The sequence below is a fragment of the Pectobacterium colocasium genome, assembly GCF_020181655.1.
GTDB classification, from domain to species: Bacteria; Pseudomonadota; Gammaproteobacteria; order Enterobacterales; family Enterobacteriaceae; genus Pectobacterium; species Pectobacterium colocasium.
In genome coordinates this window covers 3,283,038-3,340,708 of sequence record NZ_CP084032.1, presented here as the reverse complement: position 1 = coordinate 3,340,708, position 57,671 = coordinate 3,283,038, and the positions used below count along the sequence as shown (strand labels likewise).

54 protein-coding genes, 1 tRNA gene and 5 pseudogenes (2 of these 60 cut by a window edge) are annotated in these 57,671 nt (G+C 52.7%); 43 read left to right on the top strand and 17 right to left on the bottom strand.

Going from position 1 to position 57,671, the window contains the following annotated elements; genetic code table 11:
* From gspC to LCF41_RS15130, 15 genes and pseudogenes are all read left to right on the top strand, one after another.
* Positions 1-448 carry the 3' portion of a type II secretion system protein GspC gene (gene gspC, locus LCF41_RS15200; protein ID WP_225085315.1) on the top strand. Its footprint begins 416 nt before the window's first position, so the window shows 448 of its 864 coding nt (coding positions 417-864); its start codon lies beyond the left edge, outside the window; the stop codon is at positions 446-448.
* Between the two features lie 88 nt (positions 449-536).
* Positions 537-2,489, top strand: a complete 1,953-nt coding sequence (gene gspD / locus LCF41_RS15195) for a type II secretion system secretin GspD (RefSeq protein ID WP_225088194.1) — start codon at positions 537-539, stop codon at positions 2,487-2,489.
* Entirely contained in the window at positions 2,486-3,982 is a 1,497-nt protein-coding gene (gene gspE, locus LCF41_RS15190; RefSeq protein ID WP_225085314.1) for a type II secretion system ATPase GspE, read from the top strand. Before gspD ends, gspE begins: the two co-directional genes overlap by 4 nt.
* A 1-nt stretch (position 3,983) precedes the next feature.
* On the top strand, positions 3,984-5,210 hold the full coding sequence (gene gspF / locus LCF41_RS15185; RefSeq protein WP_225085313.1) for a type II secretion system inner membrane protein GspF: 1,227 nt from the start codon (positions 3,984-3,986) through the stop codon (positions 5,208-5,210).
* Positions 5,211-5,242: 32 nt separating this feature from the next.
* Positions 5,243-5,698, top strand: coding sequence for a type II secretion system major pseudopilin GspG (gene gspG / locus LCF41_RS15180; protein WP_180741889.1), 456 nt, complete (start codon positions 5,243-5,245; stop codon positions 5,696-5,698).
* Between the two features lie 220 nt (positions 5,699-5,918).
* Complete coding sequence (gene gspH, locus LCF41_RS15175) at positions 5,919-6,485, top strand: type II secretion system minor pseudopilin GspH (protein ID WP_225085312.1); 567 nt, start codon at positions 5,919-5,921, stop codon at positions 6,483-6,485.
* On the top strand, positions 6,482-6,847 hold the full coding sequence (gspI, locus tag LCF41_RS15170; RefSeq protein WP_180741890.1) for a type II secretion system minor pseudopilin GspI: 366 nt from the start codon (positions 6,482-6,484) through the stop codon (positions 6,845-6,847). Before gspH ends, gspI begins: the two co-directional genes overlap by 4 nt.
* Positions 6,847-7,497 carry a type II secretion system minor pseudopilin GspJ gene (gene gspJ / locus LCF41_RS15165; protein ID WP_225085311.1) on the top strand — a complete coding sequence of 217 codons (651 nt, stop codon included), beginning with the start codon at positions 6,847-6,849 and terminating at the stop codon, positions 7,495-7,497. The genes gspI and gspJ overlap by 1 nt, the downstream gene beginning before the upstream one ends.
* Positions 7,494-8,480, top strand: a complete 987-nt coding sequence (gene gspK / locus LCF41_RS15160; protein ID WP_225085310.1) for a type II secretion system minor pseudopilin GspK — start codon at positions 7,494-7,496, stop codon at positions 8,478-8,480. The genes gspJ and gspK overlap by 4 nt, the downstream gene beginning before the upstream one ends.
* On the top strand, positions 8,477-9,754 hold the full coding sequence (gspL, locus tag LCF41_RS15155) for a type II secretion system protein GspL (protein ID WP_225085309.1): 1,278 nt from the start codon (positions 8,477-8,479) through the stop codon (positions 9,752-9,754). Before gspK ends, gspL begins: the two co-directional genes overlap by 4 nt.
* Entirely contained in the window at positions 9,751-10,245 is a 495-nt protein-coding gene (locus LCF41_RS15150) for a type II secretion system protein M (protein WP_225085308.1), read from the top strand. Before gspL ends, LCF41_RS15150 begins: the two co-directional genes overlap by 4 nt.
* Complete coding sequence (locus LCF41_RS15145) at positions 10,235-10,981, top strand: type II secretion system protein N (RefSeq protein WP_225085307.1); 747 nt, start codon at positions 10,235-10,237, stop codon at positions 10,979-10,981. Before LCF41_RS15150 ends, LCF41_RS15145 begins: the two co-directional genes overlap by 11 nt.
* 107 nt (positions 10,982-11,088) lie before the next feature.
* Positions 11,089-11,934, top strand: a complete 846-nt coding sequence (locus tag LCF41_RS15140) for a prepilin peptidase (RefSeq protein ID WP_225085306.1) — start codon at positions 11,089-11,091, stop codon at positions 11,932-11,934.
* Between the two features lie 103 nt (positions 11,935-12,037).
* Positions 12,038-12,145 (top strand): annotated as a pseudogene (locus LCF41_RS15135) (YciI family protein); the annotation flags it as partial.
* A 103-nt stretch (positions 12,146-12,248) separates the two neighbouring features.
* Positions 12,249-12,455, top strand: coding sequence for a YciI family protein (locus LCF41_RS15130; protein WP_225088193.1), 207 nt, complete (start codon positions 12,249-12,251; stop codon positions 12,453-12,455).
* A gap of 219 nt (positions 12,456-12,674) precedes the next feature.
* Here LCF41_RS15130 and ypdK read toward each other — a convergent pair whose 3' ends face one another.
* The gene (ypdK, locus tag LCF41_RS15125) at positions 12,675-12,749 is read right to left on the bottom strand and encodes a membrane protein YpdK (protein WP_099606229.1); all 75 of its coding nucleotides are present in this window, start codon (positions 12,747-12,749) and stop codon (positions 12,675-12,677) included.
* Positions 12,750-13,107: 358 nt separating this feature from the next.
* Entirely contained in the window at positions 13,108-14,133 is a 1,026-nt protein-coding gene (locus tag LCF41_RS15120) for an LLM class flavin-dependent oxidoreductase (RefSeq protein WP_225085305.1), read from the bottom strand.
* On the opposite strand from LCF41_RS15120, the pseudogene LCF41_RS15115 reads away from it, so the two are divergent.
* The 6 genes and pseudogenes from LCF41_RS15115 to LCF41_RS15090 form a co-directional block, all read left to right on the top strand.
* Positions 14,123-14,407: pseudogene (locus tag LCF41_RS15115) on the top strand (hypothetical protein); the annotation flags it as partial. The gene LCF41_RS15120 and the pseudogene LCF41_RS15115 overlap by 11 nt on opposite strands.
* Positions 14,404-14,655 (top strand): annotated as a pseudogene (locus LCF41_RS15110) (iron chelate uptake ABC transporter family permease subunit); the annotation flags it as partial. The pseudogenes LCF41_RS15115 and LCF41_RS15110, both read left to right, overlap by 4 nt.
* Positions 14,655-14,777 (top strand): iron chelate uptake ABC transporter family permease subunit, encoded by a 123-nt coding sequence (locus LCF41_RS15105; protein WP_284144920.1) that lies wholly within the window; start codon positions 14,655-14,657, stop codon positions 14,775-14,777. The pseudogene LCF41_RS15110 and the gene LCF41_RS15105, both read left to right, overlap by 1 nt.
* 13 nt (positions 14,778-14,790) lie before the next feature.
* Positions 14,791-15,165 carry a substrate-binding domain-containing protein gene (locus LCF41_RS15100; protein WP_225085304.1) on the top strand — a complete coding sequence of 125 codons (375 nt, stop codon included), beginning with the start codon at positions 14,791-14,793 and terminating at the stop codon, positions 15,163-15,165.
* A 118-nt stretch (positions 15,166-15,283) separates the two neighbouring features.
* Positions 15,284-16,666 carry an ATP-dependent RNA helicase DbpA gene (gene dbpA / locus LCF41_RS15095; RefSeq protein WP_225085303.1) on the top strand — a complete coding sequence of 461 codons (1,383 nt, stop codon included), beginning with the start codon at positions 15,284-15,286 and terminating at the stop codon, positions 16,664-16,666.
* A 66-nt stretch (positions 16,667-16,732) separates the two neighbouring features.
* Complete coding sequence (locus tag LCF41_RS15090) at positions 16,733-17,305, top strand: alpha/beta hydrolase (RefSeq protein WP_225085302.1); 573 nt, start codon at positions 16,733-16,735, stop codon at positions 17,303-17,305.
* A gap of 105 nt (positions 17,306-17,410) precedes the next feature.
* On the opposite strand, the gene LCF41_RS15085 is transcribed toward LCF41_RS15090, so the two are convergent.
* Positions 17,411-17,950, bottom strand: a complete 540-nt coding sequence (locus LCF41_RS15085) for a hypothetical protein (RefSeq protein WP_225085301.1) — start codon at positions 17,948-17,950, stop codon at positions 17,411-17,413.
* A 524-nt stretch (positions 17,951-18,474) separates the two neighbouring features.
* Between LCF41_RS15085 and LCF41_RS15080 the strand changes: the two genes are divergently transcribed.
* The 3 genes from LCF41_RS15080 (at position 18,475) to LCF41_RS15070 (ending at position 20,632) form a co-directional block, all read left to right on the top strand.
* A complete protein-coding gene (locus LCF41_RS15080) occupies positions 18,475-18,741 on the top strand; it encodes a hypothetical protein (protein ID WP_225085300.1) in 267 nt (88 codons plus the stop codon).
* A 126-nt stretch (positions 18,742-18,867) separates the two neighbouring features.
* On the top strand, positions 18,868-19,623 hold the full coding sequence (locus LCF41_RS15075) for a hypothetical protein (RefSeq protein ID WP_347880999.1): 756 nt from the start codon (positions 18,868-18,870) through the stop codon (positions 19,621-19,623).
* Between the two features lie 217 nt (positions 19,624-19,840).
* Complete coding sequence (locus LCF41_RS15070) at positions 19,841-20,632, top strand: NPP1 family protein (protein ID WP_225088192.1); 792 nt, start codon at positions 19,841-19,843, stop codon at positions 20,630-20,632.
* Positions 20,633-20,884: 252 nt separating this feature from the next.
* On the opposite strand, the pseudogene LCF41_RS15065 reads toward LCF41_RS15070, so the two are convergent.
* From LCF41_RS15065 to LCF41_RS15055, 3 genes and pseudogenes are all read right to left on the bottom strand, one after another.
* Positions 20,885-22,037 (bottom strand): annotated as a pseudogene (locus LCF41_RS15065) (IS3 family transposase).
* Positions 22,038-22,102: 65 nt separating this feature from the next.
* Positions 22,103-22,759, bottom strand: a pseudogene (locus tag LCF41_RS15060) (tyrosine-type recombinase/integrase); the annotation flags it as partial.
* A gap of 179 nt (positions 22,760-22,938) precedes the next feature.
* Positions 22,939-23,013: transfer RNA gene (locus LCF41_RS15055), tRNA-Arg, on the bottom strand.
* A 440-nt stretch (positions 23,014-23,453) separates the two neighbouring features.
* Here LCF41_RS15055 and mlaA point away from each other — a divergent pair.
* Both mlaA and mqo read left to right on the top strand, forming a co-directional pair.
* Complete coding sequence (mlaA, locus tag LCF41_RS15050) at positions 23,454-24,215, top strand: phospholipid-binding lipoprotein MlaA (protein WP_225085298.1); 762 nt, start codon at positions 23,454-23,456, stop codon at positions 24,213-24,215.
* A 362-nt stretch (positions 24,216-24,577) separates the two neighbouring features.
* Complete coding sequence (gene mqo / locus LCF41_RS15045) at positions 24,578-26,161, top strand: malate dehydrogenase (quinone) (RefSeq protein ID WP_225085297.1); 1,584 nt, start codon at positions 24,578-24,580, stop codon at positions 26,159-26,161.
* 150 nt (positions 26,162-26,311) lie between these two features.
* Here the strand turns inward: mqo and LCF41_RS15040 are convergent, their stop codons facing one another.
* Entirely contained in the window at positions 26,312-26,770 is a 459-nt protein-coding gene (locus LCF41_RS15040) for a RidA family protein (protein WP_225085296.1), read from the bottom strand.
* A gap of 296 nt (positions 26,771-27,066) precedes the next feature.
* Positions 27,067-28,377: a long-chain fatty acid transporter FadL gene (gene fadL / locus LCF41_RS15035; RefSeq protein WP_225085295.1), complete on the bottom strand. Its 1,311-nt coding sequence runs from the start codon at positions 28,375-28,377 to the stop codon at positions 27,067-27,069.
* Between the two features lie 389 nt (positions 28,378-28,766).
* Here fadL and LCF41_RS15030 point away from each other — a divergent pair, with 389 nt between their 5' ends.
* The 3 genes from LCF41_RS15030 (at position 28,767) to fadJ (ending at position 32,828) form a co-directional block, all read left to right on the top strand.
* Positions 28,767-29,063 (top strand): YfcZ/YiiS family protein, encoded by a 297-nt coding sequence (locus LCF41_RS15030; protein WP_225085294.1) that lies wholly within the window; start codon positions 28,767-28,769, stop codon positions 29,061-29,063.
* 271 nt (positions 29,064-29,334) lie between these two features.
* A complete protein-coding gene (gene fadI / locus LCF41_RS15025; RefSeq protein WP_225085293.1) occupies positions 29,335-30,648 on the top strand; it encodes an acetyl-CoA C-acyltransferase FadI in 1,314 nt (437 codons plus the stop codon).
* Positions 30,645-32,828, top strand: coding sequence for a fatty acid oxidation complex subunit alpha FadJ (fadJ, locus tag LCF41_RS15020; RefSeq protein ID WP_225085292.1), 2,184 nt, complete (start codon positions 30,645-30,647; stop codon positions 32,826-32,828). Before fadI ends, fadJ begins: the two co-directional genes overlap by 4 nt.
* On the opposite strand, the gene LCF41_RS15015 is transcribed toward fadJ, so the two are convergent.
* The 5 genes from LCF41_RS15015 to LCF41_RS14995 form a co-directional block, all read right to left on the bottom strand.
* Positions 32,821-33,831, bottom strand: a complete 1,011-nt coding sequence (locus tag LCF41_RS15015; protein ID WP_225085291.1) for a Csu type fimbrial protein — start codon at positions 33,829-33,831, stop codon at positions 32,821-32,823. The two genes, fadJ and LCF41_RS15015, sit on opposite strands and share 8 nt — an antisense overlap.
* A 4-nt stretch (positions 33,832-33,835) precedes the next feature.
* Positions 33,836-36,205, bottom strand: coding sequence for a fimbria/pilus outer membrane usher protein (locus tag LCF41_RS15010; RefSeq protein ID WP_225085290.1), 2,370 nt, complete (start codon positions 36,203-36,205; stop codon positions 33,836-33,838).
* A gap of 58 nt (positions 36,206-36,263) precedes the next feature.
* Positions 36,264-37,037, bottom strand: a complete 774-nt coding sequence (locus LCF41_RS15005; RefSeq protein ID WP_225085289.1) for a fimbrial biogenesis chaperone — start codon at positions 37,035-37,037, stop codon at positions 36,264-36,266.
* 35 nt (positions 37,038-37,072) lie between these two features.
* Positions 37,073-37,609, bottom strand: a complete 537-nt coding sequence (locus LCF41_RS15000) for a Csu type fimbrial protein (RefSeq protein WP_347880998.1) — start codon at positions 37,607-37,609, stop codon at positions 37,073-37,075.
* Between the two features lie 198 nt (positions 37,610-37,807).
* Positions 37,808-38,356 carry a Csu type fimbrial protein gene (locus LCF41_RS14995; protein ID WP_225085287.1) on the bottom strand — a complete coding sequence of 183 codons (549 nt, stop codon included), beginning with the start codon at positions 38,354-38,356 and terminating at the stop codon, positions 37,808-37,810.
* A 1,108-nt stretch (positions 38,357-39,464) separates the two neighbouring features.
* On the opposite strand from LCF41_RS14995, the gene sixA reads away from it, so the two are divergent.
* Positions 39,465-39,947 carry a phosphohistidine phosphatase SixA gene (sixA, locus tag LCF41_RS14990; RefSeq protein ID WP_225085286.1) on the top strand — a complete coding sequence of 161 codons (483 nt, stop codon included), beginning with the start codon at positions 39,465-39,467 and terminating at the stop codon, positions 39,945-39,947.
* Between the two features lie 87 nt (positions 39,948-40,034).
* Here sixA and smrB read toward each other — a convergent pair whose 3' ends face one another.
* Entirely contained in the window at positions 40,035-40,577 is a 543-nt protein-coding gene (smrB, locus tag LCF41_RS14985) for an endonuclease SmrB (protein ID WP_225085285.1), read from the bottom strand.
* Between the two features lie 171 nt (positions 40,578-40,748).
* Here smrB and prmB point away from each other — a divergent pair, with 171 nt between their 5' ends.
* The 6 genes from prmB to LCF41_RS14955 all read left to right on the top strand — a co-directional run bounded on the left by prmB (position 40,749) and on the right by LCF41_RS14955 (position 45,644).
* Positions 40,749-41,690, top strand: coding sequence for a 50S ribosomal protein L3 N(5)-glutamine methyltransferase (gene prmB / locus LCF41_RS14980; RefSeq protein WP_225085284.1), 942 nt, complete (start codon positions 40,749-40,751; stop codon positions 41,688-41,690).
* Positions 41,691-42,004: 314 nt separating this feature from the next.
* A complete protein-coding gene (gene aroC / locus LCF41_RS14975; RefSeq protein ID WP_225085283.1) occupies positions 42,005-43,090 on the top strand; it encodes a chorismate synthase in 1,086 nt (361 codons plus the stop codon).
* Between the two features lie 6 nt (positions 43,091-43,096).
* Positions 43,097-43,942: a penicillin-insensitive murein endopeptidase gene (gene mepA / locus LCF41_RS14970; RefSeq protein WP_225085282.1), complete on the top strand. Its 846-nt coding sequence runs from the start codon at positions 43,097-43,099 to the stop codon at positions 43,940-43,942.
* Positions 43,943-43,951: 9 nt separating this feature from the next.
* A complete protein-coding gene (locus LCF41_RS14965) occupies positions 43,952-44,752 on the top strand; it encodes a sulfite exporter TauE/SafE family protein (RefSeq protein WP_225085281.1) in 801 nt (266 codons plus the stop codon).
* 28 nt (positions 44,753-44,780) lie between these two features.
* Positions 44,781-45,326, top strand: a complete 546-nt coding sequence (locus LCF41_RS14960; protein WP_225088191.1) for an elongation factor P hydroxylase — start codon at positions 44,781-44,783, stop codon at positions 45,324-45,326.
* Positions 45,327-45,359: 33 nt separating this feature from the next.
* Positions 45,360-45,644 (top strand): YfcL family protein, encoded by a 285-nt coding sequence (locus tag LCF41_RS14955; protein ID WP_225085280.1) that lies wholly within the window; start codon positions 45,360-45,362, stop codon positions 45,642-45,644.
* 86 nt (positions 45,645-45,730) lie between these two features.
* On the opposite strand, the gene mnmC is transcribed toward LCF41_RS14955, so the two are convergent.
* Complete coding sequence (gene mnmC, locus LCF41_RS14950) at positions 45,731-47,758, bottom strand: bifunctional tRNA (5-methylaminomethyl-2-thiouridine)(34)-methyltransferase MnmC2/FAD-dependent 5-carboxymethylaminomethyl-2-thiouridine(34) oxidoreductase MnmC1 (RefSeq protein WP_225085279.1); 2,028 nt, start codon at positions 47,756-47,758, stop codon at positions 45,731-45,733.
* A 171-nt stretch (positions 47,759-47,929) separates the two neighbouring features.
* Here mnmC and fabB point away from each other — a divergent pair, with 171 nt between their 5' ends.
* Positions 47,930-49,147, top strand: a complete 1,218-nt coding sequence (gene fabB / locus LCF41_RS14945) for a beta-ketoacyl-ACP synthase I (protein ID WP_225085278.1) — start codon at positions 47,930-47,932, stop codon at positions 49,145-49,147.
* Between the two features lie 99 nt (positions 49,148-49,246).
* Here the strand turns inward: fabB and flk are convergent, their stop codons facing one another.
* Together flk and LCF41_RS14935 are read right to left on the bottom strand one after the other, a co-directional pair.
* Positions 49,247-50,506 (bottom strand): flagella biosynthesis regulator Flk, encoded by a 1,260-nt coding sequence (flk, locus tag LCF41_RS14940; protein ID WP_225085277.1) that lies wholly within the window; start codon positions 50,504-50,506, stop codon positions 49,247-49,249.
* Between the two features lie 105 nt (positions 50,507-50,611).
* A complete protein-coding gene (locus tag LCF41_RS14935) occupies positions 50,612-51,505 on the bottom strand; it encodes a DMT family transporter (RefSeq protein WP_225085276.1) in 894 nt (297 codons plus the stop codon).
* Between the two features lie 268 nt (positions 51,506-51,773).
* Between LCF41_RS14935 and pdxB the strand changes: the two genes are divergently transcribed.
* From pdxB to folC, 6 genes are all read left to right on the top strand, one after another.
* Positions 51,774-52,910: a 4-phosphoerythronate dehydrogenase PdxB gene (pdxB, locus tag LCF41_RS14930; RefSeq protein ID WP_225085275.1), complete on the top strand. Its 1,137-nt coding sequence runs from the start codon at positions 51,774-51,776 to the stop codon at positions 52,908-52,910.
* A 161-nt stretch (positions 52,911-53,071) separates the two neighbouring features.
* The gene (locus LCF41_RS14925) at positions 53,072-54,082 is read left to right on the top strand and encodes an aspartate-semialdehyde dehydrogenase (protein WP_225085274.1); all 1,011 of its coding nucleotides are present in this window, start codon (positions 53,072-53,074) and stop codon (positions 54,080-54,082) included.
* Entirely contained in the window at positions 54,082-54,933 is an 852-nt protein-coding gene (truA, locus tag LCF41_RS14920) for a tRNA pseudouridine(38-40) synthase TruA (protein WP_225085273.1), read from the top strand. The genes LCF41_RS14925 and truA overlap by 1 nt, the downstream gene beginning before the upstream one ends.
* Positions 54,934-55,127: 194 nt before the next feature.
* On the top strand, positions 55,128-55,790 hold the full coding sequence (locus tag LCF41_RS14915; RefSeq protein ID WP_015840991.1) for a DedA family protein: 663 nt from the start codon (positions 55,128-55,130) through the stop codon (positions 55,788-55,790).
* Between the two features lie 224 nt (positions 55,791-56,014).
* Complete coding sequence (accD, locus tag LCF41_RS14910) at positions 56,015-56,932, top strand: acetyl-CoA carboxylase, carboxyltransferase subunit beta (RefSeq protein ID WP_225085272.1); 918 nt, start codon at positions 56,015-56,017, stop codon at positions 56,930-56,932.
* Positions 56,933-57,037: 105 nt separating this feature from the next.
* Positions 57,038-57,671: the beginning of a bifunctional tetrahydrofolate synthase/dihydrofolate synthase gene (folC, locus tag LCF41_RS14905; RefSeq protein WP_225085271.1), read on the top strand. Its footprint extends 635 nt past the window's final position; the window shows 634 of its 1,269 coding nt (coding positions 1-634); its start codon is at positions 57,038-57,040; its stop codon lies beyond the right edge, outside the window.

Below are 57,671 nucleotides of genomic sequence, written 5' to 3'. Positions count from 1 at the left end.
TGCCATTCCGGGCTATGAAGCCAAAATTGTGACTATCTCTGCCGATCGTGTCGTGCTCCAGTATCAGGGGCGCTATGAGGCGCTGCATTTGTATCAGGAAGAAAAGGCGGCTGACACGTCGCCGTCTGCTGGCGCATTTAGCCAAGTGAAAGAAGAGATACAAAAAAATCCCGTCTCGGCACAGGATTACCTCACTATTTCTCCCGTCACGGAAGAAGAAGTACTGAAAGGATATCAGTTAAACCCCGGCAAAAATCCCGATCTTTTCTACCGCGCTGGCTTGCAGGATAACGATCTCGCTGTGTCATTAAACGGCATGGACTTACGCGATGCGGATCAGGCACAGCAGGCGATGGCGCAACTGGCAGGGATGAGCAAATTTAATTTGACCGTCGAGCGTGATGGTCAACAGCAGGATATATATCTGGCATTGGATGGAGACCACTAATTTGTTTAGCAAGGGACAGGGATTTTTTAAGCATCAGGTTTTTTCAAAACATAAAAACCAATGGCTTGGTCAGGTACGCCGTAAAAGCATGTTATTGCTTGGCGGAAGTGTGCTTCTGATGGCGTCATCACTCGCGTGGAGCGCCGAATTCTCCGCCAGTTTTAAGGGCACGGATATTCAGGAGTTTATCAATACCGTCAGTAAGAATCTGAATAAGACGGTCATTATCGATCCCTCGGTCAGCGGAACGATCACCGTACGCAGCTATGACATGATGAATGAAGAACAGTATTACCAGTTCTTCCTGAGCGTGCTGGATGTCTACGGATTTACCGTTATTCCGATGGATAACAACGTCCTGAAAATCATTCGCTCGAAGGATGCGAAATCGACGTCTATGCCGCTGGCGACTGACGATCAGCCCGGCATTGGTGATGAAGTGGTGACGCGTGTTGTGCCAGTGAACAACGTCGCCGCCCGCGATCTGGCACCGCTGTTGCGCCAGTTGAACGACAACGCCGGTGCCGGGAGCGTGGTGCATTACGAACCGTCGAACGTGCTGTTGATGACGGGACGCGCGGGGGTGATCAAGCGGTTGATGACGATTGTCGAACGGGTTGATAAGACGGGCGATCGGAATGTGACCAGCATACCGCTGTCTTACGCGTCCTCAACGGAAGTGGTGAAGATGGTGAATGAACTGAACAAGATGGATGAGAAATCCGCCTTGCCAGGGATGTTGACCGCGAATGTGGTGGCGGATGAACGCACCAACTCGGTGCTGGTGCGTGGAGAACCGAATTCACGCCAGCGCGTGATTGATATGATCAAACAGCTCGATCGCCAGCAGGCGGTACAGGGCAATACCAAAGTCATCTATCTCAAATACGCCAAAGCTGCCGATCTGGTCGAAGTGCTTACCGGCGTCGGTGACAGCATCCAAACCGACCAGCAAAATGCGCTGCCTGCACTGCGCAAAGACATTTCGATTAAGGCACATGAGCAAACCAATTCCCTGATCGTAAATGCTGCACCTGACATCATGAGGGATCTGGAGCAGGTGATCGCACAGTTGGATATCCGTCGTCCACAGGTATTGGTCGAAGCGATCATCGCGGAAGTTCAGGATGCCGACGGAATGAATCTGGGTGTTCAGTGGGCCAATAAAAATGCAGGAACGACGCAGTTTACGAATACCGGGTTACCGATCACGACAATGATTGCGGGAGCGGATCAGTATCGGCGTGACGGGACGCTGAATACCGCAACATCGAGTGCATTGAGCAGCTTCAACGGCATTGCCGCAGGTTTCTATCAGGGGAACTGGAGCATGCTGATGACTGCGCTGTCCAGCAACAGCAAGAACGACATTCTGGCGACGCCGAGTATCGTCACGCTGGACAACATGGAAGCGACGTTTAACGTCGGTCAGGAAGTGCCGGTATTGGCGGGGTCGCAGACGACATCCGGTGACAATGTTTTCCAAACGGTGGAGCGTAAAACGGTCGGTATCAAATTGAAAGTGAAGCCCCAAATTAACGAAGGTGACTCCGTTCTGCTGGAGATCGAACAGGAAGTATCCAGCGTGGCAGATGCGGCTTCCAGCAGCAGCACCAACCTCGGCGCCACATTCAATACGCGTACTGTGAATAACGCGGTGCTGGTCAGCAGTGGCGAAACCGTCGTGGTGGGTGGCTTGCTGGATAAAAGTACCAATGAGTCAGCAAGTAAAGTGCCATTGTTAGGGGATATTCCCGTTCTGGGATACCTATTCCGTTCCAACAGTCAGGAGACGAAAAAGCGTAACCTGATGTTGTTTATCCGTCCTTCCATTATTCGCGATCGCAGCCAATATCAGAGCGCCTCTGCCAGTAAGTATCATTCGTTCAATGCTGAAGAAGAGAAGCAGCGAGAGGCGAATGGCGGGAAGGCTAATCTGCTGGATAACGATTTACTGCGCTTGCCGGAAGGTGGGAACGCCTATACGTTCCGTCAGGTTCAGTCTTCCATTGTGGCGTTTTATCCGGCGGGCGGGAAATGAGTGACGTTGCCTCCCAGATTATAGAATTACGCCCCGTACTGCCTTTTGCCTATGCACGATCGCAGCAAATTTTGCTGTTGCAGCGGGAAAATGATGCGAGTCTACAGACGATTTGCGTCGCGCAAACGCCAGCGGCCGCCTTGCTGGAAGCACGTCGGATTGCGGGCTGTTCGCTTAAAATTGAACGTGTTACGGAAGACGAGTTTGAACGGCAATTAGTCATTAGCTATCAGCGCGATTCGGAAGAAGCGCGCCGTTTGATGGAAGACATCGGCAATGAGATGGATTTCTATACGCTGGTGGAAGAGCTGCCAGACAGCGACGACCTGCTTGACGCCGATGACGATGCGCCGATTATCCGCCTGATCAATGCGATGCTAACCGAAGCGATTAAGGATAAAGCGTCGGATATTCATATCGAGACGTATGAGCGCTATTTGCTGATCCGTTTCCGTGTCGATGGCGTACTGCGTGAAATCCTGCGTCCACAGCGTAAGCTGGCGTCGCTGCTGGTATCGCGTATCAAGGTCATGGCGAAGCTGGATATTGCGGAAAAGCGTATCCCGCAGGATGGACGCATGGCGCTACGAGTGGGGGGACGGGCGATTGACGTTCGTGTCTCCACGTTACCGTCGAACTACGGTGAACGCGTCGTGCTGCGCTTGCTGGATAAAAACAGCGTTAAGCTCGATCTTGAATTGCTGGGCATGTCGGAGCGTAATCGGCAGCGGTTGGACAGCCTGATCCATCGTCCACACGGTATTATTCTGGTCACCGGTCCGACAGGATCGGGGAAAAGTACCACGCTTTATGCCGCGCTCAGTCGCCTGAATGCCTCGGAACGTAACATCATGACGGTGGAAGATCCCATCGAGTATGAGCTGGAAGGTATTGGGCAAACGCAGGTTAATACCAAGGTGGATATGACGTTTGCCCGTGGGCTGCGTGCCATTCTGCGTCAGGATCCGGACGTGGTGCTGGTAGGGGAAATTCGTGATGGTGAAACGGCACAGATTGCTGTGCAGGCATCGCTGACGGGTCACCTCGTGTTATCCACTCTGCATACCAATAGCGCGCTGGGCGCGCTGTCTCGCTTGCAGGATATGGGCGTCGAACCTTTCCTGCTCTCAACCTCTCTACTGGGCGTGCTCGCCCAGCGTCTGGTTAGAACGCTGTGTTCTGACTGTAGCCAGCCGCATCCGGTCGATCCGGTTCAGGCTGCACAGATGGGGATCGCGCCGGGTACGCTGCTGCATAACCCTGTAGGTTGCCCGCAGTGTAGCTATACCGGCTATCGGGGACGTATCGGCATTCATGAACTGGTGTTGATCAATGACGATGTTCGTGCGGCGATCCACCGCAGTGACGGTGAAATGGCGATTGCGCAGATTCTGGGGGAGAGTCGAACCACTATCCGTCAAGACGGATTGGAAAAGGTACTGGCGGGGCTCACGACCTGGGAAGAAGTGATCCGCGTAACCAAAGAGGAATGATATGGCACAGTACCACTATCAGGCGCTGGATGCGCAGGGGAAAAAATGCCGCGGCACGCAAGAGGCCGACTCCGCCAGACAGGCGCGTCAGCTATTGCGGGAGCGCGGGCTGATGCCGCTGTCGGTTGATGAAGGTCGCGGCGACCAGCAGAAACCGGGATCTACAGGATTCTCTCTCCGCCGTAAAATTCGGATCAGTACCTCAGATTTAGCGTTATTAACTCGCCAACTGGCTACGCTGGTGGCGGCGTCGTTGCCGCTGGAAGAAGCGCTGGATGCCGTGGCGAAACAGAGCGAAAAGCCACAGCTGAGCCAGTTGATGGCGGCGGTGCGCAGCAAAGTGATGGAAGGCCATTCGCTTGCCGATGCGATGAAGTGTTTTCCCGGCAGCTTTGAGCGGTTGTATTGCGCGATGGTCGCCGCAGGCGAGACCTCCGGCCACCTTGATGAAGTGCTGAATAGGCTGGCGGACTACACCGAGCAGCGCCAGCAGATGCGCAGCCGCATCCAGCAGGCGATGATCTATCCGTGTGTGTTAACCGTCGTTGCGATTGCCGTAGTCAGTATTTTGCTGTCCGTCGTGGTGCCGAAAGTTGTTGAACAGTTTATTCATATGAAGCAGGCGCTGCCGCTTTCTACCCGCGTATTGATGGGGATGAGCGATGCGGTGCGCACGTTCGGGCCGTGGGTGGTGTTGGCGCTGCTGGCCGCGTTTATGGCGCTTCGCGTGATGCTGCGGCAAGAAAAGCGGCGTATCCGTTTTCACCGACGCCTGCTGTATCTACCGCTGCTTGGTCGTATCGCTCGTGGCTTGAATACGGCGCGTTACGCGCGGACGCTCAGTATTCTCAACGCCAGTGCGGTGCCGCTGTTACAGGCGATGCGTATTAGCGGCGATGTGATGAGCAATGACTATGCCCGCCATCGGCTCGCGCTGGCGACGGATGCGGTACGTGAGGGCGTCAGCTTGCACAAGGCGCTGGAACAGACCGCGCTATTTCCCCCCATGATGCGCCATATGATCGCCAGCGGTGAACGCAGCGGCGAGTTGGACAGCATGCTGGAACGAGCCGCGGATAATCAGGATCGGGAATTCAGTTCGCAGATGACACTGGCGCTGGGGTTATTTGAACCTCTGCTGGTGGTCAGCATGGCGGCGGTGGTGTTGTTCATCGTATTGGCGATTTTACAACCGATTCTGCAACTGAATACGTTAATGAGTTCGTAAGAGAACCAACAATTGAACGAGGAAAAGTAAGGATGCAACAGTCTCAGCGTAGTGGTGGTAAGCATAGCCATGGTCAACGTGGTTTTACCCTGTTGGAAATTATGGTGGTGATCGTCATTCTTGGCGTACTGGCGAGTCTGGTCGTGCCCAATCTGATGGGGAATAAGGAAAAAGCGGACAGGCAAAAAGCCGTTAGCGATATTGTATCTCTGGAAAGCGCACTCGACATGTACAAGCTGGATAACAACCGTTATCCGTCCACCGAGCAGGGGCTGAAGGCGCTGGTGACGAAGCCGACGGTGCAACCGGAACCGCGTAACTACCCAGCCGATGGCTATATTCGTCGCCTGCCGCAGGATCCGTGGGGCACGGAGTATCAGTTGTTGAACCCCGGTCAGCACGGCAAGCTGGATATTTTCTCTCTGGGGCCAGATGGCATGCCGGGAACGGAAGATGATATCGGCAACTGGAACCTGGATAAGAAATAAGGACATGGGCGGTATGCCTAATATTGATGACTTAAGCCCGTTGTTAGGGGAAACACAGGGGGATGTTCCCGCAGGGAGGTCTCACCCCTGTGGTCGCCCCGTGTATCTCAATGCTTAAACGATCGGCATTAGGCGAGATGCCCATCTTTACTGGTAACTGTTGCAGATGGATTGTTGGTAGTTGCTATCGATGGCGGCGTGAAAAGGACGGCAAAGCGCAATGAAGCGGGCAACGAGAAAGCAGCAGGGGTTCACTCTGCTGGAAATGATGTTGGTCGTGCTACTGGCGGGCATCGCGGCTAGCATGGTGGTCATGGCGTTTCCTCCCGAACGCCAGAATGACAGCGCGTGGCAGTTGGCTCGTTTTCAGGCGCAGCTAGAGTTTGCCGCGGAAAGCAGTCAGGTTAACGAATACATGTTGGGCGTTCGTATCTATCCCGATCGCTGGCAGTTTTATCAACTCCAGCGACCCGAGGCATCGGAAGGGATGCCGATCCCGAGCGGTGATCGCTGGCAGGGCTACAAGTGGCAGCCGTGGCAACCTCATCGGGTGAGTGCAACGGCAACGCTGCCTGATGCATTCCGGCTTGAGCTAGTGCAGGCTGATGGGAAGAAAGTCGAGAAAACGCAGAGCGGCGACGACCCCGATATCCTGATTTTACCCGGCGGCGAAATCACGCCTTTCCGTTTGCTGGTTAAGTCTAAAGACAAAGCGCTCTCGAATTGGCTCCAGGTGGATGGAACCGGACGATTTTTAACGTCGATGAGTCAGGGTAAGAAACGATGAAACGACAGAAAGGGATGACGCTGGTGGAAGTGCTGGTCGCGCTAAGCGTTTTCGCACTTGCAGGCATTGCGGTGTTGCAAACGACAGCCAGACAGGCAAGCAGTCTGAGCCGGCTGGAAGAGAAGACGTTTGCTGGCTGGGTGGCGGAAAACCAGCAGGTACAACTGCGACTGGAACAGCGCTGGCCGGAAGCCGCGTGGGTGAGAGGCGAAACGCAGTTTGCGGGCATGCGCTGGCATTGGCGCTGGCAAGGTGTAGAGACGGGTGACCCTCAGACCAAAGCGCTGGATGTGGAAGTACGACGTAATAAAGATGCTTTTGCCGCGGATGCTTCGCTGCGTACCTATGTGGTGAAGCAATAATGTTTAATAAAATAGGGACATGCAATCAAATAAGACGGAGCCGAGAGGCAGGACGCCAGAAACGCCAGCAGGGGTTTACGCTGCTGGAGATGATCCTGGCGATCGCGATCTTTGCCGCGCTAAGCGTCAGTGCTTTTCAGGTTTTGAACGGTGTGATGCGTAACGATGAGATTTCGCAGCGCAAGGCCGAGCGTCTGGCCGAAATACAGCGCGCCTTTTCACAAATGGACAGTGATTTCTCCCAGATGATCGCGCGCGGTAGTAGAGGAAGTACCTCGATATTTTACGCTGGCCGCGATCAGCTAAAAAGCGATGACTGGGGTGTCAGCTTTATGCGTGCTGGCTGGCAGAATCCGTTTGGCATATTGCCACGCTCTGAACTTCAGCCTGTTGCCTACCGGCTACGGGAACATACTCTGGAACGGTTAACCCACGTGGTGCCTGACCCCATTGAGGGGATCGATCCCGGTGCAAAACCGCTTCTCACGCAGGTTGATGGTTTTCGCCTGCGTTTTTTCAGCAATAAAACCTGGCGCGATCGCTGGGATAACAGTACGCAATTGCCACAAGGGATTGAAGTGGTGCTGACCTTAAGGGATTACGGAGAAATGTCGCGTATGTTCTTGATTACCACCGGGCCAGTTAAATGAGGTCGCGTCAGCGTGGCGCGGCGCTACTGGTGGTGCTCCTGATTCTGGCATTAATGGTGACGATTGCTGCGGTGATTACGGAACGCACCGGCAAAGCGTTTTTGCGCACCGAAAGCCATTTGAGCCGTCAGCAGGCGAAATGGTATGCCTTGGGGGCGGAAACGCTAAGCGGGCAGATATTACTGCGCGACGCGAAGAATATGCCGGGGCGCACGTTTGTCGGGCAGAACTGGTCTCAGCCGGGACATCGTTTCCCGGTGGAGGGCGGGGAAATCCTTGGCCAGATTAGTGATGCGCGCACCTGCTTTAATGTGAATGCGATCAATCAAGGCGTGGATAACGATAGCACGGTGGTGAAGACACCTTATCCGGCGCAGGTTTTCCGCTTGCTATTGAAAAATCTGGGCGAAGATGCGGATCGTGCAGAAAAAATCACTGCGGCATTGCGCGACTGGATTGACGTGGATAACTATCCGTCGGCGAACGGTGCAGAAGATGAGCTCTACGCCACGCTGCCAGTGCCTTATCGTACCGCCAATCAGAGAATGAGTGAAATCAGCGAATTACGCGCAGTTTATGGCATGGACAGCGATCTCTATCGCCGATTATTGCCCTATGTCTGTGCGCTACCGATGGATACGATGTCGATTAATATCAACACATTGACTGAATTTGATGCCCCGCTGTTATCTGCTTTATTCCTGAATGAAATGACGATGTCGCAGGCGAAAGCGCTGGTGCAGCAGCGGCCTCGTACGGGATGGGCAGGCCTTGAGGTTCTGCAACAAACCGGGTTATTGCCAACGAATAGTAAAAATACCGCGCAGCGAGTGCTGGCAGTGAAAAGTGAATGGTTCTTTGTAAAACTCCAGGTGCGTGTTGGCGACAGTGATTTTCATCAGCGTAGCTTGCTTCATCTGAGTGGACAAAAGGTACAGGTCGTGCAGCGGCAATATGGAGGATATAGGACGGTGAATCCATGAAAATAGCTGGAAAATGGAAGAAAAAAGCCGCGAAAGCCCCATTAAATCGAGGCCCGGTTGTTCGACATCCGTGTCTCATTGTACGCCTTCCGGTAGAGGAATTGGGAGACATTGAATGGCAGGTGCGTTCATCCAATGGGGAAAGTTTACTGAGTCAGGGACGGGGTAACGTAGAACAGGTTCGTCAGGCGCTGGCGGCGTATCCGTCCGTGGCCTTTACTCGCGTTCTGGTTCCAGCAACGGACGTGACGTTTTATGCCCTGACGCTGCCCCGGCAGGCTCGCCGTCAGCTGACGCAGGTCGTGCCGTTTATGTTGGAAGACCAACTGGCGACGGAAATTGAAAAGCTGCATTTTGCCGTGCTGGAAATTCATGGCGATGATGGCACGGTCGCCGTGGTGGAAAAAAACCGGATGCAGCGTTGGCTAGCGCAGAGTGATGCGCTGGGGCTCAACGTCGATACCTTATTGCCCGATGCCCGCGTATTGCCGAAGCATCAGGATGGTTGGAGCGCGTTACAGCATGATGACATGTGGCTATTTCGCCAGCCGACGGGGCATGCCATGGCGGCGGAGTCCTCCTGGTGTGGTGACCTGCTGAAAGCATCCATGCCGCTGCCAGCGATATACAGCTACAGTGCCGCATCGGTCGGCGGTGAGCTGTCGCAGTACGACTGGCAGGAGGAGGGCGAGTGGAAAACACAACCTGCAACGGATCTCTTCACGCTGGCGGCAACGGCGCAGCTACCGGCTTCGGTCGATCTGCGCCAAGGCGACTATGCGCCGGAGAAAGCCTGGCAAAACACGTTGTTGCCGTGGCGCGGCGTCGGGATTGCTTTTGCCTGCTACCTTCTATTGGTCTTGGCGGATGCGGGCTGGGCGCACTATCAGCTTTACCAGCAGGCCGAACATTGGCGACAGGAAAGCATTCGCGTCTATCGGCAGATTTTCCCTGCCGAGACGAATGTCGTTAATCCACGTGCGCAGATGCAGCAGCACCTGCAACGTACGGCTGCCGGGGGGGCAGGGAAAGGGTTACTGGAGCAATTGAATCCCTTACAGCAACTGATTACGCAGAATAGCGCCATCAAAATTCAGTCGCTGTCTTATGACGGTTCCGCTGGCGAATTCCGGCTGGCGTTGCAGGCTACGTCGTATCAGGAATTAGAGCAGTTCCAGCAGCAGGCAACCGCCTATTATCAGGTACAGGCGGGGGAGATGCGGCAGGAAAACGATCGGGTTGAAGGCCGCTTAACGTTAAGGAGCCAGCAATGAATGAATTACGGCAACGCTGGCAGGCGATGAGCCAGCGCGAGCGTCAACTGATGGTCGTGTGTGCGGCAGTGCTCCTGCTCTGTCTGGTGTATTACGCTATTTTTCAGCCGTGGCAAATGCGGGAAGAACAGTGGGAACGTACGATTTCCCGCGAGCAACAAACCGTCAACTGGATGCAGAAACAGGCCTCATCGATTCCGCAGGGCAATCAGTCACAGGGGGAAAATAGTCAGCGCGATGTCAGTCTGCCGATTTTGATTTCGCAAAGTACCAAACGTTACGGGCTGACTGTCGTTCGTCTGCAACCGCAGGGCAATCAGGCGTCGGTGACGCTGGCTCAGAGCGACTTTACTAGCCTGCTACGCTGGCTTGGCGAACTGGAACAGAAGAACGGCGTGAAAGTGCTGTCGCTGGATGTGAACGCCGTCGAGCAAAGTCCGGGAATGGTCGATGTCACCAGGCTGATGCTGGAACGGGCGGATGAAGCGTAAATCCTGCATCGGCGCAGGTGTCGCTCTGGTTCTGGCCTATGGGCTGTTCCTGGCGTGCTATGCACCTGCCCGCTTGCTCACGGCGGTGCCGCTGCCGGCTGGCATGGTGGTCGCAGAAGCCGCCGGAACGCTATGGCAGGGGAACCTGCAACGGTTTAGCTGGCGCACGTTAACGTTGGACGATGTGCACTGGAAGATCACTTTCTCGGGTTTTATGCCCGCGCTGGAAATTGCGTTTCAAAACCCGGAAGGCATCGAAGGCCACGGAATTATTCGTGGCTGGCAGCAGCCGCAGTTTTATCAATGGCGACTGTCTGTGCCAGCGGGCTATTTACTCCGCTACCTGCGTTTTATCGTGCCAATCGGAGCAGAAGGAAAGGTGCAGTTGAATCTGCAAGAAGCGACGGTTGACCGTTCTGGCTGCCAGTCGCTGGATGCCAACATAATCTGGCCGGGCGCGCGGGTGAAAACGCCGCTGGGTGGGCTTGTGCTTGCGACACCCAAAGCCACATTACGCTGCCAGCAAGGAGCGCTTGAAGCGAATCTGCGGCAGGCCTCCTCACATCTGCAACTATCCGGTAAGGGCAGCGTCACCCCGAAAGGCGAATACCGTTTTACGGGGCAACTGAGTAGCGGAAACGACTTGCCTGCGACCATGAAGAAATTATTGGCGACTACTGGCAAAGCGGATGAACAAGGTGCCAGAACGCTGAATTTTCAGGGGCGCCTGTTGTAACAGGGACGAGCGCGGTAAGAGAAACGCGCGCTGTCATCGCGGTGTAGCCGACTGCAAAAATAAACCGCTAACTTATCTCTTTTCTTTATCAACAATCAGGGACTAACGTGGACGATTTAAGGGAATTCGCACAGGTGTTTCCAGCATGGTGGTATGGTGCGCTGGGCGTATTGGGATTGATTGTTGGCAGCTTTCTGAACGTAGTGATTTATCGCTTGCCGATTATGTTGGAACGGCGCTGGCGGCAAGACATCGAGCTGCAAACCGGCGTAACGGATGCCGGGCAGGCTACGCGCTATAACCTGTGGTGGCCGCCTTCGTCCTGCCCGCACTGCCAGCAGGCGATTGCGGTGAAGGATAACATCCCGTTGTTCAGTTGGCTGTGGCTACGCGGTCGCTCCCGCTGCTGTTATCAACCGGTGTCTGTACAGTATCCGCTGGTGGAAGCCATCACCATGCTGGCTTTTCTGGCTGCGGGGTTGCTGTGGCTGCCCGGTATGGCGCTGTGTGGGGCGCTAATCTTGCTGTCCTTTCTGGTGGTGCTGACCGTTATTGATATAAAAACGCTGCTGCTGCCGGATGTGCTTACGCTGTCGCTCTTGTGGATAGGGCTATTGTTTAACCTGTCGGAGACATTTGTTCCATTACGTGATGCCGTGGTCGGTGCGATGGCGGGCTATTTGTCCCTGTGGCTACTTTACTGGGTATTTAAATATGCCACTGGCAAAGACGCGCTGGGGTACGGTGATTTTAAGTTGCTGGCTGCACTGGGAGCCTGGCTGGGCTGGCAGGCATTACCGAATCTGGTTTTGGTGGCGGCGCTGAGTGGTCTGATCGTGACGCTTATTTGGCGTGGATTGCGTAAAGAAGATGCGGCTAAACCGCTGGCCTTTGGCCCCTGGCTGGCAATAGGTGGCGTGTTCAGCGTGATGATGAACGGGTTCAATCTGTAGAGGGCAGTGGCTTTCTCGATTATGGTGGGAAGTGGCTACGTTCTTTAGCACGACCTCCCTCGGTGATACCATTTTAACGCTTTCTTTCTATAAGGACTTTAAAATGGGTATCATTTATGTAGTGGTTTTAACGTATATAAAACCCTTGGAAGCGGTTGATTCGCAAATTCCTGCTCATGTTGAGTGGCTTAAAAAAGGTTACTCAGATGGTAATGTTGTTCACTTAAACATGGATTTAGGGGGAAACACGGTGATGAGGTTCCCGCAGGGATACCTTGCACCGTGGTAGCCCCCGGTATCTCGATCCTTAAACGATCGGCATTAACTCAGATGGCGTGTTTCTCGCGTCAGGAAGGAGAATCCCTCGAAACGGTGGAGTCATACTGGCAAAATGCGACAGTGTTGAATCGTTAGAAGAACGCCTTAGTCAGGATCCATTCCAGAAGTTGAATATTGCTACCGCTGATATTATTCCCTTTGAAGCCAGTATGAAGGCTCAATTACTGCAAAATATACTTTAACTATGATATTGGCTCAGTCATTCATATTTAGCTGTCCATCACTATCACTTTAGTCACGGTGACAGGGGAAGATCCAGAGAAGAGCAAGCGTCATGCCGAACCATTGACTGAATGGTGAATGACGGCCATAAAAATAGGCTGAGGGTATAAATACCATCAGCCTTTTTTATCTCTGTGTGTGCCCTTCAATGAATAAATCTTTGTCGGGCAAATGACAGGTTATTCTACCATCAGCATAAAGGTACTCACCCAAACGACTAAACAGAATGAGATACCCATAAAAAAATACTTCACCGATTTATTCTCCAGCAGAAACCACGCCAGCAACGATCCCGATTGTGCGTTTTATTATGGAAGGAAATTATTACGCAGCCGGCTATGTCACCGAAGGGTAATCTTTCCCGTTGTCATCACCAGAATCACACCAGTTATGACGGGATCGGGGCTAAATCTACGCCGAGTGAGGGGGGGAATTCAAGAGGTCCAGAAACTATATTTTCAAAATAGCATTAAAAAGCGTTGAGCCCTTTCAGAGCCTGAAAAAAACGGGGGAATAGGCGTGAAAATAGCCCTCAATTCCCCCGATTCTTGGTGCCGTTATCTTCGGTTTTTGACGCCTGTTGGGCAGGTCTTAATGCGTCAGACAGCAGACCTACTTTCTCCATCCCATTGCGGGGGCGATATGTGTCAGGATCGCTTCAATAACATGCGCATTGTAATCCACGCCCAGTTGGTTCGGCACCGTGAGCAATAGCGTATCCGCTTCGGCAATGGCTTCATCCTGTTTTAACTGCCGGATGAGTGCTTCTGGTTCGGCGGCATAGCTGCGCCCAAAGATCGCGCGCGTTTTTTCGTCCAGGAAACCGACTTTGTCACTATCGTTACTGCTCCCGCCAAAATAGGCGCGATCGCGATGATCCATCAGTGCAAAAATACTGCGGCTGACGGAGACGCGTGGCGTACGTGTATGCCTAGCTTCAGCCCAGGCAGCCCGATAGGCGCGAATTTGCTGTGCCTGTTGGATATGAAAAGGTTCGCCTGTTTCATCGTCTTTTAGCGTGGAGCTTTGCAGGTTCATATCCAGTTTTGCTGCCCATACTGCCGTGGCATTCGAGCCAGCCCCCCACCAGATGCGCTCACGTAGCCCATCAGAATAAGGCTCCAGACGCAAAAGGCCCGGTGGATTCGGGAACATTGGCTGCGGGTTCGGTTTTGCAAACCCTTCACCACGTAGTACATCCAGCAGGATCTCGGTGTGACGCCGTGCCATGTCCGCTTCCGATTCCCCTTCTGTCGGCTGGTAGCCAAAGTAGCGCCAGCCATCGATCACCTGCTCAGGCGAACCACGGCTGATGCCGAGCTGCAAGCGTCCGCCAGCGATCAGATCGGCGGCGCTGGCGTTTTCAGCCATGTAGAGTGGGTTTTCGTAGCGCATGTCGATGACGCCAGTGCCAATTTCGATGCTTTTAGTTTTCGCGCCAATCGCTGACAGCAGCGGGAAGGGGGAACCCAACTGACGGGCAAAGTGGTGCACCCTGAAATAAGCGCCGTCAGCGCCCAGTTCCTCTGCGGCAACAGCGAGGTCCATAGATTGCAGTAAGGCGTCAGCCGCGGAACGCGTGCCAGACTGCTGCGAGGGTGCCCAGTGGCTGAATGATAAAAAGCCGATTTTCTTCAAGGATCGCTACCCGGAGGTCGTGAAACAGATCGTCAACGATCCGGCCTGGCAGGCAATTGATGCGGTGAAACAACATCGCGTGTATCTGATGCCGGAATACGCCAAAGCCTGGGGTTACCGGATGCCAGAAGCATTGGCGATTGGCGAACTGTGGATGGCGAAAAAGCTGTACCCTGAACGTTTTGCCGATATTGATATGCAAAAAGCCGCCGATGCGTATTATCAACGCTTTTATCGTATGGACTACCATGCGGAAGCCTCCGCAGCGCAATGAGTTATCGCGCCTACCGGATCACGCTGCTAACGGTGGTGGTGTCCACACTGCTGATTGCCGTGTGCTCACTGGGGATAGGGCATTTTAGCTTATCCCCGTGGCGCATTGTCCAGATCCTTGTCGAACCGCTGTCTGGCAACGATCTGCTGTTCGGAAAAAAACCGCTGCTTGGTGATATCGAACGGCAAGTGGTGTGGAGCGTCCGTCTACCCCGCGTGTTATTAGCCTGGTGTGCGGGGGCGGCTTTATGGTGCTGGTGGACGATCTGACGCGCACGCTCAGTGAAGCCGAGATTCCGCTGGGCATTCTGACGGCGCTACTTGGCGCGCCACTTTTTGCCGTGCTGTTATATAAGACGCAGTTGCAGTAGAGAGGACGCTAACATGTCTGCTATCAGGTTATCGACAGAAAGGCTGGTGTATGGCTACCGCCAGGGACAGGGCTTTTTTGCACCGTTGAATTTGTGCTGTCGGGAAGGGGAGATTACGGCGATTCTGGCTGGCATGACGGCGGGAAGTTACCTGATTCGGAGCGGGCAGAGCGATATGCACATTAGCTATGCCAGTTATCTACCGTTGCTTCTCAATCAACCTGACCTGCATGTGGTTCACTTGCCCGATCCCTATCGTATTGATGCCGAATACATGCTGGCCATTATGAAGCCAGCCCGACGTGAGCCACGGCTGCTGGCGAACTATCTTTTATCGCCGGAAGGGCAGAATTTTCTGGTGAACAAAGGATTCGCCTCGTTGTTTTAGCGGGGACGAGAGGTAAATCGGTCAACGATGATGAACTCTGCTATGATTGCGGCATATCTGCGTCGCTCTTTGGCTCGGCGTCACCTTTCGTTATCTCGTCCTTGGTAGAGTAATCACTGTGAGTACAACCTCTTTTTCTTCCCTCGCGCTGCCAGCAGAGCAGTTATCCAATCTTAATGAACTGGGCTATACCGAAATGACGCCTGTTCAGGCGGCGACGCTGCCAGCCGTTCTGAGTGGTGCAGACGTGCGTGCCAAGGCGAAAACCGGTAGCGGCAAAACGGCGGCATTCGGCATCGGGCTGTTGGATCGTATTGTCGTAAGCGACTTTACCACGCAGGCGCTGGTGTTGTGCCCGACGCGTGAACTGGCCGATCAAGTCAGCAAAGAGCTGCGTCGTCTGGCTCGTTTTGCGCAAAACATTAAGATTCTTACGTTATGCGGCGGTCAGCCGATGGGCCAGCAGCTCGATTCATTGGTTCACGCACCACATATTGTCGTCGGGACGCCAGGGCGTATTCAGGATCATTTACGTAAGCAGTCACTGTCTCTGGAGAGCCTGAAAGTGCTGGTGCTGGATGAAGCCGATCGCATGCTGGACATGGGGTTCACTGACGCGATTGATGATGTGATTTCCTATACGCCGTCCGATCGTCAAACCCTGCTATTCTCTGCCACGTACCCGGAAGAGATCGAACAGATCAGCGCGCGCGTTCAGCGTCAGCCGCAGCGTTTCGAGGTTGCAGATGATGTGGAAGAGTCGGCCATCGAACAACGTTTCTATGAGACGACGAAAGAGCAGCGCCTGCTGCTGTTGATTGCTATTCTGGGTCATCATCAGCCTTCCTCCTGTGTGGTGTTCTGTAACACCAAGCGCGACTGCCAAAGCGTGTTTGACGCGCTGGACATGCGGGGGATTAGCGTATTGGCGCTGCATGGCGATCTGGAACAGCGCGATCGCGATCAGGTTCTGGTACGTTTTGCTAACCGCAGCTGTCGTGTGCTGGTGGCAACTGATGTTGCTGCTCGCGGTCTCGATATCAAAGAGCTGGAGCTGGTCGTGAATTTTGAGCTAGCTTTCGATCCTGAAGTCCACGTTCACCGAATTGGCAGAACGGGTCGTGCGGGGATGCAGGGTCTGGCCGTTAGCCTGTGTACGCCACAGGAAATGAACCGCGCTAATTTGATTGAAGACTATCTCGGTATGCGCATTAAATGGGCATCGGTGGATAGCCTTGGCCGCACCGGCGAGGTTACGCTGGAACCTGAGATGATGACGCTGTGTATTGATGGGGGCAGAAAAGCGAAAATCCGTCCCGGCGATATCCTCGGTGCATTAACTGGCGATGCGGGATTAACGGCAGCAGAAGTGGGGAAGATTGATATGTTTCCGCTGCATGCGTATGTCGCTATCCGTAAAGCCAGCGCTAAACGCGCGTTGCAGCAGCTCCAGAAAGGTAAAATCAAAGGAAAAAGCTGTAAGGCCAGATTGTTAAAGTAACCGGTGGCTGATATACCAGACAGAATAAAATGACGTCGCTGGGTAACAGACAGGAGTGTTAAGGGCGTGCAGACAACAGAAATCGATCGGCGGCTGACGGACGTGAGCCAGCAGCTAACAATGGTACTGGTGCCGGGTCTGCGAGACAGCGATGATGAGCACTGGCAAAGTCATTGGGAACGGCGTTTTCCTCACTGGCACCGTATACGCCAGCGGGAATGGTATCAGGCCAATCTGGATCGTTGGGTGTTGGCGATCCGCCGTGAGCTTAGCGTCTGTACACAACCTGTCATTCTGATCGGCCATAGCTTTGGCGCTCTGGCTTCCTGTCATGTTGTGCAACAAAGTCAGAAAGGGATTGCCGGTGTGATGCTGGTGGCGCCTGCCGAACCCATGCGCTTTGAGATTGACGAGCGTATTCAGGCTACGCCGTTGCCAGTTCCGGCGCTGACCGTTGCCAGCCATAACGATCCGTTGATGAGTTTTACACGCGCCCAATACTGGGCGCATGCGTGGGATAGCGAACTGGTTGATGTCGGTGAAGCTGGGCATATTAATGCTGAGGCGGGGTTTGGCTCATGGGAATACGGCCTGACAAGATTAGCCGAGTTTTCAGAGAAACTCATTGCTCGTCGTTAATAGGCCGATTTTCTATTGAGTAGCCGTGTTCCATTATTAAAAGGACGTTATATTTCCCTTTAATGCCAGGGCAGTGAATTTAGTTGTCTTGGCACCATACCTTCATTAAGACAGGGTTTCCTCACTGCCTGAACCATGCAACATTTCCTGAATCTGCTGATAAACTTCGGCCGCAGATAAATTGCTATAGGATGTTTTGCTCTCGAAATGTAATACCTGTTCTCCACCAGAACTATGAAGCGCACCCATGAGAGCCAGATCTTCTTGTGTGATGCGTTCTCCTGTAAAGGCATCAAACATCTCAGAGTTACCGTCCGGGTATTTAACAATGGAAATGAGCTTGCCGTTATACAAAGGAATACCTGTCATTGCCAGAGAGTATTCAGTCGCGGCTTTCTGCTGTGTTTTGGTGTGTTCAGTCTTCGGAGTATCATCTTCCTGAGACGCACGTTTCTTTTGAGAAGACAGCGTGACTTTGGTGCTCTCGTTCGAGCCCTGCATATTTTGCGAGTCGGAGTTTGTTGATGTGTCAGTTTTATTCCCCGCGCTGATAGCGGCAACGACTGTTGGGTTGGCAGCAGCACCAATAGGAGGCATGGTCGCCGGGGTTGTTGCATTCACGATTTGAATATCTGGAATCACCACAGTATAACTCCTTCTTATATCTATTTAATGCTGGTAATGGTTTTTACCAGTGAGTTACTTCAGTGTGTTAAAACCACATGCGAATACTGCAATCGTTGACATTCAGACTATCAACACAGGCAGAGGATTGTCTTCCTTTGAAGAGACATCAATCTGCGGAGTATAATTTCCTGTTATTCAACAATATGACGTTAGCGAAGTGGCTCATTCAGAACACGGTTAATGTAAAACAGTATTTATGCCAAACACTATTTATGCAAAATGCAATTGCATTAAAAAACACCCTATCGCAAAAGGTATCGGCTGTTTTTTCCGCTTCATTAATACCCAAAAGGTATAAGATTTAACTTTTTGATTACCAATCGTGCGATGTTATGTGACCAAATATCTTCATTTTAAAAAAATAGAAAACTATCATGGCATTAGCATAAAGCAGTGATCGGGTTTGAAACGTATATGCTCTACAAGCGCGGGGGAACGCGATACACTGTTTTCCTCGTCTTTTCCCTGTCTTAAGAAGCCTTATGCCCAGTATTAAACTGACGGTTAACTATTTGTATCGGCAATCTGGTGAAACCCGTGAAGCGTCACAGGCGACAGCCCGCGTTTTTGTTGGTAATGAACTTATCGCCACGGAGATAATTACCGGTATGACGGAAAGCCCGGTCAATAAATATTTGCACCATTCAGGGCCGGAATCGCTCCCCGTGCGTGTTGAATGGGATTGCGAGGGAACAACAGCGATGACGGTGTCTGAGGTGGCGATCTGCCCCTGCTGCCATCATGATTAGCCTGATAGGCTAAGCCATTTTTGAACACTTTTGCTTCATGATTTACAGATAACCAATACCGCGCGAGTTGCAGATAAACCCATGCACGAGCAGCTTGAAGTATGACGGGTAGACAAGGTGAATATGATGAAATTAGCGGTATCAACCTTAATAGCCTGTGGACTGTGGACGGCAACCGCACATGCCGGCTGGTATGTTGTGAGTAACTACGAAGGCCAAATCGGGCCTTATCCGGTACATTTCTCATTGCAGAAATACAGTATCGACCAAGAGAAGAACCTTCTGGGCAGTTACTTTTACGATAAATACAGAGCGCCGATCCCTTTGTATGGGCGGCTCTCGGGGACGTCGCTTCAGCTTTGCGAAATCCATACCCCGCAGGATTATGATAAGTATATCGTTCAGGGGGTTAAGTCGGACACTGACGTAACACATTGCCCGTTTACATTGACGGAAACGGGGGAGGGGCTCAGCGGCGAGTGGTCGAACGGGAAAGCACGCTATGATGTTAGCTTACGGCGTGTGGCATCCTTTGATGACAGTACGCAGCCTGCCAAAGTCGAAGGGCAAGTCGATATTCCTTTCTGGGGGCAAACGGCGACTCACAGCTTTGTTGGTGTGTATCAAAACAGCGATACGGGGATGGTCGTTGAGGGAATTAAGGCGATTAACAAGAAGAATGGTAATGTCGACCAGCTTCTTGAGCCTGACTTTCAGCAATGCCAGTTTGGCTTTTTCATGACCCCGGTTTATATGAATATTGAAAATGGTGGAGATAATCGCAGCATTATGCTGAATTGTTATTCCCACGGCGGAGGCGATATTCTGCTGGAATATCGTTTCGATACGGCAACCCAGCGTTATAACGTGGTTGGAGAGTAAACGCGCTGGCGAGTTGTGGCCAGGCTGATGCTATCAGTAAATTCCCTGCATTATTTTGCATGCTAAATATATTTTTGTTCATTGTTGGAAATAAATGATTTTTATTTCCTTTTCTTTCTTGTTAAAAGTGTTATTTCCTACGCTTTCATCATGGCTAATTTTATGGCAAGTGATGATATTGGTTTTCAAAGGACTATCCTTTGCTAAAGGAGTTAATATGCTTTCGGGAAAGAAAACAGTTCTGGCATGCTCAATATTGTTCGCGACTTTCTCTTCACAGGCGGACACGTTTCCTAAATTGAATCAGGCTTTGCCATCAGGCATTGATGCGCGGGCGATTGCGCCGGTATTTGATTTTGATACGGATGGTTGTCTTCCCAGCGCTGGCGTAAGCCGTAATGGTGTTCAGAACGGCGGACTGAAACCGACAGGGAATATTACGGGCGGATGCCGATGGAGTAACTTCCTCGATTCGTCAAATACATTGCACCGATATGCCTGTGTTAATTCCGGCGGTGCTCGCTATTGTGGCAGCTTTTATGCGCTCTATTTTTTAAAAGACCAGATATTAAGTGGCGTAAACTCAGGCCACCGTCATGATTGGGAACATGTTGCCATTTGGACTAAAAATGGCGTCGTGACACATGGTAGCTACAGTGCACACGGTAAATTAACGACCAAAGATGCATCGGGTATCGATAAACAGGATGGTCATCTGAAATTTGTTTATCACAAAGATGGCTTGTTAACCCATGCCTTCCGTTTCTCTAAAACGAATGAGCAAGCGGAAAATCCGTATAATAAATTTGTTACACCGGATATTATCAGCTGGTACTCCATGTCTGGAGATGGCATTAATAATCAAGAATTGCGTAACCGATTAAATGCGTTTGACTACGGTTCAGCTTCTATTCCCCTTAAAGACAACAATTTCATGAATAACCTTAATAATGGTCGGCCTGCCGGTTATCCAGAGTTTACAAATGACAGCATAACGGCATCGAAATAATCATAATGAGAGAGGTAGTGTGAAACCTACCTCTATCATTTGAATTTTTTAGAGGGTAAATTCCTCTACGAAATAACATTATTGCTGAATAAGATATGGGAATGTACTAATGCTGTTCGGCATTTGTTGGTGTTTTCTGTTGTAGTGTGAACAGGATAGCAATCACCACAAAACCCACCGCCGCGTAGAGTACCGTTGCATATCCCCAATGCAGATAGAGGGTGATCCTACCCACGTAATGTGGACACAGCCCTAAGCGAGGTTCTGGTTTTCAAACTGTTCCGGGCTGAGACCGCCACAGGCACTGTGGCGACGCCAGCGATTGTAATCGCACTCGATATAATTAAACACCGCCATTCGCATTATTTCCCGGCTGGCAAAGCACTCTCCGTGGATACATTCCACTTCCAGTGAGTGGAAAAAATTTCAGCACAGGCATTATCGTAACAACATCCCTTTGCGCTCATGCTGCCTCGCAGATTTATGGCTTTTCAGCATGGCCTGATAATCTGCTGAACAATACTGACTGCCACGGTCTGTGTGAACAATCACGTTCTGAGGCCGTTTTCGTCGCCACAGTGCCATGTGCAGGGCATTACAGGCCAGCGCCGCCGTCATTCTCGATGACATCGACCAGCCGACAACGGCACGCGACCACAGGTCAATGACCACCGCCAGATACAGCCAGCCTTCATTCGTACGTAAGTACGTGATATCGCCTGCCCATTTTTGATTCGGGCCGCTGGCGATAAAGTCTTGCTTCAGCAGATTTTCAGACACGGGCAGGCCGTGCTCCCGGTAGCTGACCGGACTGAACTTTCGCGCGGCTTTTGCCCGCAGCCCCTGACGGCGCAGACTGGCAGCAATCGTTTTCACGTTATAGTCCGGTAGCTCATCAGCCAGTCGTGGGGCTCCGTACCACTGTCTGGCATGATTGAATGCCTTGCTGACGCGGCAGCATCGCAGACAAGTCGGAACCGCTGACGCGAGTTGACCTGATGACGGCGAGACCGCCAGACATACCAACCGCTGCGGGCGACTCTGACCACCCGACACATGGCTTTGACGCTAAACTCAGCCTGATGTTTTTCTATAAAGACATACTTCATTTCAGGCGCTTCGCGAAGTATGTCGCGGCCTTTTGGAGAATGGCCAGCTCCTCGTCCCGCTCCGCCAGTTGGCGCTTGAGGCGGGCAATCTCTGCTGCCTGTGCACTTTCTCGCTCAGAGGACGTTGTCTGGCTCTGCTGCTTGCTACGCCAGTTATAAAGCTGGGATTCGTACAGACTGAGTTCACGAGCAGCGGCAGCCACACCGATACGCTCTGCAAGCTTCAGGGCTTCGTTGCGAAATTCAGGCGTATGTTGCTTACGTGGTTTTTTACTGGTTGATACGGCTTTTGTCATGTGAGCTACCTCTGGTAGAGAGTTTACTCACTTAGTCGCGTGTCCACTATTGGCGGGTAAGATCAGTATGCCTCGATATGTGTCAGCAGTTCGGTAATGTGTTCAAGAGGCAAAGCGGGGCGGTGGACACTTTTAGCCGTAGCGATGGCTCCTGCCAGATCATAAGCCGGATTAACGTCGATCAGATCATTATGAACTGCATAACGCATGATTGCTGTGATGCGTTGTTGCAAGCGAGAAGCCAGTTCCAGATGTCCGGTTTTTTCTGCATTTTTAGCAGGGATCAACAAATCGCGGGTTTTAAGGGTTGCGATGTTTTTTTGCCCGATAATTGGGAATACGTGCGTTGTCAGACTATTGAGAATCAGAGTCCGGTGCCCCTCAGACCAGGTTTTATTGCTGGCATGCCAGCTTCTGGCAACCGTTTCAAAGGTGAGTAAACCTTTCTCTTCAACCTTTTCCGCTTTTCTCTTTTCACCGGGATCGATGTTATTGGCAATCTGTTGTCTGGCTTCATCTCTTCTGCGACGGGCTTCCGTTAAAGAAACCGCAGGATAAACACCTAATGCCAACATTTTTTGCTTACCTGCAAAACGGTATTGCAAACGCCAGTATTTAGAGCCGTTAGGTTGAACCAGAAGGTGCATACCATTTGCATCAGTCAGTTTGACGGACTTCTCCGCAGGTTTTGCATTTCTGACCTTTGCCTCAGTGAGTGCCATAGAAAATCTCCCACAGTGATGGTATCTGCATTATCGAACTTACCATGCCAACATTGATACCAACAAAATAGCGTGGATGTCGGTAAAACTGAGTAGATTTTAGTAGACGGGGTGGTTGTGTCAAATCGATGAATAGTATGGAAAAAATAGACTTTAATGGACGTTCGTAGGCGAGATTATGGTGTCCCCAGCAGGAATCGAACCTGCAACTAGCCCTTAGGAGGGGCTCGTTATATCCATTTAACTATGGAGACGTGAAGCCCGACTATTATACGCATTTTCGCTCTGAGAATAAGCACTTAACGGCGCGTTTGCTCAAAGTGTCGGCAATCAGAGGATTTATGAGCGTTCTTTTTCCTCGCTTCACGTCGTTTTGCGCGTGTTACGTGGGATGATGTGGCGTAGCTCACTGGTTTAGGCTGGCAGTGCTATGCTGTGAGTGGAGTAATGAAATACTGGGCTGTCGTCCACGCTGGAGCGCGTGTCGAACGATGCCGTGAGCTGCCCCATAAGAAAAATGGCAAACCTCTGAAAATGCAGTAATACGTAAGCCAACGTAGCGATGGAGCCATAAAATGTTACACTGTTGGCCGATATCCCGTCCTTGTCGCTCAGCCTGATAGGCTGGGGCTGATACTGGGAATACCCATTTTCGGTCGCGGGTATAGCACACTATAAATCAGGGAGAACAGATATGAATTACCGCCTGAGTGGGGTGGTGTTTGCCAGCGTGTTACTGATCGGCTGCGCCAGTTCCGGGGATCGCGATCAAGAAGGTCGTTCCGATCCGCTTGAAGGCTTTAACCGTACCATGTTCAGCTTTAACTATGACGTTCTGGATCCTTATCTGGTGCGTCCTGCGGCTGTTGCCTGGCGCGATTATGTACCGAAGCCCGCGCGTAATGGGCTGGGGAATTTCTTCAGCAACCTGGAAGAGCCTGCAACGATGGTGAACTACTTCGTTGAAGGCAAACCGTATAAAGCGATGATTCACTTTAACCGTTTCTTCCTGAATACCCTACTCGGGATGGGCGGTCTGATTGACGTCGCGTCAATGGCGAATCCGAAACTGGCGAAAGAAGAATCTCGCCGCTTTGGTAGCACATTGGGTAACTATGGCGTGGGTTACGGGCCTTATGTCGTGGTGCCCGGCTACGGTAGCGCGACGCCCCGTGAAGACGGCGGTGGCGTAGTGGATACGCTGTATCCGATGCTGAGCTATCTGACGCTCTGGATGTCTGCGGGCAAATGGGCTATCGAAGGGATCGAAACGCGTGCGCAACTGTTGGATTCCGACGGTTTGCTGCGCAACTCTTCCGATCCTTATTTGATGATGCGTGAGGCTTACTTCCAACGGCATGATTTCCTCGCCAGCGATGGGCAAATAACCCCGCAGAAGAATCCAAATGCGGCAGCGATTGAAGACTCGCTCGACGAGATCGATTCAGCGCAATAGTCTTGCATCGCATCGCGCTTTTCACAGGCACCTTCGGGTGCCTGTTGCTTTTATAAAACACTACTAAACTTACTTTTACCCTACTGATTCTGTGGTTTGTTTCTTAAAAGTTATTACTTTGTTGTCCATTTATTTACTTACTAAAATTTATTTCCTGCCGTCAGATAACAATAATGCAACGTCGTTAACCGCTACTGATGTCCATCATGGCTGAAATGTGTCAGCACGCTGATTTTTTTGTTAGCAAGGTGATTAACAAAAAGGTCATAAAAATGATGCCTTTAACTGATGGTGGTGCGGTCGTGTGTTAATGAATGCCTGGAATTCTATTTACCTGCACTTATAAAAATAGAGATATAAGCATGAAAAAACTACTTGCTATGTTCTTCTGCCTGAACGTGGTGGTTAACGCACCACTGGCGATGGCTGAAGAGGCTAAAACGACAGAGAAGACAACGGATGTGGTGCTGATCGGCGGGGGCATTATGAGCTCTACGCTGGGTGTGTATTTACAGGAGCTGCAACCAGATTGGTCTATCGATATGGTTGAGCGTATGGACAACGTGGCGGAAGAGAGCTCTAACGGCTGGAATAATGCCGGTACGGGTCACTCGGCCTTCATGGAACTCAACTACACGCCGGATAATCCCGACGGCCCAATCAATATCAGCAAAGCGCTGGAAATTACCGAAGCCTTTGAAGTCTCCCGCCAGTTCTGGTCCTATCAGGTGAAAAACGGTGTGATGAATAACCCGCACTCTTTCATCAATAGCGTGCCGCACATCGCTTTTGTCTGGGGCGATGAGAACACCGCCTTCCTGAAACACCGCTATGATGCGATGCAGCACAGTACGCTGTACCGTGGCATGGAATTCTCTGACGATCCCAACACGATCAAAGAATGGGCACCGCTGGTGATGGAAGGTCGCGATCCGGCTCAGAAGATTGCGGCGACCCGAATGCCTATCGGTACTGACGTGAACTACGGTGAAATCACCCGCCAGCTGGTTGGCGCGATGAAAACCAAGTCCAACTTTGCGCTGCACCTGAATTCAGAAGTGCGTGATATCAAGCGTAACGCGGACAACACCTGGAGCGTGACTTACGCCGATCTGAAGAACGGCGAGAAGGAGAGCGTGATTAAGGCGAAGTTTGTCTTTATCGGTGCGGGTGGGGCGGCACTGCCGCTGCTGCAGAAATCCGGTATTCCTGAGGCCGATCTGTACGGTGGCTTCCCGGTAGGGGGGGAGTTCCTGGTAACCGAAAATCCGGAAATCGTAAAACGCCACATGGCAAAAGTGTACGGTAAAGCCTCTGTCGGTGCGCCACCGATGTCCGTTCCTCATCTGGATACGCGTATTTTTGATGGTAAGCCGGTACTGCTGTTCGGACCGTTTGCTACCTTCTCCAGTAAGTTCCTGAAAAACGGTTCGCTGTGGGATCTGATCGGCTCTGTGACCTTCTCCAACGTGATGCCGATGACGCACGTGGGTCTGGATAACTTCGATCTGGTGAAATATCTGGTTGGTCAGGTCATGATGGATGACGACGATCGTTTTGCCTCGTTGCAGGAATACTTCCCTAACGCGAAGAAAGAAGACTGGAAACTGGTGATTGCCGGCCAGCGCGTTCAGGTTATCAAGAAAGATGATGAGAAAGGCGGCGTACTGAAGCTGGGTACGGAAATCGTCAGTTCTCAGGATGGTTCGATTGCGGCACTGCTGGGCGCTTCTCCGGGCGCGTCTACCGCCGCGCCGATTATGCTGAGCCTGCTGGAAAAAGTCTTTAAAGATAAAGTGGCGACGCCAGAATGGCAGGGCAAACTGAAAGAGATCATTCCATCTTATGGCCAGAAGCTGAACGGTAATATTGACATGACCAATAAAATCCGCAGCTACACCAGCAGCACGCTGGGCCTGGACTATATTGAGGTTAAACCTGAGTAATCGGTATTAGCCGCAAAGAACGAAATAAGGCCGCGAAAGCGGCCTTATCTATATGATGGCACAGTAGTATATCGCATGCTCTGCATGCATGTGTTCGGCGGACGACAGCATTTTAACGTTCTGACCATGCTGGCTGAGCGCTATGCTGTTTTAGTTGTCGCCAATGACCGCGACAGCGGAGACTTCCAGCATCATCCCAACGGACGGGAGGCTATGTACCGTGATGGTTGTGCTGGCAGGAAAATTGCCGTCTGGCCAGAACTCACGACGAATAGGGCGTAACGGCTCTAATAATCTCGGATCGGTCAGGTATACCGTAATATTAACGACGTCCTTAATGCTTCCCCCAGCCCTCTTGGCAATGGCATCGATGCTACGAAAGATGACTCTCGCCTGGCCTTCAAAATCCCCGGCCATCGATTTGCCTTGCTCGTTGTATAAACCGTCTTGACCTGATATCCAAACTGTCTTACCGCCTTCGGTTACTACGCCCGGTGAAATACCAAATTTCTGGGTTTCATCCGTTTTCAAATAATCACGTGCGAACGTCGAGGGTGAGATGATGATCAGCAATGCGGTCAGGCAGGCTAGGGAAAAGTGTCGTTTCATGTGTGCTCCTTGCAGTAATGAATCAGGTCTTTATCTGTTTGTTGCGAAATTGTAAAAATGCAACGTGGTTATGTTTAGCACAGCAATGACGGAAACAAAAATACGTTTTTCAGGAAAGGACTCTAGCGAGTAGATGCTGGTTGCTGTTATGCCGATCTTTTGTTTCTGGTGGCGAAGATAACGTGGCGCAATAAAAAAGCAGGTAAGTTGCCTTACCTGCTTTATCACGTTCTTCGTGAAGAGAATGAGAACGTCTGTTCTTATTTAGCACGCATCGTTTTTAGAACGCATCGTTTTTAGAACGCATAGTTGAAGTTCACGCCGTACAGCCAGGCTTTACCTTTGGAGCTGAACGTGTAGCTTGGCGAACCTGCTCTATCAGAGATAGGTTCGCTGATATCAACTTGCTTACCGTGCATGTAGGATACGCCAACATCCACAGACGCGTCTTTATTAAAGGCATAGGTGGTACCTGCACTCAGCCAGAAACGATCCTGATCCGGGATGGAAATAGAACGTTTGTCGGCTGGGACCGGGCTGTCATCAAACGCGATACCGCCGCGGAACGTCCAGTTATCGTCGTGATAGTAGGTGGTACCGAGTGCGATACGGTAAGCATCACGGAAGCTTTCATCTTTATGGAACAGAGTCTGGCCGTTGCTACCCGTCGCTTTCAGTTCCTGGAATTGGCTCCAACTGGTATAGGCCAGGCTGTAGTGCACTGCCCACTTCGGTGCTACGCGATGGTAGGCTGAGGCCTCCCACATCTCTGGTAGATTGAGCGTTAGCTTGCCAGGAATCTTAGCACCACCCGTACCGTTCAATGCTGTTACTGCTGTTGGGAGGTTGTTGCTGTAATCGCCGTTAAAGTCGATATCGACTTTAGAACGATAGGTCAGACCGAAGCGGTTATTTTCGTCCACTTCATACAGAATACCGGCGTTCCAGCCGTATCCCCATTCTTTACCTTCCAGACGAGCTATTTCTGAAGAAGGACCAGCGACGACCCCTTGTAACCCACCAGCTGCGGTAGGCACATTTGCCAATTCACCTGCCCGGCGAACAATCTTGGCATCAGCATAGACAGCATTGACACCCAGACCGAAGCTGAAATGCTGGTTAAGACGGTAGGCGGCGCTCAGATTCAGGTTTGACGTTATCAGGTCGGTTTGCCCGCCAATGGAACCTGCGGCATAGGTATCGTTGAACTCTGTTGCTAAGCCATAGTTAGTGGTGGCAGAAGCGCCGATTGCCCACTGTTCATTAAGCGGCATGATAAAATGCAGGTTCGGTACCCAGGCGTGCGGAGCGATATTTTTGGCACTGGTATTTTGCCCTGTCAGAGAGTTTTTCCCCTGAACATCAATATCCGGGTTGATATAGGTGACGCCACCGGAGAATGACGGGCGGTCAAACATGGTCATGGTCGCTGGGTTACGACTGCCGGAGGCCGCATTGTCGGCTACGGCACCTTCACCAGAAAATGCACGGCCCAGACCCGATGAGGAGTATTCATTTAGCTGGAAACCAGCTGCTGACACATTTGCTGAGAACAGTGCCACCGCAACAGCAATTGTGGATTGTTTGAACAGGTTTTTCTGGCTCATGACCAAAACCTCTTTATATGCTTGTTATTTAACGTTGTTACACGGGGTAACAAGGGACGCGCATTGTAGGGGGCGCACTCAGCCTGACAAATCAGACCAGTTGCCAAAGTATAAGTTGGGAATACGATAATGTTGCATTCGTGTATTAAGAATATTTCCAAAATGATGCAAAATTTAGATCTGCTTAACGTTTTGGTTAATTTGTGTGAAGAGATATTACTCGGTTTTTACTACCGCATAACACCTTAATGTGATTGATATCACTAAAATTCCTGGCTGGCATGAAGTGCTGGTACTGCTTTGGGATGAGGGAGTAAAATATAAGGAAGATAGAAAATATTTGAACTGGATCAAATCTCCCGCGTCTTAAGTCCTAAGAGGAAAGTATTATGACGAACGTAATCAACAAATGCAGTGCTGAGGAAACCGCAGCCTGCTGCTGTGTCGATGTCGGCACAATTATGGATAACACCGATTGCACGGCGTCTTACAGCAAAGTTTTCGGCGATCGTTCTGATGCGGAAGCGGCGCTGACCGCTCTGACGGCAAAAGCGCGTGCGGTAGAGTCCGAACCTTGCGACATCGTCAGCACATTGGAAGACGTAGACGGTGGCGTTAAGCTGGACATCGATTTTACGTTCAGCTGTCAGGCTGAAACGATGATTTTCCAGCTCGGCCTGCGTTAATTTTTGTCCCGGCAGGAGCCTTCTGTGGCTTCTGCCCGTCACGGTTTCCTCTGACGTCTTACCTCGCTTCTATCCCTTCTGTTGTGGCTATTTCTTCACTTTTGTTCGCGGCTACCCCACGCTCTTCACACTTTTGTGTTGCGCGCCTTTGCGTAATGTAACCATCTGGTTAACAATGAAATCAGGTCTGACCTGTTGTGCTCGCAATTTATTTTTGGCTAACGGAAGTATTTTTGGTTAACGGGAGTATTTTCGGTTAACAGGAGCGTTTATGAGTGAGGTATTACCTCTGATAACCCGCCGTGGCGATCGCATTGCGTTCGTGAGCGGATTACGCACCCCATTTGCCCGGCAGGCAACGGCCTATCATGGCGTACCCGCCCTCGAATTAGGGAAGCTCGTCACCAGTGAATTACTGGTTCGCACGGGTATCGATCCTGCATTGATCGAACTATTGGTGTTCGGGCAGGTGGTCCAAATGCCCGAGGCGCCGAATATCGCCAGAGAGATCGTGCTCGGTACGGGGATGAGCGTACATACCGATGCCTACAGCGTGTCGCGCGCCTGTGCCACCAGTTTTCAGGCGGTCGCCAACGTGGCAGAAAGTATTATGGCGGGTACGGTGGAAGTCGGTATTGCCGGCGGCGCGGATTCCTCTTCCGTGCTGCCTATTGGTGTCAGCAAAGCGCTGGCCAGAACGCTGGTGGATATGAACAAAGCCAGAACGCTGGGCCAGAAGTTGAAACTGTTAAGCGGTCTGCGCCCGAAAGACCTGCTGCCGGTTGCGCCTGCCGTGGCGGAGTATTCCACCGGGTTGCGCATGGGTGATACCGCGGAACAGATGGCAAAAACCTACGGCATCACGCGTGAAGAGCAGGATGAACTGGCGCACCGTTCGCACAAACTGGCGGCACAGGCTTGGGAGTCCGGGGTGCTGCGCGATGAAGTGATGACGGCTTACGTCCCACCGTATGAGAAAGCGCTAAGCGAAGATAACAATGTGCGCCATGATTCCGCACTGGAGCAGTATTCCCGTTTACGCCCGGCGTTCGATCGCCGACATGGTTCGGTCACGGCGGCTAACAGTACGCCGCTGACGGATGGCGCGGCGGCCGTTTTAATGATGAGTGAATCCAAGGCTAAAAGTCTGGGACTCACGCCGCTAGGCTACCTGCGCAGCTATGCATTCAGCGCCATTGGCGTACAGCGTGATATGTTGCTGGGGCCGGCTTATGCTTCTCCGCTTGCGTTGGCAAGGGCTGGCGTGGCACTGGCTGATTTGACGCTCATTGATATGCATGAGGCTTTTGCCGCCCAGACTCTGGCCAACCTCAAACTGTTTGCCAGCGATGAGTTCGCACGCACCCAGTTGGGCAGACATGCCGCGCTGGGTGAAGTAGACCGCGCAAAATTCAACGTGCTGGGCGGCTCTATTGCCTATGGTCATCCCTTTGCCGCTACCGGCGCGAGGATGATTACCCAAACGCTGAATGAATTGCGCCGTCGCGGCGGCGGGCTGGGATTAACCACGGCCTGCGCGGCGGGTGGGCTGGGCGTGGCAATGGTACTGGAGGTGACGCCATGAACGATCAACAGCCTTTCCCTACCGTAACGGAAAGCTCCTCGGCCTTTTCTCTCACTATTCGGCCAGACAACATTGGCGTGATCGGCATTGATGTGCCCGGCGAGAAGGTGAACACGCTAAAAAGCGAATTTGCGCAGCAGATTCTCTCCGTCTTTGAGCAGGCGCGACAGCATGCGACGCTCAGGGGGCTGATTCTGATTTCCACCAAACCTGACTCGTTTATCGCTGGTGCGGATATCACCATGTTGGATCAGTGCAGCAGTGCTGAACAGGCAGAAAATTTGGCGAAGCAAGGGCAGGAAACGTTCGATCAGATTGCTGCACTGCCGTTCCCCGTGGTGGCTGCGATTCACGGTGCCTGTCTGGGCGGTGGTCTGGAACTGGCATTAGCCTGCGATTATCGCGTTTGCTCGCTGGATGAAAAGACGGTATTGGGGCTACCGGAAGTGCAGCTTGGGCTTATTCCCGGTTCAGGCGGTACGCAGCGGTTGCCACGCTTAATTGGTCTGGATAGCGCGCTGGATCTCATTCTAACCGGCCGTCATCTCCGCGCGAGTCAGGCGTTACGACAGGGGCTAGTTGATGAAGCTGTCCCGCACGATATCCTGCTGGAGACCGCGGTAGAGATCCTCAAAAAAGGAAAACGCAAAGCCGTGCCGCTGGGCTGGCGTTCACGCCTGTTGAGCAGTCCAGGCATTCGCCATCTGCTTTTCAAGATGGTGAAGCGCAAAACCCGTGCGAAAACACACGGCAACTATCCGGCTACCGAAAAGATTATTCAGGTGGTGCGCCGGGGAATCGAAAAAGGCCGTGAAGAAGGATACCGTCAGGAGGCGCGAGCGTTTGGCAAGCTGGTAATGACGCCGGAATCTGTCGCCCTGCGCCATCTGTTCTTTGCTTCCAACGCCTTAAAGAAAACCGCTGGTGCGGCTTCTGATGCCAAGCCGATTCACCACGTCGGCATTCTTGGCGGTGGATTGATGGGGGGAGGGATCGCCAGCGTGACGGCGACGCGCGGGCAGTTGCCAGTGCGCATTAAAGATATTAATGAGCAGGGCATCAACCATGCGCTGAAGTACAACTGGCAACTGCTGACCAAGCGCGTCCAGCGTAAACGGATGAAGCCGACGGAGCGTCAGCGGTTGATGACGTTGATTTCCGGCAGTACGGACTATCGTGGGTTTGAACATGCGGATATCGTCATTGAGGCTGTCTTTGAAGATCTGGCGCTGAAGCGGCAAATGGTGGCGGAGATTGAAGATCATGCCGCGCCGCATACGATATTCGCGTCAAACACTTCATCGCTGCCTATCCACCAGATTGCGGAGGGCGCGCGTCGTCCGCAGCAGGTTATTGGCCTGCACTATTTTAGTCCGGTGGACAAAATGCCGCTGGTTGAGGTGATTCCTCACGCGCACACCAGCGCAGAGACGGTGGCAACAACGGTTGCTCTGGCGAGAAAGCAGGGGAAAACGGCGATCGTCGTGGGTGACAGCGCTGGTTTTTATGTGAACCGTATACTGGCGCCTTATATCAACGAAGCGGCTTACTGCTTGCTGGAAGGGGAGCCGATTGAATCGATTGACTATGCGTTGGTGCGTTTTGGTTTCCCCGTCGGCCCGCTTGCGGTGCTTGATGAGGTGGGCATCGATGTTGCGACTAAAATTGTGCCGGTGTTAAGCGAAGAACTGGGTAAACGTTTCACCTCCCCACCCGCGTTTGATGCAATTCTGAAAGACGGACGTAAAGGGCGAAAGAATGGGAAAGGGTTCTATCGATACAATAAAACGCGCCGTTTCTGGCACGCGGGGAGAGAGGTGGATAGCTCGATTTACCCGCTGCTGGATGTGACGCCGAAAGCCCATATCGACCCCGCGCTCATCAGCCAGCGTGGTGTAATGATGATGTTAAATGAGGCCGCGCGTTGTCTGGATGAAGGCGTGATCCAATGTGCGCGCGATGGAGATATCGGGGCGGTATTTGGCATTGGTTTCCCTCCTTTCCTCGGCGGGCCATTCCACTACATGGATCGTCTGGGAGTGGAAACGGTAGTGAAAACGCTGCTGGTGCTGCAACAGCAATATGGCGATCGGTTCGCGCCCTGTGAGCGTTTGCTCGCGATGCGGGAAAGTCGGCGGACGTTTTATCCGCCAATCGATGAGGACGATAGCGCTAGTTAATCGTGACGTTAATCGTGACGGTATCTTTATAGGCTCCCTCCGGCTGGCTGGCCTGACTGGCGTTAATGCGGGCGGTGTACGGGATACTCTGCGTAATCCCCGTACCCGTACCGCTATAATCGTTTGTTTCAGTCCAGGCGATATTACCGGTGCGATAGAGCTGGTATTGCAAATAGTAAGGCGTGCCGCCGACGGTGGCCGTCATCCTGCGCCAGTTGGCATCGTCGGGATGGGTACTGACCAGCTTGACGGTGTAGGCACCCAGCAGCGTACAGCGCACCCCGAGGCTGTTGCTGACCGCCGCGAAATCGGCGGGAAACGCCGCAATACCAAAACTGACATTCGGCGCACTGGTGATCTGGCAATCATTGGTGATATTCATGGTGATATTGAGGGTTGAAGTGGTTGAGCCTCTTTCGTAAACACAAAGACCGAGTGCCCCCAGCGAACAAAGTTCATAATCCCATTTAATCGTCACCGTATCGGTATAGGTCCCGGCCGCCACGTTGTTGCCGATACTGGTGCGGATATAGATCGGTATGGAGCCATCCGCTGAATTGAACAGGCCTAAAATTCCCAGAAATGTTGTTCGAGACCAGGTATAGGTTGAACCGATATCATAAAGCGTACCGCAGCCAGAATCGATACATAGGCTATAGGGAACGTAGTCTGTGCTCGTGCCTCTGCGCATCCGCATGGCGGTACCGCTGGGGTTACTGTCATCCAGTATTGTGATTTGAATGGTATTGGTACTGGCTAAACTCAACAGGCTCCCCGTACAGCGAAATCCACTCCCCGATGTCACAATCTGGGGTGTTCCATTAACACCGACAACGGAAGAAGCATAAGGCCCCAGTGTAGTGGAACTTGGTGGCGTCGTGCAGGCGGCGTAGCTAACAGGCGCGTAATACAGCGCCATCAGCAGGAAAGCCAGACGTAGCCAACGGGCCGCTCGCCGGTTAGCGGGGGAGAAGTGCTGGATTTTCGGTATCGGAGTCAGCATCTTTTTATCCTTTTGAGTCAGTCGTCTGGCAGGTGAGTGGGCCGATGGTCGCCATCATGGTCTGTGATTCCGGCAGTGAGAATTCCACCCGGCAAAGTCGTCCGTCTTCTTGTTTAAAACGTAAGCGATTAGCGGTTCCCAGATTGGCGAAGTAGGCCAGACCATCGTAGCCGCTGATGGTGGTATCACCGCTGATTTCGTTGGTTATCCAGGTGCCGATGGTGAGCGGATTGCCATCCGTATTGCGCAGCTTAATGTTGGCCGCTCGCACGGCATGAACGGGGAATTTCACGATGGTGCCGCTGCCTTCTTTGACCGACACGCGTGATTCCACCTGCGGTGTGGAGACGTTGGCTGGCAGCTGTAACGTATCGATTTCCAGTTTCGCGGGGTAGTTGGATACCACCCACGGTACGAGTAAGTGGCCGCGTTTATTCGTTTTCCCCACCAGTTGGTTTTCATATTTTACCGGGACATCGGGGTATCCTTCGGTATCGACCACAATAAAGGCGTCGTTGATGCGGTTGCTGGGGAAAAGCCCCCCGTTCATGTAGATCAGCGAACCGCTGAGTTCCCCCCACTGCGTGGTATCGCCTTCGTTGCCATAGGTTCCGCCAGCCATTGTGGCATAAGGGCCACGCCAGTTCAGCGAGCCTTGGTGATAAGGGTTTTTTCCTGCGCCATACGCGGCGTTCCAGCCAAATCCGCCTTCTGTCGGCGCGGTACGGTTCACCCCTACGCGCGGTGAATAATCGCCATTGCTGTCGCGCTGAACCCCGGCATTGATGCTGCCGTTTCTACCAAAAGGCATCACGAACTGGAGCTGGGCGCTGTAGCCGTTTTCTCCCAGCGCTTTATTAAAGGCGAGGTAAATGGAGCTGTCCTGCCAGACCTGACGGCTGAAAGAGAAATTCAGCAGACGGGTACGGGTTGAATCGTACGCGCGGATGTCGAAGTAACCCACGCCGAATGAGCCATTGCCTTCACCAAACAGCTGGCTGTTGAGTGTCGCCTGATAGCTTTCCCGACTGAGGCGACCTTCTGTGAGCACGGCAGTTAAATCGCGGTACTTCTCACTGCGTTTAGCGTGTTGAACGCTCAGGCCAAAGGCGGAACTGTAGTAAGAATAACCCGTGGTGTATTGGTGCCCGGTGGCTTCCTTTTCGCTCTGGCTGTAGGAAGAACTCAGCGTTCCCCAGCGGCCGACGGTAAAATCTACCCCCGCGCCGAGCAGATAGAGATCTTTTACCGCTTCGCCATGTGTCGATACCGTCAGTTTATTGGTCAATCCGTAGCGATAGATGCCGCTGACGGCAGGATCGTCAGTGTAGGAATTATTCTGTATGCCATAGTCCTGACGCAGAACGCCAACGGACAGATCGAAATCGCTCAACCCCTCTCTCAGCAACGCGTTGGAGACGTAAAAGGGGATGGTGGTGGAAATCTGTCGCCCCTGTGCGTCCGTGGTGATGACGGTCGCTTCCCCTGCGCCGTTCAAGTAAGGCGTATTGGTGAGGGTGAATGGGCCTGCGTTCAGGCTAGTACTGTTGGCTTTATAACCGTTGATAAACAGGTCAAGTGTGCTGGGCACAGCGGCGGTACCGGTGTATTGCAGCATCGGATAGGTCACGATATCCGGGCGAAGGCCAAAATTGCGGGCGACACGCAGGCCGCCCATACGTACCGAGTTACTCCACGTCAGGGAGTTGCTAATCAGGTCGCCAACCTGATAGGTGATCATGCGTTCGTTATCGTTATAGCGCCAATAGGTATCGAAGCGCTGATAGCCCTCTTGCTGCGAAGTGCTGTTGCCCGAGGTGAAATAGTAGATTCCCGTATTGGATAAGGTTCCGTAGGGGCTGAAAAAGCGCTGTTCCATCCAACTACTGAGAGAATCCGAACTGCCGCGGGGCGAGGTGTAATAAAGGTTATAGTTGAAGAGCAGGCCGGGGCTACTGCGGGCGGGGAAACGAGCCATATCCTGTCCCCCGCCTTCGACGGATTGCTCGGGCAGCCAGTGCATCGGCACGGTGAGCTTTAGCTGCTGTATGGTCTGATCGTAATCGACAGTGACATCGGGCAGGGCGCTGATATTAATCTGCCCCACGCTTTGCTCCGACAGACGAATGTGATTCTGACGCAGTGTTGCCGCATCGACATAATAATTCCCGTCACGATATGTGACAGGCACGACCTGATTATCGCTCTGTCCGTTAACGGAAATCGTCAAATAATAAACGGATTCGCTGAGTGAAGGCATGGCGCTGGGGGGCGCAGGAAGATCGGCATAGTCTTCCGCGAGAATCGTCGCAGAATAAAACAGCGCAGATGGCGCGTACATGAGCAGAAGGAAGGCACTTGTTTTACGCTTCATGCCAGACCTCACCATGGCCGTACAGTCACTCGACACACCTTTGTCATCAACCGAGCCATCATTCGCGTTTAATCAGTATGGGATCGGTGATATCGATCAAGTTGGTGAAGAGCTGCATCGCCGCGCCTGGTGTGGATACGCCCGCAGGCAACGGCCAGCGCATCTCTTGCCCTGGTAGCACATAGCCTAAAAAGCCATCGGTTATCTTTATCCGGCTTCCTTTTCCGCTTTGGTCAGATGACCAATAGACGTTACTCAGGCGGGCGTGCACCACGCCACGGTTACGGACATACAGATAGCTTTTTCCTCCAACTGCACTGACTCGCCAACTAAGTACGGGGAGTGTCGGTTTGGCGTTGGCGCGTCGTTTCTCTGGGCGACTATGCGTCCATATGCCTTCACCATCGAGAAACAGAGGCAGCAGATAGCGCATCTGGAATTGCAGCCCCATCTGCGGGGCATTTTGTTGATAGGGGGCGGAAATCTCATCAACGATGATGCGGTAAGCCTGTTCGGTATTGGCGGGAGCCGAGTTGACGCGAATCAGGCGTACCATATTGCGCTTACCCGGTTCCAGCGTCATGAACGGCGGTGTAGCAATCACGTTACTTTGTTCAGCATAGCGATCCTGAAAGTCTATTTGCTTCCAGGACATGATGCGGATTTGCAAACCGACGGGCGCATTGCCTTTGTTTTCCAGCCACAGTGCTGAGCTGTTCTCATCAGCTTCAATGACCTGATAAATCGGCCACACGAGAATAGAACTGGCGGCAAAGCAAAATGTGCTGAAACCGCTTAATAAAAAGGCCATTGCCCGAATAAAAAACGTCATTTTCCTCTTCATCCTGTGTTCACCCTGTTTTGTTTTTAATAAGTCAGGCTGACGGTCACGTTATCGGTATAAACCCCTGCGGGAGGCAAAGGCGTGCCGCCAAAATAGCGGGCATAAACGGTGTAGGTCTGGGTTGTGGCGGGAAAGGAGACAATACTGAGCGCCAGACTTCCCGTTCCCCACACCTGCGTGCGCGCAGCATCGCGGTAAAGCTGATAGGCCAACAGGCGCGTTCCCGCTGCATTTTTCAGATAACGCTGCGCACTGCTGCCGCCATTGGCACCGTAACCCAGTTCAATGATGGCGCTCGTGCCGGGTGTGCAGGTGGCAACAATCGAGCCGCCGCCGCTGGTACTGGCGATATCCACGTTGGTTGCCGTGGCGCTGCGCGTTCCGAAGTCAAGCGTGCCCATGTTGGGCTGGCTATTTGCCGTGCTGGTGCCAAAAACACAGCCTCTTTGTATCGTCGCTGTGACATCGAATGTGCTGCTCACGGTGAGCGCTATCGCCGCCGTGGGAATGATGGCACCGGACAGCAGAAGTGACAAAACCCATGCCGATGGAAAATGCATCGCAATACCAACGGTTACCGAGCCTGAATGGCGATGCGCAGCACACCCAACGTAAGGGTGAACGCCAGAGTGCAGGCAGTAAATGCAATAACGTGTATAAGGCGTGGTGACATAACGGCTCCTTTTCTTGCGGATCAATTTCTTGTGGATCAATGACCCTAAAAAGGCCGGCATGTGGGCATGCCAGCCTGTAAAAGATTACCATTCGATAGTTGCAGTGACGGTGTCGGTATAAGACCCGGCAGTGGGTGCCAGAACGGTTTGGTCTGACGGCTGAATACGTGCATAAATCGGAACCAACTGCGGGTTGCCCGTTGCCACAATGGTAATGCCGGTGGTGCTACTCAGCGGTATTTCAGTGGTGCGGGTTGAGTCGCTATATAAACGGTAGGGGACATTATAGGTTCCCGAGCCCGGAGCCAGTCTACGTAGTGATGCGGTGGCGTTTGCACCAGCACCTATCTTTAATGACGCAGGGGTACCTACAGAGCAACTGACCGTAATTCCGTTGCCCCCGATGCTGGTTATCTGGCTATCTATCGCGGTAGTCAGATCGGAGTGGGAGCCGAAGTCTATTGTTCCCCATGTGGTTCCTGCGCCTACTCCGTTGTCGACCGTGCAGGCGGCGGTAATGGTAAGTGATACAGGAATCTGACCATTAATCGTCACGCTGCTGGCGGTGGGGGATAGGCCAAATGTGGTGAATAACGTCGCCAGAATAGATAATGTGATACGTTTAGAATTCATAACGATTCCTTTATATGTCTCTCACTTATTTTCATCGAAAGTGTCTTCACGAAATTACCTTCACGAAAGTACCGTGGTTTCCGTGAAAACTGCTCGTCATGAGTGACTATTACGAAAAAAACCATAACGAGTCGTTTTAATCAGTACGTGTATTTATATGACATAGTTTCGGTTTTTCGGGAAAATGCAAAAGAGATGTTCTCTTTCCCGATCACCTAACCTACAGACATAAAAAATCGCACTGCTGAAATATGTATCGCTACTATTTTCAGTGCTTTCCGTATGGTGAAAATAAATCTATAAAGAAATGTACTGCTAATTTTTTTCTTCCATGGTGTGAATAATGGCGGGCATATAAAATAACAGAGAGGTTCTTCGGGCTTTATCCTGAATTGCACATTCGTCCATAAATAGAAGAGCAATCTATTTTTATTATATGACGTTATATTCTGTGTAATGACCTTGTTTATATAAAAAGAATAGTAAAAAAAACGCTATTTAAGATAAAGATAGAAGTAGAGTGGTTGTTTAACAATATCGCAAAATTGATATGCGTCAAAAAAGTTTAAGTAATCGATATTTTTTGCTTTTAAAGTTTTTTATGCTGGATTTTTGCTTTCTAATTGGATGTATATCCTAATTTTTTATTTTATCGTAATAAATCTGAATTCCCATCCTGATAGTATGGTTATCTACTTCGGATGTGAGAGACTGTGTTGTATGTCTTTAAATATTTTATTTATCATATAATTACAGTGATAATGCAGACGTGTGACGTACCTTCTGGCGCTGTCGCTTCAGGACAATTATTGACGCTTTGGTCACAGATCGGCTAAAAATGCGTCGTTGAAAATGATTAATTTCACAACACTATTCGGTCATATTTCCGACTGACTCCGGTCGGTGGGCTGTGGGAGGATGCGGGTAAGGATGAATTTTTCTACCAAAACCTGACCTCAGGCGAGTTTACATAGTGAAAAACTCAGGTAACCTACAGCAAACCTGATATGGCTTATGTTTCCGGCATGCTCAAATTGCAGGAAAGCCAATCCTCATCCCATCTGGTTATGAGGATATACCATATATTTCATTAACATAGCGGTGTAATATGCAAGTGTTGATAATGCGTCATGGTGATGCGGTACTTGATGCAGCGAGTGATGCCGTTCGGCCATTGAGCGACGGTGGTCGTGATGAGTCTCGTCAGATGGCGTGTTGGTTGAACGAGCAGAATATCGATATTGAGCGCGTTTTAGTAAGCCCTTATTTACGCGCCCAGCAAACGCTCGACGTAGTGAAGAACGTGCTGCCGCTGCCAGAAGAAGCGGATTGCTTAAATGAGCTCACACCCGGCGGGGATGCCCAACTAGTTGGTTACTATCTGCAAACGCTGGCAAGAGAAGGTGTTGCGGCGGTGTTGGTTGTTTCGCATCTGCCGCTGGTGGGTTATCTGGTCGCCGAATTATGCCGCAATGAAACAGCACCGATGTTCGCCACGTCCGCTATCGCCTGTGTGACAGTGGAAGCGGAATCTGGCAACGGCGTTCTGCACTGGCAAGTCAGCCCGGCACAGCTGACCGCAAAACCCTAACACGATTCACCCCGAATACCTGAATTCATAGGGGATGAGGCGTGTAACGGGTTAACACGCCTTGTCGTTTGTTGGCGAAGGGCTGGGCTATTCAAGCGAAGGCGCTTCCAGCGCCACCAATACCAGCAGCGCGGCGTTCCCGCCAAATTCTTTCGGTGCCTGATGAAAAGCCAGCACGTCAGGGTGCTGCGCCAGCCAGAGCGGCGTTTGTTGCTTCAGTATATGTTTGCCGTGTCCGTGCATCACGCAGGCGCAGTAAACGTGCTCCCGACGGCAGGCCGCCAGCAGAGCACCCAACTCCTGTTTCGCCTGAAGCTGCGTCAGGCCGTGCAGATCCAAAAACAGCTCCGGTGAATAGTCTCCCCGGCGGAGTTTCTTCAATTCATAGTGGCTGTCGCCGGGGCGGACGTAGCGCGTCGGGCCTTCTGCATCCAACTGGGGCTGAAATTCATCCGAAAAATAGAAACTGGCATCAACCTGCTCCTGCAATGCCCGTTTTGCCGGTAATTCGCCTATTTTCCTGCGCTGCGGTTTGTGGGTATAGGTGTCCTGACGCAACTTTTTTGTGCCAGTGATTGACGTGCGAAAAAGCTGTAATTCGTCGTCATTCAGCGAATATTTATTACTCATATTTCATTCATCTTGCGTCAACATTCGAGCAGTTTACCTCGTCTCCCCGCCGTCGCTAAATAAAAGTCTGTATCGAGGCGCATTCAGTCGGTTATATCTGCTGATTTGTCGCGGGCTTCATGGCAAACTAAGCGCCAATTTCCCGTTCAGAACTGTCTGCGGAGGACACCCTTGGACAAAATTTTCGTCGATGAGGCCGTCAGTGAACTTCATACCATTCAGGATATGTTGCGCTGGGCTGTCAGCCGGTTTAACGCAGCCAACGTCTATTACGGTCACGGGACGGATAATCCCTGGGATGAAGCCATACAACTGGTATTACCTAGCCTGTATTTGCCGCTCGATATTCCTGAAGATATGTACACGTCCCGTTTGATCACCAGTGAGCGGCAGCGCATTGTGGAACGCGTGATTCGCCGCGTCAATGAGCGTATTCCGGTCGCTTATTTGACCAACAAGGCCTGGTTCTGTGGCCTGGAATTCTACGTTGACGAACGCGTGCTGGTGCCGCGTTCTCCTATCGGTGAATTGATCAATAACTATTTCGATGAGCAGTTGCCAACAGCGCCAAACCACATTCTGGATCTGTGTACGGGCAGCGGGTGTATTGCTATTGCCTGCGCGCAGGCATTCCCCGAAGCGGAAGTTGACGCTGTGGATATCTCCGGCGATGCGCTGGCGGTAACCGAGCAGAATATTCAGCAGCACGGCCTGGAATACCGCGTCACGCCAATCCGGTCTGACCTGTTCCGCGATTTACCGGCGATTCGCTATGATCTGATCGTGACCAATCCACCGTATGTGGATGAAGAAGATATGTCCGATCTGCCGCAGGAATTCCGCTTCGAGCCGGAACTGGGGCTGGCAGCGGGCAATGACGGTCTGGATCTGGTACGGCGCATTCTGGCCTGTGCGCCAGACTATCTTAGCGACAACGGCGTGCTGATTTGCGAAGTGGGCAACAGCATGGTGCATTTGATCGATCAATACCCAGAAATCCCGTTCACCTGGCTGGAATTTGATAACGGCGGTGACGGCGTGTTTATGCTAACGCGATCACAGCTGGTTGATTGCAAAGATCATTTTAGCGCTTACCGTGATTCGGATAGTTGATAAGCCTATTTGCGAAGTGAGGGCGGGAGTAACGGAATAGAAGAGTAAAGCGTTTGCGCCAGGGAAAAAAGCGTCAGGAACGCTTTTGAACGTCGCTTGCGACGGCCCTGAAAGGGTGAATCTCAGGGACGAGATTCATATCTGCGCAATCCGAGCTTACAGGGATGTACTTGCAGCGTCTTTACGATCTATCCGTTACTACCGCTTAACGACTTCTGTCAGCAGCCGTGATTAAACGGTCATAACGACACTCATTACCCTTACCGCTTTACCTAGCGGTAAGGCAGAAACAGAACACATGCGAAGGAGTTGTGATGGCAGGCAACAGTATTGGGCAATTTTTCCGCGTCACTACATTTGGTGAATCCCACGGTATTGCTCTGGGATGTATTGTTGATGGCGTACCGCCGGGGATCCCGCTGACGGAAGCGGATCTGCAACACGATTTGGATCGCCGCCGTCCTGGAACATCCCGCTATACGACGCAGCGCCGCGAGCCCGATCAGGTCAAGATCCTGTCCGGCGTTTTTGAAGGTGTAACCACAGGGACCAGCATTGGTCTGCTGATTGAAAACACCGATCAGCGTTCTCAGGACTATAGCGCTATTAAAGATGTTTTTCGCCCCGGTCACGCCGACTACACCTATGAGCAAAAATATGGCTTGCGCGATTATCGCGGTGGTGGCCGCTCTTCCGCGCGCGAAACCGCGATGCGCGTTGCCGCAGGAGCGATTGCGAAGAAATACCTGCAACAGCAATACGGTGTGAAGGTGCGCGGCTATCTGTCGCAGATTGGCGATGTTACCTGCGAGCTGAAAGATTGGGATCAGGTTGAGCAAAACCCGTTCTTCTGCCCGGATGTCGACAAGCTGGACGCTCTGGATGAACTGATGCGTGCGCTCAAAAAAGAGGGCGATTCCATTGGCGCGAAGGTGAGTGTCGTGGCGGAATCCGTCCCCGCCGGATTAGGCGAGCCCGTGTTTGATCGTCTTGATGCCGATCTGGCTCATGCGTTGATGAGCATCAATGCCGTGAAAGGCGTCGAAATTGGCGATGGTTTTGCGGTTGTGACCAAACGCGGCAGCGAAAACCGTGATGAAATCACGCCGGACGGTTTCCAGAGCAATCACGCTGGCGGCATTTTGGGTGGAATCAGCAGCGGTCAGCATATCGTCGCGCATCTGGCGTTGAAGCCGACCTCCAGCATTATGGTGCCGGGGAAAACGATCAACCGTCAGGGTGAAGCGACTGAAATGGTCACGCGCGGCCGTCACGATCCCTGTGTGGGTATTCGTGCTGTGCCGATTGCCGAAGCCATGATGGCGATTGTATTAATGGATCACCTGCTGCGCCAACGCGCACAGTGTGGGGATGTGAACAGTCAGGTTCCTCGCTGGTAAAACATAATGAAACAAGGGTTTATCGGGGTTCTCGCGCTGGCGCTGAGTGCGCCGCTGTGGTCGAACGCCGTGTGGGCGAAAACGCCTTGGCAGGAGATTACGCATCCGGTTGCGGGCACGCCGCAGTCAATTGGGAGTTTTTCCAATGGCTGTATCATCGGTGCCCAGCCGCTGCCGTTGCAGTCGTTGGATTATCAGGTGATGCGTGTCGATCAGCGCCGCTATTTCGGTCACCCCGATCTACTGGCGTTTATTCACCGCCTGAGCAACGAGGTGAAGCGCACGACTTCGGGTAATGTGCTGGTGGGGGATATGGGGATGCCCGTCGGTGGACGTTTCAGCAGCGGCCACGCCAGTCACCAATCCGGGCTGGATGTGGACATCTGGCTGCAATTGCCCAGACAGCGCTGGAGCGAGCAGCAGTTGCTGAAGCCGCAGCCTATCGATTTGGTGAATGCAAGCGGGCTTAATGTTAATCCGCGCGTCTGGCGACCAGAAATCACCACCCTGATCAAAACCGCCGCGCTGGATAGCGACGTGACGCGAATCTTCGTCAATCCGGCGATTAAAAAACAGCTGTGTGCTGAAGCTGGCCACGATCGTGACTGGTTGCGTAAAGTTCGCCCCTGGTTTGCACACCGTGCGCATATGCATGTGCGCTTGCGCTGCCCGGCAGACAGCCTGGAGTGTCAGGAACAGAGCGATCCGCCACTTGGTGACGGATGCGGTGCCGAATTAACCAGCTGGTTCCAACCGAAACAGCCGAGTAGTGAAGCACCAGAAAAAACCATGCCGCCGCCATTGCCTCCTTCTTGTCAGGCACTGCTCGACAGACATTTTTCCGCGAGATAACAAATAACGATGGATTGGTTAGTGCTTGGGCCAGAAACGCTGGCCGTGCTGTTTTTTGTCGGGGCGTTGGCTGGATTTATTGATTCGATTGCGGGCGGCGGCGGTTTATTGACGATACCAGCTCTGCTGGCGGCTGGGTTATCCCCGGCGCAGGCGCTGGCAACGAATAAACTTCAGGCCGTCGGCGGATCCTTTTCCGCCAGCCTGTATTTCATCCGTCGTCGCGCGGTGAATCTGGGCGAGCAGAAACTGGCGATTGCGCTGACGTTTGCGGGGTCGACCTTTGGTGCCTGGCTGATCCAGCAAATTCACGCCGACTTTCTGCGTCAACTGCTGCCGGTGCTGATCATTGGCATTGGCCTCTACTTTTTATTAACGCCAAAAATTGGTGATGAAGATCGGCAGCGTCGCCTGTCGCCACTGCCGTTTGCGATTCTGGCAGGCGGCTGCGTCGGTTTTTATGACGGTTTCTTTGGCCCCGGTGCGGGGTCATTTTACGCGCTGGCGTTTGTCACCTTGTATGGCTTCAATCTGGCTAAAGCGACAGCGAATGCCAAGATCCTGAACTTTACCTCCAACTTCGGCGGGCTACTGTTTTTCATGCTGGGCGGTCAGGTTGTCTGGGTGGCCGGCGGTGTCATGCTGGCAGGGCAGATGATTGGGGCTCGACTCGGTGCCAGAATGGTGATGACGAAAGGGCAAAAGCTGATTCGTCCTATGCTGGTGCTGGTTTCCGCCACCATGAGCGGCAAACTGATTTATGACAGCCACGGTCACACGATTGCTGTCTGGCTGGGGCAGTTTTTATGATGACAGGTTTATGATAACAACAGATAACATGACAACGACGCACCATTATCAACAACTGATTGATATTTTTAATGATTGCTTTGGCGATGAATACAATACTCGCCTGATAAAAGGTGACCATGAGCCGATTTATCTGCCCGCGGATAATGAAATTCCGTATCACCGGATTGTCTTTGCGCATGGTTTTTATGCCAGTGCGCTGCATGAGATTTCTCACTGGTGTATTGCCGGTGCCCAGCGGCGCTTGCAGGTTGATTTCGGCTACTGGTATTGCCCTGATGGCCGCGATGCGGCGACGCAAAGCCAGTTTGAGGGAGTGGAAATCAAACCTCAGGCTTTCGACTGGCTGTTCTGTGTCGCTGCGGGCTTTCCGTTTAACGTCAGCTGCGACAATCTGAACGGCGACTGCGAGCCGGACCGCATTGATTTTCAGCGGCGTGTGCATGCGCAGGTGATGCAGTATCTGGAAGAGGGGATTCCCGCTCGTCCGGCACGCTTTATTCACGCGCTACAATCGTTTTACAATACGCCCCCGCTGACGGCGGCGAGCTTCCCGTATCCAGCCGATCTGTGATGCGCGGGAAATGCAAAAACTTGAGGATAAGACATGATCGCAGAATTTGAAACGCGCATTCTGGCACTGATTGATGACATGGTAGAGCATGCCAGCGACGACGAACTGTTTGCTGGCGGCTATCTGCGTGGTCATCTGACGGTGTCGGTGGCAGAGGCGGAAGAGCACGGGGAACAGACGCTGGAAGCCCTGCACGCGCGCGTGAGCGACAGCATTAATAACGCCATTAAAAACGGTGAATTGTCACCGCCGGATCAGGTATTGGTTAACGGAATGTGGGAACGTTTGTTCCAGCAGGCGCAGAATAGTACGCACTGATTTCCCCTGTGGGCTAATCGTTAATCTGTCAGTGCTGGCCAGTCGAGCCAGCACACTTCTTCCCCATTAGTCCTTCGCTGTTCTTATTAATCCTGAGTGACAGGCTTACCTTTCAGCAGTTTTCTTATCCAGAAACGATTTGGGTTGAGTGCGGCGAGCGTATCGCGATCCAGCGGTAGCGGTTCACCATAGATCTGTGAGGCCAGGACTTCGGCTGCGAGCGGGGCGGAGCAGAGCCCGCGTGAACCTAATGCGCCGATAATAAACAGATCCTGCCAGTAAGGCGCGTTTGGTACCACATCGGCGCGGTGCTGGGGATGCAGTCGTTCTTCATATTCTGCCAGCGTTTGTTCATAGTCCGGCACAGCCCCTAAGAGCGGCAAATGGTCGCGCAGCGCACAGCGAACGCCCTGACGCGCTTGCGCATCGCTGACGTCGATCGTCTTGACCCACTCTGCGTTAGGCAAGCAATTCAGCAGCCGTTGGCGGTTCTCTTGCTGTTCTGCTTCCCGATAATCACAGCGCGAATCTCCCCGCACATAGCTTGCCCCGATGCAGTGCGTCTGATGACGTGGACTGACCGGCGTCAGATAGCCGTCGTAGCACAGCACCTGTTTGAGTTGCCCCAGCACGGGGTTGGTAGGAATATGACTGACCTGCCCACGCACGGCGTAGGCCGGCAAATGGTGGGTTTGCGACCAGTCGGTAATGCGATAACCGTTCGCCAGTACCACAACCGTATGATGTATCTTCTGGCCGCTGCTCAGGGTAAGCGCCCAGCCGCTGTCTGTTTTCTCCAGTGCCGAAACGGGGGTGTTCATCTGTACTGCCAGGCCGTTTTGCTCTGCCAGCCTCAGCGCTGAAGCTGTCAGCTCCGCCGGACAGAGCCAGCCGCCCTCGGGATAGGTGATGCCGTCTACGCCGGGATTCAGGCCGCTCTGTTTTTCCAGTTGCTGCGCATCTGCGTTCACGACCAGCGCTTCCGGCCAGTCTCCTTGCAGAATTTGCTCGATCTTACGCGCACTCTTTTCATCCCAGGCAAGCTGGCTGACGCCACACCATTGGTGCTCAAATGCCAGCCCTTGTTGCGCCAGCGATGTGTAGTGGCGACGTGCAAAGTCAAACGCGAGAGAAAAAAAGCGGGATACCGCATCATGCCGATTATTCAGCAGAGGATAAAGTGCGCCCTGACGATTGCCGGATGCGCCAGTGGCAGGCTGTGCTTCCTCACAATAAAGTGTGACGTTCGCGCCGCGTCGTTGTAAAGCCAGTGCGGTGAGTACGCTGGCGATACCGCCGCCGATAATCGCAATATCGTCAGTCTGACTGGCAGCAGGGCGCGTATACCACGGCGTTGATAAGGGAGTGGGAAGGGCGTCGGGTAACATGCCACTCAGCATTTCCCGCTTCTGCCCGAATCCTTTGATTTTGCTGATCTGAAACCCGGCCTGTTGCAGACCGCGGCGCACAAAGCCCGCGGCGGTAAAGGTGGCAAACGTGCCTTCTTTACGGCACAGACGTGCCATGGCCTGAAACAGATGCTCTGTCCACATATCCGGGTTCTTGGACGGCGCGAAGCCGTCCAGAAACCAGGCATCAACCTGATGATTCTGGGTATCATCCAGCTCAGGTAGTAAAGCGTTGACATCACCGAACCACAGATCAAGCGTGATAGCCCCCTGCGCCACTATCAGGCGATGGCAGCCCGGCAGCGGTAGCGGCCATTGCTCACGCAACTCATCTGCGAACGCTGCCAGTTCTGGCCACTGGGCGTGCGCGGCAGCCAGATCGTGCCGGCGCAGAGGGAATTTCTCGAAGCTGATGAAATGCAGGTGGCGTAATGTCGCCTGCGGCTGCTGTTGGCGAAAGTCGGAAAAGGCTTGCCACAGCGTGAGAAAATTCAGGCCAGTACCAAAGCCGGTTTCTGCTACCACGCAGGCAGTGCGCGGATGCGTGGCAAAACGCTCAGGAAACTGATTGCCCTTTAAAAACACATAACGGGTTTCAGCCAACCCATCCTGATTCGAAAAATAGACGTCATCAAACTGTTGCGATACAGGTGTACCCTGAGCGTTCCAACTTAACGACGCGTGTTGGATGGGAAGATTGGCCACGACAAAAGCTCATTATTCAAGTGATGGCGAGATTTTAACGAGCGGACTATCGTGGCGCAAATTTAGCAATAATTTCTCGATAGTTCGGCTGATCGGACTTGTTCAGCTTACAACTGTACGCTAAAGTGCGAAGCGAAATCCCAAACTCTATAAGTGGAAAAGAGGTATTAAATGAAACGTGCAGTGATTACTGGCCTGGGGATCGTATCAAGCATCGGTAATAACCAGCAGGAAGTTCTGGCATCATTGCGGGAAGGCCGCTCGGGTATTACTTTCTCTCAAGAGCTGAAAGATTCCGGTATGCGTAGTCACGTCTGGGGGAATGTCAAACTGGACACCACTGGCCTCATCGATCGCAAAGTTGTGCGTTTTATGAGTGATGCATCGATTTATGCCTACTTATCTATGGAGCAGGCGATTCAGGATTCCGGGCTGTCCGATGAGGTTTATCAGAATAACCCACGCGTTGGTCTGATTGCCGGTTCCGGCGGCTCTGCGCGCTATCAGGTGTTTGGTGCTGACGCGATGCGTAGCCCGCGTGGCCTGAAAGCCGTTGGCCCTTATGTGGTCACCAAATCAATGGGTTCTGCGGTATCCGCGTGTCTGGCAACCCCATTTAAAATTCACGGCGTGAACTACTCTATTAGCTCAGCCTGTGCGACCTCCGCACACTGTATCGGTAACGCCGTTGAGCAAATCCAGATGGGCAAGCAGGACATCGTATTCGCCGGCGGTGCTGAAGAGCTGTGCTGGGAACTGGCCTGTGAATTTGACGCGATGGGCGCACTGTCGACCAAATACAATGAAACACCAGAAAAAGCCTCCCGTACCTATGATGCCGATCGCGATGGTTTCGTGATTGCAGGCGGCGGCGGTATGGTTGTTGTCGAAGAACTGGAACATGCATTGGCGCGTGGCGCACACATCTATGCGGAAGTGGTCGGCTATGGCGCGACGTCTGACGGCGCGGATATGGTTGCCCCATCAGGCGAAGGTGCCGTTCGCTGCATGAAGATGGCAATGAACGGTGTGGATACCCCGATTGATTACCTGAACTCTCACGGCACGTCCACGCCGGTTGGCGATGTGAAGGAGCTGGGTGCGATTCGTGAAGTGTTTGGCGACAACTCGCCAGCTATTTCTGCGACCAAAGCGATGACCGGTCACTCTCTGGGTGCCGCAGGCGTTCAGGAAGCGATTTACTCGTTGCTGATGCTGGAACACGGCTTTGTTGCACCGAGCATTAACGTGGAAAATCTGGATGAGCAGGCGGTTGGCCTGAACATCGTGACGACGCCGACGGAACGTAAACTGACCACGGTGATGTCTAACAGCTTCGGTTTCGGTGGTACGAACGCGACGCTGGTCATGAGAAAACTCGATAAATAATCGCGTTATCTCAGGAATAGAAACAAACCCCGTAGGCGTGAGCCGCGGGGTTTTTTGTTGGTACTAGTGATAACCCGATGTTTGCTGTAATGGGGAGCGTTAGATCAACACCCAAAGCAGAAATGCCGCCACGCAGGTGCTGACAATCACCAGAAACATGGGCTTATGGAACAAGGATTGCCAACTGAGCGGCAGTGAGGCAATCAGAGGATTAAACAGCGGATGCAACAACTGTGAGGTTGTCGTCCAGTCCGTTTCCTGTGCACGCTGAATGCGCTGAGTAAACAGGAACGTCAGCAGATCGCTGACCTGCATTGGCGTCAGCGGAGTTTGTAACCCGATATTGAAGCGATTCTGCGTGTAATCCATCAATAAGTGCTGTTCCTGCAAGCTCATCGGCTGCTGTAGCAGCGCCTGCAACGGGGCGAGGTTCGGAGAAAGCAATGTGCTCTGTGCCGATAATGGCTGTGGTGATAGGGTTGTTGCGGATGACGAATTCGTAGCCGTATTGGTCGCATTAGCAATGTTGGTTGCCGTGTCTGTCCGCGCTTCTGGCGATGCGCCTGCTGTTCCCGCGTGCGGGGCCGGTGAGGTCGCGCGCAGCAGCGTCTGCGTCTGTTGCAGCTCAACCTGTGCTTGCAGAAATTGTGTGAGCAGCGGCAGATGTTTTAACGGGATAGCTTCGCCCGCGTTAAGATTCTGCATCATCATCAGATTGCTTAGCACCCTCGCAGGCTGTTCACCCGTCATGGTTGCTAACCGGGTGACTAACTGATTCAGGCCGCGCTGTTCCGCAGGGGAGAGCGGGCGTTCGGGCGAGTTGGCTGCCTGAGCTGCCTGTGGTGTGCTCGTTGGCGCGGTTGACTGCGGAATTTGCCCGTTTTGCAGCAGGGTAACCACCTGCTGTAGCTGTGTTTTATTCAGTGCGCTTAGCGTGGTGCTACCGAACTGCTGCTGGATGAAATCGCTGACTGCCTGACGATTATTTCCCTGTGACAGCATATCTGTCAGGCGTTGCAGCAACTGCTGACGTCCACCGCTATCTTGTGCCTGCGTTAAACGCGTCTGGAGTATTTGCTCGGCAGGCCGGTAATGGCGGGACAACAGCTCATTATTTTCTGCCAGACCTAATCCCTGCTTTACCGTCGTCCAGACTTCCGATGCCTTTGATGTTGTCAGTGCGGCAACTTTAAGCACCAGATTTTCCAGCGTGGTGCGCTGCGCCAGCGTGAGCGGACGATCGCCGTTGGCTGAACCCGCAGTGCTTGAGGCGGATGAGGTTGAAGTTGAAGATGTGGTGGTCGGCGTAACCGGACGTTCGCCGGGCAGCGGGGCACCTGGGCCACTTACAGGTTGCATATCGGTTATCCTCACTGCCGTCATGATTGAGATGAATCATAGCAATCTCCCGTGACGGCCGATAGTCATGCGTCGCGTAAAACGGCACGAATATCATGGTGGGCGCTAGGTGGGACGTCCTAGAGGAATGCGCAAGCGCTGAGCGAGGATAACACCGAGTAGCGTAATGCCACCGCCAACCAGATGATAGTGATGCAAGGGTTCGTTCAGCAAGCCAATCGCAATCATCGCCGTAAAGATCGGTGTCAGATTCATAAAGATGGCAGCCTTGTTGGCTCCCAGACGCATAACCCCCTGAATCCACAGAAAAGGCGCGATGATTGAAGCCATGATGCCAGCGAAAATCACCAGCGGCAGATTTTGACCGTTGAGTTGCACATTGTCCGTCAGCAGGAAATTGGGTACCAGCAACACCACACCAAAGGCAATTTGCACATAGAGCGAAACCCAATTTGGCAGCGGGATGTTCCAGCGTTTGGTTAATACGCCATAAAGCGCATAGGACAATGAGGCGCAAAACATCATGAATTCACCAGGGCCAATGCCCTGCGCCAGAATCTGTTCAGGATGCCCCGCACCGATCAGCCAGACAATTCCCGCCATCGACAGCAGGCTACCGAGTAGAACACCCAGCGTAGGAGCCAAACGTAGCAGAGGGATGCTGAGCACAACGGTGAGGAGCGGCACCAATGAGCCCATGATTCCCATCATTACTGCGCTGATGGTGTGTGCCGCGTAGTAGGCCAGGCTCTGATACAACACCATGCCGAGCAACCCCAGCACCAGCAGCTTCCAGGCATGTTGACGAATGGCCGCCACATGGTGACGCAGGGTTGGCAGCATGAATGGCGTCATGACGAGGAATGCCAGTAGCCAGCGATAAAACGAGATGGCGGCGGGATCGATAACGTTCGCAGAGAGTTTGTTAACGATGACGTTAATTGACCAGATCAGGACGGCAATAGTGGGGAATAGGGCGTTCAACGTTGGGTTTCTCATAGCAGACCAGACGGAAAACGTACCTATTGCCAGTCTGGTAGATAAAATGGGGCAAGTGTGGCATTGGCAAACAACATAACAGAGCCACGTGGCGACTATCAACCTTGTATGGCGAGCGGCTGTCTATGCTCCCCCTCTTGTAAGGCTTTCATTGGTGTGAACGGATAACCTAAAGACGTTGTGTCGTAATTGCCTTGGGTTTCTGCATCATTCGGTGGCAAAATATCTCCCCGCTTTTTTTGGCTGGCTACCGATGTCGGAGAAGACAATGAAGATTCTGGTTGATGAGAACATGCCGTATGCCCGCGAGCTTTTTAGCCGTATGGGTGAGGTGCAAGCCGTGCCGGGACGCCCTTTACCGCGCGATCTGCTGGCTGGTGCGGATGCGCTGATGGTGCGCTCGGTCACGAAGGTGAACGCAGATCTGCTGTCGGGTACGGCGGTAAAATTTGTCGGCAGCGCAACGGCAGGCACTGACCATGTTGATGATACCTGGCTTAACGCCAACGGTATCGCGTTTTCCGCTGCACCTGGCTGCAATGCTATTGCGGTAGTGGAATACGTGTTTTCTTCTTTGCTGATGCTGGCCGAGCGTGATGGTTTCCAACTGCGTGATAAAACCGTAGGGATTGTTGGCGTAGGGAACGTTGGCAGACGTCTGGATGCGCGCCTGAAAGCCTGGGGCGTTAAAACGCTGCTATGCGATCCGCCGCGTGCCGATCGCGGTGAGGCTGGCGATTTCCTGCCGCTAGAGACGCTGGTACGCGATGCCGACATCCTGACGTTGCATACGCCGCTGTATCTTGATGGTCCATACCGAACCCATCATTTGGTTGACGCCAATGTGCTGAGTGACTTTGCGGACGGACGTATTCTGATCAACGCCTGTCGCGGTCCGGTGGTGGACAATGCGGCGCTGCTTGAGGCATTGCAGCAGGGTAAAAAACTCAGTGTCATTCTTGATGTCTGGGAGCCCGAGCCAGAATTATCAACCGATCTGCTGGCGCGAGTCGATATTGGCACGGCGCATATCGCTGGTTATACGCTGGAAGGGAAGGCGCGTGGCACTACGCAGGTTTTTGAAGCCTGGAGCGAGTTTATCGGAACCCCACAGCAGGTGGCGCTTTCATCGCTTTTGCCTGAGCCTGAGTTTGCCGAAGTGGCACTGACCGTACCGCTGGATGAGGCGCTGCTAAAACGTCTGGTGCATCTGGTGTATGATGTGCGCCGGGACGATGCACTGTTGCGCCATGTTGCGCATCAGGAAGGCGAGTTTGATCGCCTGCGCAAACATTATCAGGAACGACGCGAATGGTCGTCACTTCATGTTATCTGCGCCGATGCTGACAGCGCAGATTGCCTGAACGCGCTGGGGTTCACGGCGTCAGTGCGGGATGCGCGTTAACGGAGGCCGCTGAGATCCTCCGTTGGCGGATGCGTCGCACAAGTACCACTCTTCATTCATTAACGGAAAGTGACTTATTCATGAACTGACGGACGGCGTCGCTATCGTTTGTCGGTTTCATTCATGTTTTGTGTTTCATTCAAAATTTGGGAGAGAACCAAATGTCTAACGGCTGGAATATTGCTCTGCTGGGCGCAACGGGCGCAGTAGGCACGGCGTTACTGGAATTATTGCAGGAACGTGAATTCCCGGTGGGTGAACTGTATCCACTGGCCAGCGAACGTAGTGCGGGTGAAACCATACGTTTTAACGGCCAGTCCTGTCTGGTCACCGATGTAGCGGATTTTGACTGGTCACAGGCGCAGCTGGCGTTTTTTGTCGCCGGTCAGGATGCCAGCGCCCGCTATGCGGAAGACGCTGGAGATGCGGGCTGTCTGGTGATCGATAGCAGCGGTCTGTTTGCGCTGGAGCCGGATGTCCCGCTGGTGGTGCCCGGTGTGAATGCGCATACGCTGGCAGATTATCGTAACCGTAACATTGTTGCAGTGGCGGACAGCCTGACGAGTCAGCTGCTGACGGCGATTAAACCGCTGACCGATGCCGCCGGGCTTTCACGCCTGCATGTTGTCAATATGCTGTCGGTTTCTGCCCTCGGTAAAGCAGCGGTAGACGATCTGGCAGGGCAAAGCGCCCGCTTGCTGAACGGTATTCCGCCAGAAGAAGGGATTTTCCCGAAACAGCTGGCGTTCAACCTGTTGCCTTTACTGCCTGATGACGCCGGCAGCGTGCGTGAAGAACGGCGTCTGGTCGATCAGGTGCGTAAAGTCTTGCAGGATGACGGATTACCCATTTCAGTGACCTGCATTCAGTCTCCTGTGTTCTATGGCCACGCGCAGGTTGTTCATCTTGAATCGCTGCGCCTGCTGTCTGCGGAAGAAGCGCGTGACGAATTACTCAACGCCGGAAATATTCAGGTCAGCGATGAACAGGATTACCCAACTCAGGTTGGCGATGCGTCCGGCAATGGGCAACTGAGCGTAGGTTGCCTGCGTAACGATTACGGTATTCCTGAACTGCTGCAATTCTGGTCGGTTGCCGATAACGCTCGCTTTGGCGGTGCGCTGATGGCGGTGGAAACTGCGGAGCGTCTGGTGCAGGAGTATCTCGGGTAATGTCGGAAACCACTCAGGCGGAGGCCATTCAGGCCGACGCCGTTGCGGAAAACGAACGTGCCCCGCTGAAAATCGCGTTAGGCATTGAGTATGACGGTAGCCGCTATTATGGCTGGCAGCGTCAGGCTGAAGTTGCCAGCGTGCAAGCCTGCCTTGAAAAAGCGCTGAGCAAAGTGGCAGATGAACCGATAGACGTGTTTTGCGCTGGCCGAACCGATGCTGGCGTTCACGGCACCGGGCAGGTTGTGCATTTTACTACGCACGCCATCAGGAAAGACGCGGCCTGGACGATGGGCGTGAATGCGAATTTACCGCCGGATATCGCCGTGCGCTGGGTGAAAACGGTGGATGAGGATTTCCATGCGCGCTTCAGCGCCACGGCACGTCGCTACCGTTATGTCATCTATAATCACCGTTATCGCCCTGCCGTGCTCGCCCACGGCGTGACGCATTTTTATCACCCGCTGGACGTGACGCGCATGGAACGGGCTGGACAGTGCCTGTTGGGGGAAAATGATTTCACCTCTTTTCGGGCCGTGCAGTGTCAGTCGCGTACGCCGTGGCGCAATGTAAATCATTTAAAGGTTACACGTCACGGTGACTATATCGTGGTAGATATTAAGGCCAATGCGTTCGTTCATCATATGGTGCGTAATATCGTGGGTAGCCTGATGGAAGTCGGTTGTGGCAATCGCCCGGAGTCGTGGATTGCAGAACTGCTGGCTGCCAAAGATCGTACGCTGGCCGCCGCGACGGCCAGAGCTGAGGGGTTGTATTTAGTGGCGGTGGATTACCCCGCGCGTTTTGCTTTACCACGGCCTACGATGGGGCCGCTCTTTTTAGCAGATTGACGTTTTTGCTGTAACGAGTGCGCCTTTTGCGTGTTGCATGCTGCCGGATGGTGGTAAATCAAAAAGCCGTATGCAATGCGTGATAAGGTCGATGCGAGTTAGCGTGCTATACGCAAGGCAACACGGATGGTACGGCTGCCTTGCGTATATCGACCGCGTGCGTTTGATATACATTCTTGGGAGAAGATGTTGTGGTGGAGTTTATACAGTTTATTATTGATTTTATTCTGCACATTGACGTGCATCTGGCGGAACTGGTGGCGCAATATGGTGTCTGGGTTTATGCCATTTTGTTCCTGATTTTGTTCTGTGAGACTGGGCTGGTGGTGACGCCGTTTCTGCCGGGAGATTCGTTACTGTTTGTCGCCGGGGCGCTGGCGGCGTTGCCGTCGAACGATCTGAATGTGCACACGATGGTGTTCCTGATGATTGTTGCCGCGATTACGGGCGATGCGGTGAACTACACGATTGGACGACTGTTCGGTGAAAAGCTGTTTAGCAACCCGAACTCGAAGATTTTCCGCCGCAGCTATCTGGATAAAACGCATGCGTTTTACGAGCGCCACGGTGGTAAGACGATAATTCTGGCGCGCTTTGTCCCGATTGTGAGAACATTTGCGCCGTTTGTCGCCGGGATGGGGCACATGAGCTATCGGCATTTTGCTGCCTATAATGTCATTGGTGCGCTGCTGTGGGTGCTGTCATTCACCTATGCGGGCTACCTGTTTGGTGATTTGCCGGTCGTGCAGGAAAATCTGAAATTACTGATTGTCGCGATTATTTTCCTCTCTATCCTGCCGGGCGTTATTGAGATTGTCCGCCATCGTAGAGCGGCCGCGCGCGGCAATGTGAAATAAGTGAAATATTTTAACATCCGGTTTGACCAGTTTTTTATCCACAGTACCGGAACGTTATGGTTTAATGGGCAGCATTTATGGTCTGTTCTTGGGAACACCCTGGGTGCCGATGCCTTTGTACCGCGATTGTCGTGCGTCTCAGGCATTTTTTCATTGGCAATGTTGTCAGGGAATAACATGAACAGCGGACTGGCATTTGCCAGGTTCAAGCAGAAAGGTTATCAATGAGCTGGATTGAACGAATTCTTAACAAAAGCAACATCACACCGACCCGTAAAGCGAATATCCCTGAAGGGGTCTGGACAAAATGTGATAGCTGCGGTCAGGTTCTTTATCGTGCTGAGCTGGAGCGTAATCTGGAGGTCTGCCCGAAGTGCGATCACCATATGCGTCTCTCCGCACGTAGCCGCCTACAGGCGTTTTTGGATAAAGAAAGCACTGTTGAGCTGGGAAGCGAACTGGAGCCGAAGGATGTCCTGAAATTTCGGGATTCCAAAAAATATAAAGATCGTCTGGTTTCTGCGCAGAAACAGTCCGATGAGAAAGATGCGCTGATCGTCATGAAAGGCACGCTGTATGGTATGCCGGTTGTGGCTGCATCGTTTGAGTTCTCTTTCATGGGCGGCTCAATGGCGTCTGTTGTGGGAGCGCGTTTTGTACGTGCCGTTGAGCAGGCATTGGAAGACGGCTGCCCGCTGGTGTGCTTCTCCGCCAGTGGCGGTGCGCGTATGCAGGAAGCGCTGATGTCGCTGATGCAAATGGCGAAAACCAGTGCGGCATTGGCAAAAATGCGTGAGCGCGGCTTGCCGTATATCTCCGTGCTGACTGACCCGACGATGGGCGGTGTTTCCGCAAGTCTGGCGATGCTGGGCGATCTGAACATTGCTGAACCGAAAGCGCTGATCGGTTTTGCCGGTCCACGCGTTATCGAACAAACCGTGCGTGAAAAGCTGCCGCCGGGCTTCCAGCGCAGCGAATTCCTGATTGAGAAAGGGGCGATCGATATGATCGTTCGTCGTCCGGAAATGCGCTACAAGCTGGCCACCATTCTTGCCAAACTGACGAATCATCCAGAACCGGGCAACGATGACGTGGAAATCCGCAGCGATGCGCCGTCTGAATCATCACAGGATGACGCATAATTGACATGATGGGCTGGGCGTGTGGTACTCGACCACGTCGTTTTCGACCGAGTAGCCATACGCACGCTCAGCCCGCAATGAACCGTAAGCCAGTGAACGGGACTCATGGATACTCTTCAAATACCTCAAGCCACGTCACCTTTGGTCACGTGGCTTCATTATCTTGAGCACCTGCACGCGCAGGCCATTGATTTAGGTCTGGAGCGCGTTAAGCAGGTTGCTGAACATCTCCAACTGCTACAGCCTGCCGCAACGGTTTTCACTGTCGCGGGGACAAACGGCAAGGGAACCACCTGCTGTACGCTGGAATCGATTCTGCTGGCTGCTGGGTTACGGGTTGGCGTGTATAGTTCTCCCCATCTTGTTCGCTATACTGAACGGGTGCGTATCCAGGGCAAAGAATTGCCTGAAGCGCAGCACACTCAGGCGTTTGCGTATATCGAAGCAGGAAGAGGGGCGGTATCGCTCACCTATTTTGAATTCGGCACGCTGTCGGCGTTGCAGCTCTTTAAGCAGGCGAACCTGGATGTCGTCATTCTGGAAGTAGGGTTGGGCGGGCGTCTGGACGCCACCAATATTGTGGATGCCGATGTTTCCGTCGTCACCAGTATTGCGATCGACCATACCGACTGGTTAGGTAACGATCGAGAAAGTATTGGCCGTGAGAAAGCGGGAATATTTCGACAGGGTAGACCTGCCGTTGTCGGCGAGCCGGATATGCCGGGAACGATTGCCGATG

Coding starts and splice junctions, on each gene's coding strand:
- gspD (WP_225088194.1), top strand. CDS start 537: ATGTTATTGCTTGGCGGAAGTGTGCTTCTGATGGCGTCATCACTCGCG.
- gspE (WP_225085314.1), top strand. CDS start 2,486: ATGAGTGACGTTGCCTCCCAGATTATAGAATTACGCCCCGTACTGCCT.
- gspF (WP_225085313.1), top strand. CDS start 3,984: ATGGCACAGTACCACTATCAGGCGCTGGATGCGCAGGGGAAAAAATGC.
- gspG (WP_180741889.1), top strand. CDS start 5,243: ATGCAACAGTCTCAGCGTAGTGGTGGTAAGCATAGCCATGGTCAACGT.
- gspH (WP_225085312.1), top strand. CDS start 5,919: ATGAAGCGGGCAACGAGAAAGCAGCAGGGGTTCACTCTGCTGGAAATG.
- gspI (WP_180741890.1), top strand. CDS start 6,482: ATGAAACGACAGAAAGGGATGACGCTGGTGGAAGTGCTGGTCGCGCTA.
- gspJ (WP_225085311.1), top strand. CDS start 6,847: ATGTTTAATAAAATAGGGACATGCAATCAAATAAGACGGAGCCGAGAG.
- gspK (WP_225085310.1), top strand. CDS start 7,494: ATGAGGTCGCGTCAGCGTGGCGCGGCGCTACTGGTGGTGCTCCTGATT.
- gspL (WP_225085309.1), top strand. CDS start 8,477: ATGAAAATAGCTGGAAAATGGAAGAAAAAAGCCGCGAAAGCCCCATTA.
- LCF41_RS15150 (WP_225085308.1), top strand. CDS start 9,751: ATGAATGAATTACGGCAACGCTGGCAGGCGATGAGCCAGCGCGAGCGT.
- LCF41_RS15145 (WP_225085307.1), top strand. CDS start 10,235: ATGAAGCGTAAATCCTGCATCGGCGCAGGTGTCGCTCTGGTTCTGGCC.
- LCF41_RS15105 (WP_284144920.1), top strand. CDS start 14,655: ATGGTGCTGGTGGACGATCTGACGCGCACGCTCAGTGAAGCCGAGATT.
- LCF41_RS15100 (WP_225085304.1), top strand. CDS start 14,791: ATGTCTGCTATCAGGTTATCGACAGAAAGGCTGGTGTATGGCTACCGC.
- LCF41_RS15080 (WP_225085300.1), top strand. CDS start 18,475: ATGCCCAGTATTAAACTGACGGTTAACTATTTGTATCGGCAATCTGGT.
- LCF41_RS15075 (WP_347880999.1), top strand. CDS start 18,868: ATGAAATTAGCGGTATCAACCTTAATAGCCTGTGGACTGTGGACGGCA.
- LCF41_RS15070 (WP_225088192.1), top strand. CDS start 19,841: ATGCTTTCGGGAAAGAAAACAGTTCTGGCATGCTCAATATTGTTCGCG.
- mlaA (WP_225085298.1), top strand. CDS start 23,454: ATGAATTACCGCCTGAGTGGGGTGGTGTTTGCCAGCGTGTTACTGATC.
- mqo (WP_225085297.1), top strand. CDS start 24,578: ATGAAAAAACTACTTGCTATGTTCTTCTGCCTGAACGTGGTGGTTAAC.
- LCF41_RS15040 (WP_225085296.1), bottom strand. CDS start 26,770: ATGAAACGACACTTTTCCCTAGCCTGCCTGACCGCATTGCTGATCATC.
- fadL (WP_225085295.1), bottom strand. CDS start 28,377: ATGAGCCAGAAAAACCTGTTCAAACAATCCACAATTGCTGTTGCGGTG.
- LCF41_RS15030 (WP_225085294.1), top strand. CDS start 28,767: ATGACGAACGTAATCAACAAATGCAGTGCTGAGGAAACCGCAGCCTGC.
- fadI (WP_225085293.1), top strand. CDS start 29,335: ATGAGTGAGGTATTACCTCTGATAACCCGCCGTGGCGATCGCATTGCG.
- fadJ (WP_225085292.1), top strand. CDS start 30,645: ATGAACGATCAACAGCCTTTCCCTACCGTAACGGAAAGCTCCTCGGCC.
- LCF41_RS15015 (WP_225085291.1), bottom strand. CDS start 33,831: ATGCTGACTCCGATACCGAAAATCCAGCACTTCTCCCCCGCTAACCGG.
- LCF41_RS15010 (WP_225085290.1), bottom strand. CDS start 36,205: ATGAAGCGTAAAACAAGTGCCTTCCTTCTGCTCATGTACGCGCCATCT.
- LCF41_RS15005 (WP_225085289.1), bottom strand. CDS start 37,037: ATGACGTTTTTTATTCGGGCAATGGCCTTTTTATTAAGCGGTTTCAGC.
- LCF41_RS15000 (WP_347880998.1), bottom strand. CDS start 37,609: ATGCATTTTCCATCGGCATGGGTTTTGTCACTTCTGCTGTCCGGTGCC.
- LCF41_RS14995 (WP_225085287.1), bottom strand. CDS start 38,356: ATGAATTCTAAACGTATCACATTATCTATTCTGGCGACGTTATTCACC.
- sixA (WP_225085286.1), top strand. CDS start 39,465: ATGCAAGTGTTGATAATGCGTCATGGTGATGCGGTACTTGATGCAGCG.
- smrB (WP_225085285.1), bottom strand. CDS start 40,577: ATGAGTAATAAATATTCGCTGAATGACGACGAATTACAGCTTTTTCGC.
- aroC (WP_225085283.1), top strand. CDS start 42,005: ATGGCAGGCAACAGTATTGGGCAATTTTTCCGCGTCACTACATTTGGT.
- mepA (WP_225085282.1), top strand. CDS start 43,097: ATGAAACAAGGGTTTATCGGGGTTCTCGCGCTGGCGCTGAGTGCGCCG.
- LCF41_RS14965 (WP_225085281.1), top strand. CDS start 43,952: ATGGATTGGTTAGTGCTTGGGCCAGAAACGCTGGCCGTGCTGTTTTTT.
- LCF41_RS14960 (WP_225088191.1), top strand. CDS start 44,781: ATGACAACGACGCACCATTATCAACAACTGATTGATATTTTTAATGAT.
- LCF41_RS14955 (WP_225085280.1), top strand. CDS start 45,360: ATGATCGCAGAATTTGAAACGCGCATTCTGGCACTGATTGATGACATG.
- fabB (WP_225085278.1), top strand. CDS start 47,930: ATGAAACGTGCAGTGATTACTGGCCTGGGGATCGTATCAAGCATCGGT.
- flk (WP_225085277.1), bottom strand. CDS start 50,506: ATGCAACCTGTAAGTGGCCCAGGTGCCCCGCTGCCCGGCGAACGTCCG.
- LCF41_RS14935 (WP_225085276.1), bottom strand. CDS start 51,505: ATGAGAAACCCAACGTTGAACGCCCTATTCCCCACTATTGCCGTCCTG.
- pdxB (WP_225085275.1), top strand. CDS start 51,774: ATGAAGATTCTGGTTGATGAGAACATGCCGTATGCCCGCGAGCTTTTT.
- LCF41_RS14925 (WP_225085274.1), top strand. CDS start 53,072: ATGTCTAACGGCTGGAATATTGCTCTGCTGGGCGCAACGGGCGCAGTA.
- truA (WP_225085273.1), top strand. CDS start 54,082: ATGTCGGAAACCACTCAGGCGGAGGCCATTCAGGCCGACGCCGTTGCG.
- accD (WP_225085272.1), top strand. CDS start 56,015: ATGAGCTGGATTGAACGAATTCTTAACAAAAGCAACATCACACCGACC.